The following is a 42,019-nucleotide window of genomic DNA, read 5'->3' on the forward strand; positions in this document are numbered from 1 at the left end:
GGCGTATTTGTGGTCCTGTAGATGGTGCTACTTGGGGCATGTGGCCAACCGGAGGTACTTGGTTAACTCAACATGCTTGGGAAAAATTTATGTTTAATGGCGATTTAGAATATTTAAAATCGGTTTATCCAGCCATGAAAGGCGCTTCACAATTTTGCTTAAGCGTATTAACACCAGAACCAACAAATGGTTGGTTAATTGTTACGCCTTCAATTTCGCCAGAACATGGTCCAAAAGGTAGAAGTAAAGGTGTTAATATTGAAGCCGGAACCACTATGGATAATCAATTGGTGTTCGATATGCTTACTAAAACCATTTTAGCAGCCCAATTATTAAATGTTGATGCCGGTTTAATAAAAGAAATGGAAGCAGCTTTAGCAAAATTACCACCCATGCAAGTTGGTAAATACAACCAATTGCAAGAGTGGTTAAAAGATTTAGACGATCCTGAAGATAAACACCGTCACGTTTCGCATTTGTATGGTTTGTATCCATCAAATCAAATTTCACCTTATAGAAATCCAGAATTGTTTAAAGCGGCCGAAAACACTTTAATTCAACGAGGCGATCCATCAACAGGATGGTCTATGAACTGGAAAATTAATCTTTGGGCACGTTTGTTAGATGGCAATCATGCGTATAAACTTATGGGCGATCAAATAAAATTAGTAGGCCGTCCAGGTTCTCCAAAAGGAGGTGGTACTTATGCTAATATGCTCGATGCGCATCCACCATTTCAAATTGATGGGAATTTTGGTTTTACTTCAGGTTTAACCGAAATGTTGGTGCAAAGTCATAATGGGGCAGTGCATTTAATTCCGGCCTTACCAGATGTTTGGAAAGATGGTAAAGTAACTGGTTTACGAGCTAGAGGTGGTTTTGAAGTTTCGGAATTAGTTTGGGAAAATGGAAAAGTTGTAAAAGCGGTAATCAAGTCTACATTGGGAGGGAAGTTGCGTATTCGTTCTTATAACGAATTACAACTTGAAAGAAGTAACCTATTAGTTGAGGCAACAGGTGTAAATACAAACTCATTTTATCAAGTTCCTAAAATTAAAAATCCGTTATTAACAAATGCTACTAATATTGAACAAATAGCGTTAAAGCCTTCTTATTTATATGACGTTGATACAAAGAAAGGAGAGGAAATAACTTTAATTCAGAAATAATAAAAGCTTTAAATTTCGATTATAAATAATTAAAAAGCGCATTAAAATTTATTTTAATGCGCTTTTTATATAACCTGATTTAAACTTATTTGTCTCTAACGTTTAATAAGTTTTTTAACAATACTTCTTTGATTATTGCTAAACTTCAAGAAGTGAATACCAGAACTCAAAGACTGTAATGAAATAATATTTTGACCAGCTGATACGTTAACAGTTTTTTCTAATACACCTTGAACATTATAAATTTCTAGAGTCGAGTTTTCTGCATTTTTAATGTTTAGTAAATTACTGGCCGGATTTGGATAAAGTTGTAAATCATTAAATGATGTTTTATTTACGCTAAGGGTACTACTGCCATATACCTCTACTTCGGCAAGTGAAATAGCTCTATTGGAGGTTTTAGATATTTTTACAATTTTACCAACTTTTGTTCCAACATCAATAGTTAATGGGCGGCTACTTGGGTAAGTGGCATAAAATTGAGAAAAAGTAACATCGCCGTTAGCTTTGATAATTTCTACAGTAAAATTATTTAAATCATCAATATAATTACTTCCTGTTCTGCCATATACTTTAATTTCATTAATGGTTTTATCTGATCCCAAATCTACTTGCCACCATTTAAGGACACCGTCGGCACCATGTTCTGTGTGAGTAACAGAGTTTCCGCCATAATTTCCATCGGTAATTCCATCGTTTGCTCTGCTTGCTTCACCTTCGTAAGCTGTACTCGATTGAGATGCAATACCACCATTTGAAGCCAATGCTAAATTAATTGACTCTTGGGTTTCTGCATGAAATTCAAACCAATCAATATTAAATTCGTTATTGCCAAAATAAATATAAACATCATGAATACCTGTTACTTCTTGGTTTAAAGGCACGGTTACTTCTTGCCAAACTTCCCAGCCACCAGTTTGTGGTACTGTAGCTGTGGCAATCATGGTGCCATCGTACGGGTGACTTAACATAACGTTTACGTAGCCTGTAGTGGTACTAAGTCCTGCAAGGTTTAATGTGATTTCTGCCGGACTTGTTGACGTAAAATCGACGTTGCTATAGCGAATCCAATCACCATCATGAATACCACCAAGATATTCGTCGTTTATTGGTATAACACCAAGCATACCGCAATAGCTTAATGCGTCTATTTGAGTATAAGCATCGTATGAAACACCAAAGCATTCATCATTTTGAAAGTAAAAATTATCGAACTTTAACCATGTTCCTGTACCTTCAGTAAATACAAAATAGATGTCGTGAATTCCTGTTAGTTCACTACTTGTATAGCTTTTAAATACATCGTATGTGTTCCAGTCGCCGGTGCTTTCTACAGATATTGTTGCAAGCAAAGTACCGTCTACAGCACCGCTTCTAACTTCTACTTTTCCATTTGAAGTTGCTGATGCCAAAATTTCTATAGCATTATAAACATCGTCATACCCAAAATCGACATTCGAGAATTTTATGTAATCGGTGTTTTCTATATCGCTAACTACATCGTTAAAAATAGAAAGGTTTTCAATTGTAACACCACTACCATCACAGTAATCTTCGGCGCTTAAACGGAAAAACGGATTATAACTTGTTGTACAAGGGTCTTCAACAAACTTAATGACATCAATATTAAAAAGCCATCCAGTATCTGAGGGCGAATTTGCAACAAAATATAAATCGGTTGTACCAGAAATAGTTTGGCTTAAATTAGCAGAATACTCTTGGTAAGTTAAATAATTACCAGTGCTTGAAATAGGAATTGTAGCCAAAAGCGTACCCGTTGCACTGCCTTGTCTAACCTGTAACGACACATTGTCTTTTGTTCCAGAAGCTTTAACTGTTACCGACGCCATGTTTGTTAAATCGATGGCGTTAAAACTTATCCAATCGCCTGAATTTATACCATATACTTCACGTTCGTTGGTGTCGCCTGCTATATCTTGAGTGCCAATACCTAGCATGTTGTCGTAACATTCGGCCTGCAAATTGTCTGCACGGTTATCGCAAGATCTAATATAATCACAGGTTGTTAAGGTTGTAATTGTGTTTCCAGAACCATTATCGGTAACAGGGCCACAAGAATAAATATCGCAATTTGTAGCAGCTTCTAAAATAACAGGATATTTTGTGTTATTAGTAAATGTAATATTTTCGGCACTTCGAGATGGTGGCGGTTCAACAGATCCTGTTAAAAATCTATTCGCATATCTATGACCTCCTAACACAATTTGGATATCCGGATTATAGTATGTTGTGCCATCGTGTATAGTAATATTGTGATTTGTTCCACCTGCAAAAAAGTAGGGAGTATTTCCAATTTTAGGTATGTAGTTGTCTAAAATAGTAACCTCGTAAGTGGCGTTCGAGCGATGAATGTCTTCCGATAAAATAGGTCCAACAGAGGCATCTGCAAAACAATTAATTACATCGCCGTCGTTACCAAGCCAGAAACCACCTTCGCAAGCTAGAGCGGTACAGTTTTCTATACGTTTATTATCGCCACCTTCTGCACCGGTATTAACACCAACACGCATTTTTACGATGGTACAATCTATAACCGTAGTATTTAAGGTTTGTCTTGCAGTTTCATCGGTTGGGTTTCCTTCACTATCGTAAACCACACCGTTTGAATATGCTCTAATTCCAGCTTCTTGTAAGCTAAAAGTATAATCGCTTGTATGATCTTTTAAATTGAAGCCCCAAACGGTTTCAAAATCAACATTATCGGCCGGCGAATCTGTGCCTATTTCTTGAAGCATTTCGCCTACGGTTCTTAATTCACCCTCAACATAACAGCCTTCAATAATAGCGTCGTGAGAGCCTTGAACAAAAATACCATGGCCATAAGCACGCATAATAACCGTACAGTTTTTTAAATGATTTCTATCGCCTCGAACTAAAATGCCGGCATGTTTGTTATGAGCAATTACAGAGCCACCGCCTTTACCAAAAGTATCTCCGTAGCCATAAGGAAAAGAACCTCTTGTGGTTGTTTTAAAGCCTTCAATTAAGTTGTCTGCTCCATCTAAGTGTACGGTTCCTGCGCCTTTTGTGGGAACAGTCATGCCAATATCTTCAAGGGTTAAGTTTTTGTATGTATTGTTGCTACCAACTGGCCAAAATTCTATAATATCTACATTGCCATATAAAGTGAAAATTTCGGTGTCAATTTCAAATTTAACGTCTGTAAAATCAAACGTTGAGTTATTTCCAGTAAATAATAACAATCTAGGATCATCAAAAAGTTTGCCCTCACCACAGTTACTGGTATTAAAATAATAGGTTCCTGGCGTCATAACAAAATTGCCATTATCGTCGTCTAGTCTGTCTTTTAATTCCGCTAGTGAAGTAATTGTAGTTTGAGCTCCAGATTTGGCTGCAATAAGCAGAATCAAACACAAAATTAATTGAGTAATGTTTTTCATAGTAACTAGTTTTATTTGGTCTTTTTTAGTTTTTATAAAAGAACAAATAAACCTTATGTATGTTTTTTATTTATTACTCAATGACTGTAAAATATAACCCATTTGGTAAACTTGAAATTGAAACTAGATTGAATTATGTAGGGTTTAACTGTATATAAAAACCAAAACCAACATATTTTATAGTTTATGAGTCATAGTTTAAAGTGGTAATAGATTTAAACAATTATTATTGTTTAAAAATATAGAGGCTGCAGGAATGTAGATAATTTTATTATACTTAAACCAAACTAAATATTATTTATGCCACATTTAAATAAAATATCCATTTTAAGTTTATTGTTAACAGTAGTTGTTTTAGCAAGTTGTCAATCAAAATTTAAGCATCAATATACAAAAACGGCTCATGGCGTAAGTATTGAAAAAGATAGTATAAAAATTGATGTAGAAATTATAAATGATGCTATAATTCATGTTAACAAAATGAAGTTGGGGAGCGAGCCAACGTCAATTCCCGATTATGTAACAGTTTTAAAACCGCAAAATGTGGAATGGAGCATTACTGAGTCTGCAGATGATTTAAGTATTGAAACTGAAGCATTAAAAGTAGAAATTAATACTGAGGGAGAAATAGTTTATAAAACTAAAAATAGCCAGAGTTTAGTTTCAGAAACAAACGAAAAAACGTTCATTAACTTAAATCCAGAAGTTTCTCATCCGGTTTCACAAGCATTTACAGCAGGCGATGAAGCCTTGTATGGTTTAGGGCAGTTTCAAAGTGGTATCATGAACTGGAAAAACGTGCCCATTCGTTTACAACAATACAATCAAGAAATTGCTATTCCGTTTTTGGTTTCAACAAAAGGTTACGGTATTTATTGGCATAATTATAGTTTAACAGATTTTAATATGCCGGAAAATGAAATTGAGTTCGCTTCCGCGGAAGTGTTGCCAGATGCTTCAAAAAATAAGGAAACAACAATAGAAGGCGAGAAGGAAGATGTAGCATCGCATATATCAAAACAAAATATATCTAAAAATATTCGTGAAACCACCTTTACACCAACGCAAACGGGTGAATATACCTTTTTAGCATTAAGTGATAATAGTGGCAGAATGCGAGGTGAAATAAAAGTTGCTATCGATGGCGACGACATCATCAACTACGAAACCATTTGGATGCCGCGTCGTTATTCTGGAAAAAAATATTTAGAAGCTGGTAAAACATATAACGTAGTTTTTCAAAATACTGGTGCTAAAATACCTGGTAAATTGTTTTATAACATGCCCGATTTTAACAAAACTGTATTTAGCAGCACGCAAGGTAACGCCATCGATTATTATTTAATTCAAGGAGACAACCCAGAAAAAGTAATTTCAGAATATCAAAACCTTACAGGAAAAGCACCATTATTTCCTAAAACAGCTTATGGTTTTTGGCAATGTCGAGAGCGCTATCATAACCAAGAAGAATTGTTAGAAAATGCAAACGAAATGCGCGAGCGCCAAATTCCATTCGATAATATTGTGCAAGATTGGTTTTATTGGCCAAAAGGAACTAAGGGACCGGAGTGGGATCCTTCTAAATATCCAAACCCAGATGCTATGGTCGATGAGTTAAAAAAATTAAACTTAAAATTAATGGTTTCGGTTTGGCCGGAAGTAAAAAATAAAGCACTAGAAGAAAAGTATAATCTTAAAAAAATAGAGAGTTCTAATTATGTAGATATTTATGATACAGGCGTAAGCGAGCGTTTTTATAAAATGATTAGCGACTCTATGTTTCAAAAAGGTGTAAGTTCTATTTGGTTAGACGGCACAGAGCCAGAAGGTGTTACCGATGCAACTAAAATGACTGCTGTTGGTCGCTTTAATGAGGTTCAAAATCCATATTCGTTAGAGGTAACTAGAGCAATGTACGAAGGTCGCAGAAACGAATTTCCTAACGAGCGTGTGTTTAACTTAACACGTTCGGCTTATGCAGGACAGCAACGCTATGGTGCTACATCTTGGTCGGGCGATGTTGAAGCTTCATGGGAACAATTGGTAGAACAAATTTCTGCAGGTCTTAATTTCACCATGGCAGGTATTCCATATTGGACGCACGATATTGGTGGCTTTTTTAGAGATTCAAAATCCATCAATCCACGTTTCGATAATCAATATACCAACCCAGAATTTATCGAGTTGTTAACCCGTTGGTTTCAATTTGGGGCCTTTAGTCCTATTTTTAGAATTCATGGTTATAAATCGGAAACTGAAATCTGGCGATACAATCAAGAGTTTGAAGACATGGCTCGAAAATTTATCGATATTCGTTACCAACTCATGCCATACATTTATTCTGAGGCTTGGAAAGCCACAACTACCGGAAAATTAATAATGGCACCATTGGCATATCAATATCCAAACGATAAAAATGTTTGGGGTTTAAAAGATCAGTTTTTATTTGGAGAATCTATTATGGTAGGCATTGTTACAGAATACAAACAACGTCAAAAAGCAATGTATTTGCCAGAAGGGAATTGGTACAACTTCTGGAACGATGAACAAGTTGAAGGAAACCAAAAAATAACGGTTAATGCCGAACTTGATGAAACACCAATTTTTGTAAAAGCTGGAAGTATTTTACCTATTGGGCCTAAAGTGCAAAATGTAACCGATAGTACTGAGAAACCAATTAATATAATGGTTTATCCTGGTGAAGATGCTAAATATACCCTGTATTTAGATGATGGCGAATCTTATAATTACGAGGATGGTACCTATTCTGAAATTGAATTTTCTTACTCAGAATCAACCAAAACCCTAACCGTAAAAAAAGGTAAAGGTGATTATCACGATTTTGAAAATACGCCAATAGAATTTACGTTTCAAATGATGGGAGAAAATAGTAGCGACCAAAAGAATTTTGTTGGAGAAGCACTTACAATTCAGTTTTAAAAATGAAAAAAATAATCTTAATTATTTGTTGGGTTTTTACATGTTTTGGGATAAACTTTAATATTGAAGCCCAAAAATCCAAACAACCCAATATTATTTTTTTAATGACCGACGACCAGCGTTGGGATAATATGGGGTGCTACGGAAGGCCTGAATTTTACACACCAAACCTCGATAGTTTGGCTGCAAAAAGTGTGGTTTTCGATAATGCTTATTACGCGGTAGCCATTTGTATGCCCAGTCGCGTTACCATCATGACTGGGCGATATAATTCCAATCATCGCGTAGGTTTTGTGGCACCAGACAATTACACTTTGTCTCAAACCGATTTAGCTAAAACTTATCCTGCCATGCTAAAAAATGCAGGTTATAGAACTGGTTTTGTTGGTAAAGTAGGTTTTACAGTTACCGAAAATGGACAACGACCTAGTATTCCGAAAGCACATTTTTACAAAGAAAATTTAGGGCAAACTTTCGATTTTTTTGCTGGTAGCGAAACACGACCGACTAAAGGTTTAGTGTTATGGCCAGAAAGCGATGAAGCGCTTAAAGAAATTTACAAACCAGGAAGAACAAATACAGGCAGAACCTTAAAAACTGGTGAAGCCATGTTAAGATTTTTAGATACGCAGCCAGAAGATCAGCCGTTTTGCTTATCGGTGAGTTTTTATGCGGTAAAGCATGACTCCGATAAACATATGTACATGCCACATTTCGAGCAATTTAAAAATGAAGAATTTTCGATTCCGGAAAACTACGTCGAAGGCGATAACGAAAAACTGCCACAAGTTGTAAAAGAAAATGCTCGTGGTGTTTACTTGCATCGAAACAGGTCTTCAAAACCCGAGCAATATCAACGATTAGTACGCCGATTTGCTACACAAGGTTACTCGGTAGACGACCAAGTGGGAAAACTAATTAAAAAACTAAAAGAGAAAAATTTACTCGATAACACTATAATAATTTATACCAGCGATAACGGGCGTTTTCAAGGTTCGCATGGGCTTTTCGATAAATGTTTGCTTTACGACGAGTCGGTTAAAGCACCACTTATTATTTACGATGGTCGTAAAACAGTTTCAGAGCAAAGTAGACGAGAAGATGCGTTGATTTCTTCAGTAGATATGGCGCCAACAATAGTTTCAATGGCTGGTTTAAAGCCAGCAAATACCATGCAAGGTCGAGACATTACAAAGGTTTTAAACCAAACTCAAGATTTGTCGCAATGGCGCGACGCTGTGTTTATGGAAGATTTGTTTTTAGTAGATATGTTTAAAGCCAAAAACAGTAATAATCCGGATGCGTTGAATCAGGAATTAATTAAAAATAATAAATCGTATCGAGCAAGAGGTGTGCGCACTAAAAAGTGGAAATATTTTGTGTATTACGAGCACGAACCTAAAATAGAAGAATTGTACGATATAGAAAACGATCCTTTAGAACAAAATAATTTAGCCAATAAATCTCGGTATACTTCTGTTCTAAAAAAGCTTAGAGAGAAAACTGAAACGTATTATACCGACATCAAAGAATTTTAACAATTTCAATTTGAAAAGCCGTAATTAACTTTTTATCAGCATTTATATAATCAACTTAAACTAGACATAACAAAATGATTAAACAAACTATTACTTTACTCTCACTCTTTTTAATATTTTTTTCATGTCGGGCGCAATTAGCAGACAAGTCATCAGCAATTATAGAAATTAGCTCGATAGCAGAATTCAAAAAATATATAAATCAGGACAATGTACATGTAAAACTTAAGCCAGGAAACTATCAAATCGATGCTGCTGAAAAAATCCGATTTATCGAAATCACAGGAAACAATTCTTATTTCGATTTAACAGGTGCCAGATTTATGGTAGATACGAAGTTGTTTAACCGCCCAGATTTAATAAAAAGTAACGATGGAAACAGCATGTATTGTGCCATCGAAATATCGGGTAATCACACCACGCTTGAAGGTTTGTATATTGAAACTTATGGCGATACTCCTGGAAGACAAAGCAAAAACAAAGTTTTTAATTTAGTTGGTGAGCATGTTATTTTAAAAAACGTTGAGGTGCGAACTGCTGGCTCTAGCCCGTGGGGATATGGTTATTTGTACGGATTAGGCGGTGGAGATGTTCGAAAAATGAACGGCATTCGTATAGGTTATCCTGCTAAAAACGTAAAGTTACTTGAATGCAAGGTGCATATGCGAGCCATGGGACACGCTATCTTTTTGCAAGGTGCAGAAAATACTTTAATTGAAGGTTGCGAGGTAGATGGATTACTGCGAACTACCGATGCGATGCTTGCTGAAACTTCAGGTTATGGTTTCGATAAGAATTTTTATGCGGCAAAAGGCAATTATATTGAAGGCACCATTGTGGCAGCAGACGGTAAAATACTACCAGGTGAAATTATTTCACTAAGCGAAGATGGTATTCGTATATATCCAGAATATAATGGCTTTAAAACTAAAAATACAACCGTTAAAAATTGTACAGTTACCCAAATGAGACGCGGTATTTGTACTGGGTTAGGTGCTGCAAGCGATACCGTAATAGATTGTATAGTACGTGATTGCGTAGCAACAGGATTTAACGTTGGGAATGGTGATACACTAATAAATTGTAGTGCCAACGCTAAATATGGTGAGGCGTTTTGCATTCCGTATACCAATGCTAAAAACGCTAAAGTAGATATAACAATTTTAGATAGTAGAAACGGATTAGCCAATAATCTGTTAGCGAAAATAAACGGAACGGGTCATTCTGTATTAATTAAAACAGATAATAATGAGTATATCCCAGAAACTATGGCAATAAAGTTATCGGTGTGGGAAGGTTATGGCAATTTTAACGAAAATGCAACCATGCATGCTACCGATATTACATTGGATAATCAAACCTCCACAGAAGTTATCAAGTTTAACGGCACAAAGCATTTAAAAGTGAAGAGTGTTGGGAAAGTTCGTGAAGCTACCAATTCGGAAAACTTTATAAATGAAGGTAATCGCACAAAGCGTTAAGAACCTACAAATAGCATAGTTATGAGAATGAAATTTAGTTTACTCTTAATTGCGTTAGTGTTGGTGTCATTTGTACAAGCACAAACAATAAACGACGCCAAAGTTAAAAGCGCTGCAAAACAAACAGAGCAGACTAAAAGTAATGATTGGCCTGTATTAACTACTTATAACCAAAGCCACATTGCTAAAATAGCCATGCCTATTGGTGGTATTGGTACGGGTACAGTTGCTCTTGGTGGTAGAGGAGATTTACGCGATTGGGAAATTATGAATACAGCTGCCAAAGGTTACATTCCCACAAGTGAAAAATTAAGATACATCGGACCATTTTTTGCGTTGTACACTAAAACTGCCGATGGTAAAAAAGATACAAGAGTGTTGGAAGGCCCTTTAGATTATTCATTGTACGAAGGTGCTTTTGGGAGTCCTAATGTAAATCATGGTTTTCCTCGGTTTGAATCTTGTACTTTTAAGGCTGCTTATCCTTTCGGGCAAGTATTACTTTCTGATAAAAAAGTGCCGCTTGATGTTCGTATCAAAGCATTCAACCCTTTAATACCCGGTGATGTCAACGCAAGTGGAATTCCTATTGCTGTTATTACTTATGAATTAACAAATACTACAGATAAAGCAGTGTTTGCCTCTGTCTGTGGTAATATGCCCAATTTTATAGGAGAAGATGGATCTGTAAGAGAACCTATAGGGAGAGGTAATGCTTTAATTCCTGTGGGAGCTAAAGAGAATAAAAATGTTTTTAGAAAAGATAAAAATGCGCAAGGTATTTATATGAGTTCTGAGGGTGTAGAAAAGGATTCTGAAGCTTGGGGAACCATGGCTTTATCAACTTCAAGTAACGAAAATGTTACCTGCCGTACGTCTTGGGGAAAAGAAGTTTGGGGAAATTCACGTTTAGATTTTTGGGACGATTATAGTGTTGATGGCCGTATAGATAATAGAGAACATAATGGAGAAGATAGACCTATGGCTTCTATTGCTGTAGAAGTATCGGTGCCAGCAAATTCAAGTCGTGAAGTCACTTTTTATCTCACTTGGCATTTTCCTAATAGAGAAACTTGGACTCCTGCCGATGATGGTTTGGATAACATGTTAACCAATTATTACACTACTCAATACCAAGATGCTTGGGAGGTGGTTGAAAAAACAATTCCACAACTACCAAACCTTGAAAGTAAAACAAAAGAATTTGTGAATGCTTTTGTAAATAGTGATTTGCCAAAGGTTGTAAAAGAAGCGGCTTTGTACAACACATCAACGTTACGTACCCAAACTTGTTTTAGAACTGCCGATGAACATTTTTACGGATGGGAAGGGACTAGCAATACCAAAGGAGTTTGCCATGGAAATTGTACACATGTGTGGAATTACGATCAGGCAACACCTTTTTTGTTTGGAGAATTAGCGCGTTCTATGCGTGAAATAGAATTTGCTCATGCTACAGATGATAAAGGCATGATGAGTTTTCGTGTGAATTTACCTCTAGAGCGTGCCAATGAATTTGGTAGACCTGCTGCTGATGGTCAGTTGGGAGCTATCATGAAAATATATAGAGATTGGCAGTTAAGTGGAGATGATGCGTTGCTTAAGAAGCTTTGGCCAAAAGTTAAACAAGCTATGGAGTTCTGTTGGATTGAAGGTGGTTGGGATGCAAATAAAGATGGTGTGATGGATGGTTGCCAGCACAACACCATGGACGTACAATACTTTGGCCCCAATCCTCAAATGGGATTTTGGTATTTAGGAGCTTTAAAAGCAGCCTCAAAAATGGCAGACTTTTCTGGTGATAAAAAATTTGCAAAAACGTGTAATACGCTTTTTATAAAAGGAAGCCAATGGATGGATGAAAATCTGTTTAATGGAGAATATTACGTGCATCATATAGAACCTCCAAAAAGCAGAGACGATATTGCATCTTCATTATTAAAAGGTTTGGAATCTAAAGATTTAGAAAATCCTGCTTATCAGTTAGGAAAAGGCTGTTTGGTAGATCAGTTGGTAGGTCAATTTATGGCTCATATTTGTGATTTGGGTTATTTAACCAATGAAGAAAACATAAAAACAACCTTAAATAGCATTATGAAATACAACTATAGAGACGATAGTAGTTCTGGGTTTAACAATATGCGGTCGTTTGTGTTGGGTGATGAAAAATCATTGGTGATGGCAAGCTATCCTGGAGAAAGACCTTTGTATCCGTTTCCTTATTTTACAGAAGCCATGACCGGCTTTGAATATACTGCAGCTATTGGTATGCTATACGAAGGGCAAACAGAAAATGGGTTAACAAATATCAAAAATATTAGAGACCGTTACGATGGGTTAAAACGTAATCCGTTTAACGAGGCCGAATGTGGAAACAATTATGCGAGAGCTATGGCAAGTTGGGGAGCAGTTATTGCGCTTTCAGGGTTTCATTATTCAGCTGTCGAAAAATCCATTCAGTTTACTTCAGAATCTGGGAACTATTTTTGGTCAAATGGAAATCAGTATGGAACTTTAGAAATAAAAAATAAAGGAAACGAAAAACTAGTGAAATTTAATGTGTTAAAAGGAGAAGTTTCTTTAAAATCAATAAAACTGAAAGGATTTGGAAGTACATCATTTAAACATGAAAAAGTGCTAAAAGAAGGAGCGTCACAGGAATTTATAATTCAATAAGTTCAAAAAAAATATAAAAAATGAAAATCATTTTAAAAGTTATGGTTTTAATCATGTTGTTTTTTAGCAATGTTATTAATGCTAAAGACATCAAAATAAATTCCCTAAAAGAGCTAGCCAAATATGCTGCTGAAAGTGGTAACACGATTACCATGAAACCAGGGGTTTATAAATTAACAGATTATTTAACTAAAGATATTACAAAAGCTCGTAGTATTCGTAAAGAATATCAGTACATCACTTTTAGTGGAAGTAACAATGTTTTTAACTTAGATGGCGTAGAAATAGAGTTAGATACAGAAATTAGAACTTGGTTAAAACCACCTATTCATTCTGATGAGGTTTTAGTTACAGGTTTGCATAACACTTTTATTGGGTTGACTATTAGATGTGTTGGAAATGGAACATCACCAGGAGGTACAGTGTTACAAGTAGCAGGGAAATCTAATGTTTTAAGAGATATTACTTTACACGTAGCGGGGTCTTATCCTTATGGATATGGAGATTTATTTGGAAAAGGAAAACAAAAAGAAACCACTGTAAAACATAGAAAACACAGCGGACTTTTAGTAACGGGAGACGAAACTAAATTGTATGGTTGTAAAGTGCTAAGCCGTTCTTTTGGACACTGTTTTTTCATTCAGCAACATCCTAAAAATGTATATTTTGAAAACTGTTATGCCGAAGGAGAAGTACGCTCAACGGATGAAGTTTTGGCAGAAACATCTGGACCTGCTTTTGATGTGAACTTTAAAACATGGACTCAAAATCGTGATGGCGAATATGTAGTAACTCCGGGTTATATGAAATCACTTTGCGAGGATGGATTTAGAACCTATGGAACATGTGAAAACATCACTTTTAAAAATTGTACGGCTAAAAATACACGTGGCGGATTTGAACTTCGTTTTAACAAAGCACATGTAGAAAATTGTACAACTATAGGAACGGAACGTGCTTATTGGATTGGAGATAACACCACAATGATCAACTGTAAAGGAGATGCTAATTACGGACCTTTATTATTTGTTGAGGGAAGCAATGTAAATGTTGAGTTGATGGTTGATTCAGCAGAATCTGATAGAAAAGTACATTCATTAATCACTGTTTTAGGAACTGATAATAAAGTAGTGTTAAAAGCTGCTGATGGAAAAAAGAGAACACAAGAATTGCCAATTTTGGTAGGGTATACACCTCCAATGCACGGTGAATCTATGTCACCATATAGTCAAGCAGAAGTAAATAAACTTCATTTAATAAACCAAACAGCAATGCCTGTGTCTATTGGAGAAATGGCATCAAATTGTACCATTGAAACCAATGGTAAGGTTATAGAAAACAAGGGTCAGAATAATCAAATACTAGAAAAATAATTTATGAAGAAGCGTCAAGCAGTTATCGTTTTTGGTTTTTTGTTGCTGTGTAATTTTATTCATGCTTCAGAAATTAAAATCAGCTCCCTAAAAGAATTAGCAACCTATGCTGCCAAAAGTGGTAATACCATTGTAATGGAACCTGGAGTTTATCAAATGGAAGATTATTTAACTTCAGAAGTTGTTAAAAACACCAAACCAGATAAAGTGGGGAGGTATGCCATGATAGAGTTTTCTGGAAGCAATAATGTTTTTGATTTTACAGGAGTAACCATTGAAGTTGATACAAAATTGTTAAGTGTTTTTAAAGCACGAGTAAGTGAGTTTTATGTAGAAGGAAGTCATGTACATATTAAAGGATTGACTGTTACTGATATCGGAAATCACCCTACGGCAAAAGGCGGACATTCGTTTACAGTGGCTGGAGATGATGCGGTGATAGAAAAAGTAACCTTAAATATGAGCGGATCTTTTCCTTATGGATATGGAGATTTATTAGGAAAAGGAAAAGGAGCTTTGGTGTCTTTAAAAAAGCACAGTGGTATGTGTATAGAAGGTTTAAATGATAAAATTATTGATTGTTCTATTTATTCTAAATCTTACGGACATTGCTTTTTTGTACAAGGCGGTAGAAATGTGCTTTTTGAAAATTGTTATGCAGAAGGTGTAACTCGAACCACAGACGATATGCTATCAGAAATTTCAGAGCCAGCATTCGATGTAAATTTTGAATCGGTTTATAAAAATTACGCAGGTGAAAATAAAATTACACCTGGGTACACAAAATCTTTAAATGAATGTGGTTTTCGTATGTACGGAAAAGGTAGTGTAAACGCTATTAAAACAGGTGCGGTAACTGCTATTAATTGTACTGCCAAAAATACACGTATTGGTTTTGCTTTTGCTAAAATTTCAGGAGATGTTTTGATTAAGAATAGTAAAGCTATAGGATGTGAATTAGGATATAATGTGGAAGGATTAACGGTTGAAAATGGTATAGGAGATGCAGCAAACGGACCATTATTATATGTAAATAAAGGAGAAAAGACAACAGTAGAATTGGCATTGTTGCCTACAACATCTAAAACTAAAGTGCACGTACTAGCAGCGATTGCAGGAGATAATCACAATATCACCTTAACTAATTGGAGAAATTTGAAAGGAGGACAACAGCTTCCTATAAAAATAGGGGTAACGCGTCCGCCAGCAAATAATGGTTTTTCTCCATTAGGAATTGCAAAAACGACTGCGGTGGTTTTAAAAAACACAACAGGAATGCCAGTAGAACTAAATTCGGAAACTAGTTTATGTGAAGTTTTTAGTAATGCTGCTGTTGAAGATAAAGGCACTAATAATTTGATAAATAAAAAATAAATTAAATCAGGAAAAATGATAAATAAGCTATTAACAATCAGTATTGTATTTTTAAGTATGTATTCATGTAAACACACTGAGGTGCGTACATTAAAACTAACAAAAGATTTAACAGTAAATGCCGAACTAATTTTAAGTGACGACTTTACAGAAGGTATAGATAACTGGAAGGTTGAGCAAATGCCAGGTGGAAGTTATTATCATAAAGATGGTAAATTAGAAATTAATGATGCTGCCGGATGTACCGCTTGGTATAAAGAAAAATTTGAAGGCCCGATTATGATCGAGTACGATGCTCATGTAATTAAAAAGGGCGGAGAATTTGATAGAGCTTCAGACTTAAATTGCTTCTGGATGGCAACCGATAGCGAAAATCCAGATAACCTATTTGCAAATTCTGAGGCAAGATCGGGACGTTTTCCAAATTATAATTCGCTGAGTTTGTATTATGTTGGTATGGGCGGACATTACAATACCAAAACACGTTTTAGACGCTATTCTGGTAACGGCGAAAAGCCACTTTTACCAGAACACGATTTAAGCGATTCTATTTATCTTATTAAACCAAATACTACGAAACAAATTCGCTTAATTGCTTATAACGATGTTATGCAATATTACCGAAACGATACTTTAATTTATGATTATAGAGATCCAAAACCTTACACAAGTGGTCATTTTGGTTTACGAACGGTACATAATCATATGACGTTAGATAATTTTAAAGTGTACCAATTATCGAAGGTAGAATAATGAAATTGTGATAAGATAGAAGTTATTAAAAAAATAAATAAACTTAGTTTGAATACCTTAATAAAAAAATGCCTATTTCTTTTTAGTATCGTCGTCTCCTTAATTTCGAGTGCTCAAAATCCGGTGTTCACGCATGTGTTTACAGCAGACCCATCACCACATGTTTGGCTAGATAATCCAGATAAATTATGGGTATATACCAGTCATGATGAGCCAGGATCTAACAACCATTATGGAATGACAGGATATCATGCATTTTCTACTACAGATCTGGTGAACTGGACAGATCATGGTCGTATTTTACATCTAGAAAATGTAGATTGGGCAGAAAGTCATGCCTGGGCGATGGATGCAGCTTATTACAGGGGGAAGTATTATTTAATTTACTGTATGAAAGAAACTGGAATTGGTTTATTTAGAACTGGAATTGCGCGTAGTGATAAACCAGGAGGACCTTTTACAGATTTAGGGTATGTAAAAGGAGTGGAGTTTGGTCAAGATCCAGCCTTGTTTATTGATGATGATGGAACGCCTTATTTATATTGGGGACATGATAGAAAATGTTTTGCAGCTGAGTTAAATAACGATTTAATGTCCATAAAACCAGAAACCTATGTGGATTTAACCAAGCAATTAACTCATGTGTTTGAAGGGCCTTGGGTACACAAACGTAGTGGGAAATATTATTTGACTTATCCTGGGTTAACACCAAGACGATGGCCTGAAAAAATGTTTTATGCGGTAGCAGATAAACCTTTAGGGCCTTTCGAGTTTAAAGGCGTTTTTATAGATGATTTTGATGGGCAAAGTGGAACCAATCATGGAGGAATTGTAAATTATAAAGGAAAAGATATTATGTTTTACCACAGTGCTTGGTTGTCTAGCGGTTTAAGTGAAACTCGTTCGGTAATGGCCGATTATATAAAATATGATAAAGAAGGAAATATTATTCCTATAATTCCATCAAAAAAAGGTTTAGGACTTGCAGAACGAACCAAAACTACTTTTTTAATTGAAGCTGAAAACGGTGATGCTTCAGGAGGAAAATTGTACAACGTATTTGTAGATACTTTTATAAAAGGGTATAGCGGAAAAGGATATGTGACTAATTTTGACAATCCATACGATCATGTGTCTATGTTGGCACAAGTAGCGAAACCATCAAAATTTAGGTTTAAAGTAGGGTACGCTTCTCCAGATGGAGAATCAAATCACAATATATTAATCAATAGTCATTTATATAGAGAATTTAAGTTTCCGCAATCCAAAGAATTTACAGAAATAGATTTTGGTATTGTGGAATTAAAGGAAGCCGATAATATCATCAGAATTTTTAAAAGGGATTGGAAGCCATCCAAAGGTCAATTGGCTGTAGATTATATAAAACTTGAACAGGTTTTTGAAGGTAAATAACCTCCTGTTTAATGAAATAATATAACTAAAAATAGATTTTATGATTGGTAAATTAAAAAGAATAATATTAGTTGGTTTTAGTGTATTACTGATGCCTATTTCATGTTCTCAAAAGAAAATTGAAGTAGTGAGAGTGTATCCAGCACCAAATAATATTGATCTCTCTGCCGTTTTTAAAGTCACCGTAGAAAATCAAAATGTGCCAGTTTATAACACTAGAATTCCACCTTCAAAACCTATTCCGCGCTTAAACCCGATTCGTGGTGAGTTTGGGTTAGCTTCAATTGCATCTTTCGATATGGATGAATCGGTTACTATTTCGGTTGAATCTCCAGAACAAGTGGAGTCGGTTAAAATTTTACCAACCTCGTATAATATAAAACCAACCATTTCGGGAAATAAAATCACTTTTCAGCTAGAGCATCCTGGACATGTTACGGTCGAAATTAATGGTGAATGGCACGAGTCGTTACATATTTTAGCAAATCTGTTTGAGGTAGACCGACCAGACCCAAAAAATCCAGATGTCATATATTTTGGACCTGGTATTCACGAGGTTTCTCAAATAACGGTAAAAGATAACCAAACGGTTTATTTGGCTGGCGGCGCTTATATTCGATGTGTTCTACCAGAGCAGGAAGAAGAAATAGAAGTGCGTGGGCATTTAAGAAAAAAACCAACTTTTATTTTAGATGGAACCAATGTGGCCATTAAAGGGCGTGGTATAATAGACCAAAGTGCCATACCTAAAAAGGAGAGACGTTATACTATTTTAGCGCATAAAGCTAAAAACGTAACCATTGAAGGTGTTACAATTTTCGATCCGAGCCATTGGACCATTCCTATTCAAAGTTCAGACAACGTGCATGTCGATAATATTAAAATTATTGGTTGGCGCGGAAATGCCGATGGTGTTGATATTACAAGTAGTCGCGATGTGCTAGTCGAGAATTGTTTTATGCGCACTTTTGATGATGCGGTGGTAATTAAATCTTTTGGTGGTTATGGCGAGGTAAACAATGTTCACACCAGAAAATGTGTGGTTTGGAACGAATTAGCGCACTCGTTAAGCATAGGTGCCGAAGTTCACGAAAATATTAGCAACGTTCTTTTTGAAGATTGCGATGTAATTCATGATGTTGGTAGAGAAACCGCATTAAGAGTATATCACTGCGACGATGCTGTTATAAGTAATGTAACTTTTGATAATATTAGAATTGAAGAAGCACGCCGTTTAATTTCCTGTTGGATTGGTAAAACCCGATGGACAGAAACCGAAGAACGTGGCCACATAAAAAATGTAATGTTTAAAAATATCACAGCTACTTCGGCGCCCATCGATACAACGCTTACTGGTTTTCAAGATGGAACCGATTGGAAACCATACATTATAAAAAATCACGCAAGTATTAATTTAATAGGCTTCGATGACGACCATTTGGTTGAAGATATTGTATTCGAAAATGTTGTTTTAGATGGAAAAGCAATTGATTCTACACAAATTACCTCAAATGCGTTTGTTAAAAATATAACGGTGAATAAATAATTAGACTAAACTAAATAAGATAAAATGAAAAAAATAGCGGTTACACTTGTAGCCATTTTAGCGGTATTGACTGTTAATGCACAAGACATTAAAATAGACGGAAAAAAAACAGGTGAAAAATTTGAACACTTTTGGAGTAAAAGTGTAGGTGCTGGTCGAGCCAACGAAGGTCTGCGAGCAGGTTGGCTAGAGCAATTGCAAAAAGTGCAAGAAAATTGTGGTTTCGAGTTTGTGCGTTTTCATGGTATTTTTCATGACGATATGTTTCCTGTTTTCGAAAAAGATGGGAAGTACACCTATAATTGGCAATACATTGACGATTTGTTCGATAGAATGCTCGATTTAAACGTGCGTCCGTTTGTTGAATTAGCGTTTTTTCCAACGCCGTTAGCAGCCAAAAATAGCAAGACTCAATTTTGGTGGAAAGCCAATATTACGCCCGACGAATCTAAATACAACGAGTGGCATAACTTAGTAAAAGCGTTTACGCAGCATTGTGTAGATCGTTATGGTATCGATGAGGTGCTAACCTGGTATTTCGAGGTTTGGAACGAGCCTAATTTACATTATGGTTTTTTCGATGGAACCAAATCGCAGTATTTCGAGCTGTATAAGCAATCGGTTTTAGCAGTACGTTCTGTAGACGACCGATTAAAAGTAGGCGGGCCATCAAGTAGTAATTTTGTAGCCGACGGGCGTTACAATGGTGAAGTTGAAAGTAGAGATGGAGACTTAATTACTTTTACTGCCGATAATATTAACGAATTAGAATGGAAGGGCTCTTGGATCGTAGATTTTTTAGAATACTGCGAAAAAGAGAAGCTTCCAGTAGATTTTGTGTCAACGCATCCATATCCAACCGATTATCCATTCAATCCAACTACAGGAAAAGGAAAAGATTTTTCTAGATATGTTAATTCAACAAAAGACGATATCGAATGGTTAAATAAAACCATAAAAAACAGTGCATTTCCAAATGCGGAAATTCATCTAACAGAATGGAATACAAGCCCAAATAGTAGAGATGCTATGCACGATTTTTTACCGCCAGCTGCTTATATTACTAAGGTGAATTTAGACTGTATAGGTTTAACCAACTCTTTGGCATTTTGGACCTTTACCGATATTTTTGAAGAAAAAGGCGGTGGAGAAAGTATTTTTCATGGTGGTTTTGGTATGATAAACTACCAAGGTTTAGTAAAGCCATCCTATCATGCCTACAGAATGTTACATCAATTAGGTGATGAAAAACTGTTTAAAAACGATTATTTGTTTGTGAGTAAAAAATCAGAAAACGGTAAAATTGTGGCTTTAGCTTATAACTATCCAGAAGATCATTATAATGCTGTGCCTTCCAGTATTAAAAAGATTGATAAATATGAAAACGGTAAAACAAGACCATTAAATTTTACAGTACATAATTTAAAACCAGGAGCCCAGTTTAAACTAGAAATTCTCGATAAAAACCACGGGAATATTTATAATTTCTGGGAGGAAATGGGAAAACCAGAACCACCAACACGAGAGCAAATAAAAGTGATGAAACAATACGCCGATAATTTAAAAACAGAGTTGGTTACAGCAGGAAAAAATGGCGCGTTAAAAATAAATAGAGAACTAGCGCCTTGGAGCTTGGTGTTAATTGAGCAAGTTAATTAACGATAACAATAATTTTCACGATAAAATGAATCTTAATAAAATTTACTATTAAGATTCATTTTTTTTGTGCTAAACATCAAATTTGAACTTTGTTTTACATGGCTTGCATCATAATTTATATAAAAAAAGCAGTAAGCTATTTAGTTTTACCTTAAACTATAACCAACTAAAACCAATGGCATTTCTTGCAATTCTAAATTTTATAATTTCTGCATTAAGCTCTTTAATTTCGGTAATAACAGGTGTGTTGCTTATTAGACATCGTCAAGTTATATTTTACTTTAAAAGTGCATTTTCATTTATTAAAGACGATTATGTGTCTGAAGAAGAAATAAACTACAATGGGTTTTTTAAGGAAGCTATTCAGGTGCTTAAATTTGGTGTTAAATCTTTAGGGAAAAGCAGTTCTAAAACCGTTTATGGCGACAATCAAATTTTTGAAATTTCAATACTCGTTGTGTTATTAGGGAAGGTTTTGGTGTTTATTGGGTTTGTAGGTATTGTATTAAAATTTATTGGTACTATTTGGATGCTTTCAACCTCACATATTAATATCGATATTTTTAATTAAAACACTTTAAAAAGTGATGACTAATTCAATAAAACAAACGCTCTATTAAAATACTTTATGACGACTTTCAAATCAACAAAAAATAAAATTAAAATTAGCATCGTTTTTTTAATGTTACCTGTTACAAGTTTTTATGCGCAAACCGAAGTAGGTTCATTAAAAGAATTATTGCCTTATTTAAGTGAAAACAATGTAAAGGTAAAACTTAAACCAGGTGCGTATGTTGTGTCTGCAAACGATATTAATAACGGCGATTTTACCACTGTCACTAAAGTGAAAAACCATGCCAATGTTTTATTCCTGTTTTCAGGAAATAACAGTGAATACGATTTTTCTGGGGTAACTATAAATGTAAAAACCGATGTTTTAACTGCATTTCCAAGTAAAAGTGAAGAGTTATATGAAATTCAAATTATTGGGAATAAAAATGTTTTAAAAAATTTAACCCTAGTTGATGATGGCTCGGTTTACGATGCGCCAACGCGACGTGCAACAAACATTGTTATGGATGGTGCTAGTAACAGAATTGAAGGTTTCCATATTACAACAAGAGGTGCTTATCCATATGGTTATGGCGAGGCCTTTGGTAAAGGCGGTAAAAGTGTAATAAACCACAGGAAGCATTCCTCGTTTTTAGTTCGTGGTTATAAAAATCATGCTAAAAATTGTACCATAATACACCGTTCTTACGGGCACGCCATGTTTATGCAAGCTGCCGATTGGCCTATTATTGAAGGTTGTTACGTTGAAGGTGCTATGCGTTCCACAGACGATATGTGGAAAGAAAAAGGCACAGGAACCGATGCCGATAAAGTGAATTTTAAAACCGTTTGGGGTTATAAATTACCAAAAGGGTATATGATGTGTTTGGGCGAAGAAGGTATTCGTGCCTACAATGGAGGCGAAACCATTATTGATGGAAAAGAGTATCGACGAGGAACATCTAACCCAACAATTATTAATTGCACGGTTAAAAATATGAGAGCCGGAGTAACCTTAACACATGCAACGGGTAAAAAATACGTAGAAGGTACAACGGTTATAGGTTGCGAAAGAGGGTTTTGTATTGGTTCGGGCGATATTGTAGATTGTTATGCCGATACACAACATGGTCCAGCCTTAGGTGTCGATTACGAAAGCGATCAAGGCACAAAAGCCGATATTACATTGTTGCCTTACGAAGGGAAATCTTATAACGGAAGCGGTCATGCAGCGATAATAATTGGGAGTAATCACAAAATTATTTTTAGAAGCGCTGTTGAAAAAGTCGATCAAAACTTAAAAATTAATATTGGTGGTGATAATAAAACCATTGGTTTGTTGTCTAAAGATGAGAACTACAGGGCATCAAATATTATTTTACACAATTTTACCAATTACCCGGTGGTTTTAGATGATAACGCAAAAAATAGCACAGGAGTTTCGTTTGGCGAGGTTATTGACCAAGGAAATAATAACCATATTTTTAAAATAAATCATTCTAAAAAATAAATCAATTCAAACTATATCAACTTTAAAGTTCTTAAATAAATCAACACATGACAATTAATTCTATCGCCTCTCATTTTAAATATTATTTTCTTTTTGTTGGTATTCTATTATCAGCAAATGTTAAGTCTCATGCACAAATTACAGTGAGCTCCTTAAGTGAGTTAATGCCTTATTTAGATGACGACAATGTAGAGGTAAAACTAAAACCCGGAACATATTCAATTACGGCCAACGATGTGGCTAATGGTTTGTATACTAGAGAGGTTAAAATGAAAAACACAAGTAAAATATTGTTGCTTTTTGAAGGTAATAATAGTACTTACGATTTTTCGGGTGTCACGTTAAATATCGACACAAAAGTGTTACAAGCTTTTGGAAAATATCAAATACATGAATTACGAATTATTGGGAACAATAACATTCTTAAAAATTTAACCATGGTCGATGTTGGTTCGGTACATGATGCGCCAACCAGACGAGCTGTTAATATTGTTATGGATGGAAAACATAATTTAGTTGAAGGCTTTAATGTTACTACAAAAGGTTCGTTTCCTTATGGTTATGGCGATGCATTTGGTAAAGGAGGGAAAGTGGTTATTCCACACAGAAAACACAGTGCATGTTTAATAAGAGGAGAATCTAATCACTTAAAAAACTCTAATTTTATTCATAAAAGTTACGGACATTGTATTTTTATGCAAGGCGCTAACAATCCTAAAATTGAAGGTTGTAATGTAGTTGGAGAAGTTCGTAAAACCGACGATATGTTAGCTGAAACTTCAGGGCCTGCTTTCGATGCCAATTTCATGACAGTTTGGGGGTATAAACTTCCAAAAGGCTATATGTTAAGTACTGGCGAAGCAGGAATTAGAGCATATAACGCTGGAGAAACAATTATTGATGGTAAAGAAATTAAAAGAGGAACATCCAACCCAACTATAATTAATAATACGATAAAATTCATGCGAACCGGTGTTACAATTGCACACGCTACTGGAAAAAAATATGTCGAGGGTTGTAAAGCTATTGCTTGCGAAAACGGATTTTCATTAGGTTCTGGAACAGCTATTAATTGTAGTGCAGACTGTGCATATGGTCCTGTATATTCAACCACCTACGAAAAGGATAAAAATTATAATGCTAACATAACTATTATTCCTCCTACCGTGCCGTATTGCAATGGTTCTGGTAGTGTCGCGTACATTGGAGGAAGCGAACATAATATTACGTTTACAGCTTCAAAGGAGGTTTTACACGAAGGATTAGCTATTAAAGTTGGTGGCGATAAAAATAATATCAGACTTAAAAATGGGAATTTCCCACATCAAAACGATTTTAAAGCGCATAATTTTGAGTTGAATAATCAAACTCCTTTTCCTGTGGTTTTATCTAATAAAAGTCAAGGTGTAAAAGTGAAATCTCTTGGACAGGTAACCGATTTGGGAACTGGAAATAAAATTGAAAAATTAACGAAATAATATGAGAATTATATCCTTAACGTTTTTGTCGGTTTTCTTATTGATTTGTAGTTGCAAATCGGCTCCGACTGAAGTACCACAAAAACAAACCAATGTCGTAATTATTTATACCGACGATTTGGGTTACGGCGATTTATCATGTTACGGCGCACAAGGATACAGCACACCAAATTTAGATAAAATGGCTAGCGAAGGTATGCGTTTTACAGATTTTTCGGTGTCTAGTTCAATTTGTTCACCATCGCGTGCTGGCCTGTTAACAGGGCGATATGCCGAACGCTGGGGGTATGAGAACGGTGTGTTTTGGCCATACAGTCAAGATGGTATGCCAGCTGCCGAAGTTACTATTGCCGATATGCTTAAAAAACAAGGATATACTACGGGAATGGTTGGTAAGTGGCATTTAGGTCATAAACCAAAATTTGCACCAACGGCACAAGGATTTAATATGTATTACGGCATTCCGTTTAGTAACGATATGTGGCAAGATCCAGAAATGCCTGTGGCAAGTCATGTAGTTTTTAACGAAGGTTATAATTTAGATGATTTTAAAACTAAAAATCCGAAGAAAAAATTCAGAAATAAAGTGCCTTTAGTAGAAGGTAATGAAGTGGTCGAGTGGCCAGTAGATCAAGTTTTATTAACTAAAAAATATACCAATAAGGCTAAGGAGTTTATTCAGGCTAATAAAAATGAACCATTCTTTCTTTACATGGCGCATAGCATGCCGCATATTCCGTTGTATGCATCACAAGATTTTAATGGAACAACAGAACGCGGATTGTTTGGTGATGTTATCTCGGAAATCGATTGGTCGGTTGGCGAAATTTTAAACACGTTAAAAGCGAATGGTTTAGCCGAAAATACCTTGGTGATTTTTGCTTCAGATAACGGGCCATGGATAAGTAAACAGCCAAATGCTGGAACTGCTGGCGGATTGCGTGATGGTAAATTTTCGCCTTACGAGGGTGGTAGTCGAGTGCCCTGTATAGTTTGGCAACCTGGTTTTGTGCCACAAGGTGTGATTTCTAATGTGCAGACATCAACTTTAGATATTTTTCCAACCATTGCTAATTTAGTCCAAGCGGAATTGCCAAATAATGTCAAAATAGATGGTTTAAATATCGCTTCGGTTATTTCGGGTGATAAAATCAATCAAAATCGAGATTACTTTTTATATCGTGGAAATGCCATAAGAGTTGGAAATTGGAAATACGTAAAAACTAAAAAAGAAGAACAACTTTTTAATCTTTTAACAGATAAAGAAGAAACTAAAAATGTAATTACAAATTATCCAGAGAAAGCAAACCTTTTAAAATCTAAACTAGATTCAATATCAGCATCATTAAAATAAAATATTTTATGGTGTATTATTTATAAAGAATGCATCATAATTTATAAAGTTTTTTTATATGGTAAATACATTTGTAAAACATCATTAAAAATTAAATTAGAATAATTCAATTTCATGAAGAATAGTATAAAAAAATATTTATTTCCTAGGTTAATTATAGTAGCGATTTTCCTTGTTGTAAGCTGCAAACCCAACAAAAAAGAATCAACCGAAATACTTAAAACAGATAAACCAAATGTTATTGTGCTTATGGTCGATGATGTTGGTTATGGCGATATTGCGGCTCAAGGAAACGAATGGATTAAAACACCTAATATCGATAAGTTACACGATCAAAGCACGCGGTTAACTAACTTTCATGTTAGCCCAACGTGTGCACCAACTCGTGCCGCATTTATGACAGGGCATCATAATTACAGAACAGGTGTATTTTTTACCATAAAAGGGCGTTCCCTTATTCTTGAAAAAGAAAAAACAATGGCTCAAGTGTTTAAAGATAATGGCTATAATACCGCTATGTTTGGTAAATGGCATTTGGGTGATAATTATCCGTTTCGTCCGCAAGACAAAGGTTTCGATGAGGTGTTAATGAATAACGGCGGGGGCGTAGGACAAACTATGGATTACTGGAATAACGATTATTTTGATGATACCTATGTGCATAACGGAAAGCTAGAAAAATTTGAAGGCTATTGTACCGATGTTTGGTTCGAAAATGCTAAGAAATATATTGGTGAACATAAGGACGAACCGTTTTTCTGCTATTTAGCAACAAATGCAGCGCATTCACCGTATTGGGTCGATAATAAATATTTAGATCCGTATAAGGATAACGAAAACATACCAAACGCTGCTTTTTATGGTATGATTGCGAATATCGATGAAAATCTTGGTAAGTTAGTCGATTATTTAAAGTCGATTGATTTAATGGATAATACCATTTTAGTTTTTACTTCAGATAATGGTTCTGCTGCCGGAAACAAAATGGGCGAAGGGCAAGATCGTTTAGATGGTTTTATTGCCAAAGGAAATAACGCCGGTATGCGAGGTGTAAAAGCAAGTATGTACGAAGGTGGTCACCGTGTGCCATTTTACATTCATTGGAAAAATGGTGGGATAAACGTAGGTAAAGATATTAACGATTTAACGGCGCATTACGACATATTTCCAACATTGGTAGAGCTTTGTGATTTAGAATTAAAAGAAGATTTAAAATTTGATGGTTCAAGTTTAGTGCCTTTAATGAATGGCGATAATTCTAATTTCGACGATCGTATAGTTTACGTAAACACACAATTTTCTACAGATCCTGTGCCTTGGAAACGAACCGCATTAATGCATAAAAATTGGAGGCTTGTTGAAGGAACAGAATTATACGATTTAAATACAGACCCAGAGCAGCGCACCAATTTAGCCGATAAATATCCTGAAAAAGTTGAATTATATAAAGCAGAATATGATAAATGGTGGGCAGAAATAGAACCCACTTTTGTAGAAAAACCATTTTTTATTGTAGGTAACGAAGCCGAAAACCCAACCACGTTGTTTTGTCACGATTGGCATAGCGAAACCTTTACACCTTGGAAACAAGACCACATTCGCACGGGGCAAATAAATAATGGTTTTTGGCGAGTAAAGGTTGAAGAAGCCGGAACTTACACTATAAAATTACGTCGTTGGCCAGAAGAAACACATTTGCCATTGGGCGCAAAAGCACCGCTTCGTCCAGCACTTGAAGGAACAAGTGTAACGGCCAGTAAAAAAAGCAAGGCTTTAAATATTGAAAATTCAAGAATCGAAATTCAAGATATAAAAATGTCTAAACCAGTAAATCTTGATGATGAATATGTTGAGTATAAAGTAGACTTAGAAAAAGGTGAAACACATTTATATACCTGGTTTACTTTAAACGATGGTGTAGAAATTGGAGCTTATTATGCCACTATTGAAAAACAACTTTAATTTAAAATTTGAATGAAAAATTATAACATTATACAATTAGTTTTCTTAGGAATACTTTTAAGTTTATTTAATTGTAAGGATAAATCGGAAGCAAATAATAAAATTACTAAGGAAAAGAAACGTCCTAATTTTTTGTTTGTTTTAGTTGATGATCAATCACCTTTCGATTTACAAACCTATAATCCATCGTCAATACTAGAAACCCCAACAATTAGTAAATTGGCCGAAGAAGGTATCGTGTTCGAAGAAGCTCGACATATGGGCTCAATGAATGGTGCTGTTTGTACACCGTCGCGCCATATGATTATGTCTGGGCGCACACTCTGGCATTTGCCACCAAGCGCAGAATTTCAAAAGCAAACCGATCCGCATGAAATCGATGAGCAAACCATTGGTGCCATTTTTAATCGTGCAGGTTACAAAACCATGCGTACTTGTAAAAAAGGTAACTCGTATCCAGGAGCAAACAAGCAATTTACTGTAGTTCACGATGCTACAAAACGCGGTGGAACCGACGAAACTGGAAGCCCTTGGCACGCCAAACAAGTATTAACTTACTTAAACGAAAGAGAACAAACCAAAGAAGACGATCCGTTTTTTATTTACTTTGGGTTTTCACATCCACACGATAGGAGAGATGGGACACCAGAATTACTAGAAAAATATGGTGCTGTAAATCATAGCGATAAAAATGTGTTACCAGCACTAAACGAAAAGCAACCACAATTACCAGAAAATTATTTAGAAAAACACCCGTTTCATCATGGGCATCCTAATTTACGAGACGAAACGCGTGTAAGTGGCGTTTGGGAAAACCGAGACGAAAATACCATTAGAAACGAATTGGGTAGAGAGTTTGCGTGTTCAGAAAATATAGATATTCAACTTAATAAAGTTTTAGCCAAATTAGAAGCCATGGGCGAGTTGGATAATACTTATATTATTTACACTGCCGATCATGGAATGGCTATTGGTCGTCACGGACTTCAAGGAAAACAAAACTTATACGAGCATACTTGGCGCGTACCGTTTATTGTAAAAGGACCTAATTTGCCTAAAGGAAAACGTGTAAAAGGAAGCGTTTATTTATTAGATGTGTTACCAACGTTATGCGATTTGGCAAATATTGAAATTCCAGAAACGGTTGAAGGTGAAAGTTTTACCTCAGTGTTAAATGGTGAAACAGAATCTATGCGCGAGGTTATGTACGGCGTATATTGTGGTGGTACCAAACCAGGTATGCGAACCGTTAAAAAAGGAGATTGGAAATTAATTAAATACGATGTGTTAGAAGGGCAAGTGAAAGAAACACAGTTATTTAATTTAGCTGAAAATCCGCTTGAATATTTACCTGAGCATGGTAAAGACGGTGAATTACTAACCAATTTAGCGAACAATCCTAAATATGCCGATAAGCTTGCAGAAATGGAAGCTTTGTTGCTAGAACAAATGGTACAGCATGACGACCCTTATCGCTTGTGGAATCAACCGTCAATAAATTAAACGATTTTTTTATTTTTTTGAATTTTAAAATGCCGTATCGCAAAAATTGTGAGCGGCATTTTTTTTTAAAACTAAAATTAGGCTAATAGAATCATAGTTTAAACAGAATGAGCTATGGTTTAAAGTCTATGGTTCTATTGTTTCATAATATTACATCACCAAACTAAACTAAATAATTTTTATGACAACTAATTTTACTAAGAAGCTTTTTAGCTTTCTCTTTTTGGCTTTGTGTATAACTAATTATGCAGAAGCTCAACTTGTTCATCCAGGAATTTCGCATAAATTATCAGACCTCGACCGTATGAAAGCCATGGTTGAAGCAGGTGTAGAACCTTGGGCAACTACCTATCAAAATTTAAGTAGTAATGCAAAAGCGCAATATACTTATGCTATAAATGTGGACCCTGCCATAACAACAGAATATAATAGTACCAGCGATGGGTGGTTTATTAACGATGGTACCGCGGCGTACTACAATGCTTTAATGTGGTATATAACTGGAGACTCTAGACATGCCGAAAAAGCCATAGAAATTTTTAACACCTGGAAAGGTATAAAAAGAAACACAATGACGGTGCCGCTAAGTTCAGGACGTATTTGGCGTATTATTGAGGCGGCCGAAATTATTCAACATACCTACAATGGTTGGGCAGAATCCGATATTCAAGAGTTTAAAGATATGTTGGTGTATCCTGGTTACTCAAATACTACGGTGCCTACGGCTGCCATAGCAAGTAACGATATTTCATTTTACTGGCGTGTTTATCAAGGTGATCCAGCAAGACACGGTAACCAAGGATTGTTTTGTATGAGAACCATGATGGCAATGGCTATATTTTTAGATAATGAAATAATGTACGATAGAGCTTTACGTTACCTGCAAGGCTACACACATAGGGTTGACGATGTAGCATATCCATCAGGACCGCCTATTAATAACAGCCCGAAAACATCATGTGAGTATTTCGATGAATTTACACAAAACGGATTTGAAAACACAATTGCAGATTATGGTTACAACGAAGTAATTAGTAATTATATTTATGAAAACGGCCAATGCCAAGAATCTTCAAGAGATCAAGCTCACGGGCTTGCAGGAGTTTCAACTATAGCAGTTATGGCAGAAATGGCTTGGAGTCAAGGCGATGATTTATATGGTCATTTAAACAATCGTCCGCTTCTAGGTTTAGAATTTTATTATCGATATAATTTAAGTTACGATAATTCATATCCAGATCAAACTACACCCTGGGAGCCAACAGTAGCTTCAGGAGAATATATTGAGAGAAGCGATCGTTCTGGTCGTTGGAAATCATTAAAAATAAACCCTTATTTAGTTTGTAGTATTGGCGAAGAATATAGGGAACGTGCAAAGCATAATCTTCAGCCTGTTTACGAAATGAATTTAGGACATTATCGTGATCGATTACAAACCTTACCAAGCGACGATTATAAATGGTTGCAACGAGGATTCGATTACTTAACGACTCAAATTGGTGTTGAAGGAGAAGGTACAGTTACAGATCATCCTGGATTTGGAGGTTTAAAATTTAGAAGAGTAAGTCCGGGAGATCCAATTAGTGGGTTTGATGGTAATGGCTTACCAGAATACAAAATACATGATTTGTCGGCGCTAATTGAAGCTGAAAATTTTGATTATTTTGTTTTAGATGGGCAAAATAGAACGTATAGTGATAATTCTTCAGCTAATGAAGGTGGCGAATACAGAACCGATGAAGGCGTTGATTTAAAAGTATGTAGCGAAGGTGGTTACAATATAACCAATATTGAAGATGGTGAGTGGTTAACATATACTATAAAAGTACCTGCCAACGGGACTTATAATATTGGAATTCGTTATGCATCAGCTAACGCAAATGGAAAGATAAAATTTAATTTAGATGGTGATGATATAACAGGGGAAGTGGCTGTGCCACATGGTGGTTCAAATTCAACTAGTTTAACTAATTGGAAAGATTTTGAAGTGGTTAACGAAGTCCATTTAACTAAAGGCGCCAAGGCTTTAAAAATTATGTTTAGTGGAGCTGATAACGCTTTCGAATTAAATAATATTAGTATTTCTTTAGTTGAACCAGATTCAGATCCAGTAAATTTAGCGGTGTTACATGGTGTAGCCTCTCAATCTATCGATTCCGATCCTTGTCCTTATGGCGGTTGTGCGGAAAATGCAATTGACGGCAATACAAACGGAAATTTTGGAGGTGGTTCGGTAACGCATTCGGCACATGGCACTAGTGGTTCGTTAAAGTGGTGGAAAGTAGACTTACAAAACAACTATAACATTGAAACTATAAATATTTATAACCGCACAGGTGGTTACCAAAGCCGATTATCAGATTTAACAGTAGAAATTAAAGACAGTAATGGCAATACGGTTTACAGCGAATTTTTTGCAGGATATCCAGACCCATCTTGGACTTTAGATATTGGAGGTATTGTTGGTCAGGAAGTAATCATATCGAAAACTACAGATACAGGTATAACATTAGCCGAAGTTGAGGTGTTTGGTGTAGATAATGCAGTAACATTATCTAATCAAGATTTTAAACTTCAAAATACGGTAAAATTATACCCAAACCCAGTTGGTAATTCAATTAACATTATAAATGCACAAGGGGCAAGCGTATCTATGTTTAATGTTTTAGGAAAACAAGTTCTTCAAAAAAATATACAATCGAACAGTGATTTAATTAATATGTCCGGTTTAAAAAGTGGGATATATTTTGCTAAAATTAGTGGAGGAAAAACAACTATTATAAAAAAGCTAGTAAAGCATTAATCTCTTGATTGGAGATAAGAAACAACTATAGGTTTAAAGGTAAATAGGGTTAAGTGTGTTTTATCTTACGTTTTCAGCTTTAATACTAGTGAGTCAAGTAAAAAAAACACCATAATTAATACAATTTGAATTTTAATTTATAACTGTGGGCTTCTTAATTAATGATATTTGAACAAATCTTGTTAATAGTTTGTTAAATATTGACAAGTGAAAATTCTCAAACAAAATTTATCTCATTAAAAAATTAAACTTATGTAAATAGAAAAAACGAAAAAACTGAAAAATTTAACAAAGACCAATTAAACTAATTTATTAAACTAAAAAGTATGAATAAAATTTATTCTTTAAATTATTCTATGTGTATAAATTATAAATTATACACTAAAATAATTAAGTCTGTTATTGTATGCTCGTTTATTATTTGTAGCGCATATGCAAATGCAGAAACATCACTCGACGTTTCTGTAAACTTAATGACAGAGGAAGGCGAAAAAAGTAAGTCTGAAAAATCTCAATCTCAAGTAACAGGAACAGTACTCGACGAAAATGGTATTCCGCTTCCAGGAGTAAACATTTTGGTGCAAGGAACAAATAGAGGTGTTCAAACCGATTTTGATGGTAACTTTACCTTGCAAGCTGCAAAAGGTGATGTTTTAGTGTTTTCCTATATCGGATATAAATCACAGGAGGTTAAGATAGGAAACTTCTTAACTATTAATGTTACCATGATTGAAGATTTAACAGGGTTAGACGAAGTTGTTGTAGTGGGATTCTCTACTCAAACTAAAGAAGCTGTTGTAGGAGCCATTACTCAAGTAAAACCTGAAGATTTAAAAATTCCTTCAAGTAACTTAACTACCTCTTTTGCCGGTCGTGTTCCTGGTGTAATTGCGTTTCAAAGCTCTGGTGAACCTGGTCAAGGATCGGATAACGCCCAGTTCTTTATTCGTGGTGCAACTACCTTTGGAAATTATTCTTCGCCGTTAATTTTAGTAGATAATATTGAATTAACTGCCGATGATTTAGCAAGAATTTCTCCAGATGATATCGAAAGCTTTTCGGTGTTTAAAGATGCAACGGCTACTGCAATTTATGGTGCAAGAGGTGCCAACGGTGTAATTGCTGTAAAAACTAAGTCGGGAGAGCTAGGTAAACCTAGAGTGTCAATAAGATACGAAACTACTTATTCTCAAGCAACGCAAGATTTGGAGTTTGCAGATCCGTTAACGTATATGCGTCTGCATATGCAAGCGGTTAATACACGTAATGCATCACCAAACATAAATATTCCCTTACCGTATTTACAAAATAAAATAGATAACACTATTGCAGGAACAAATCCTTATGTGTATCCTGTTACAAACTGGCAAGACGAGTTGTTGCAAGACTTTACTAAAAACCAACGATTAAATTTTAGTGTTTCTGGTGGAGGTAAAATAGCAAGATATTATGTTTCTGGTTCTATTGCTCAAGATAACGGTATTTTAAAAGTAGATAATCAAGCAAACTTTAATAATAACATAGACAATAAGGTATATAACTTAAGATCGAATGTAAATATCGATTTAACTCCAAGTACAGAACTTATTGTACAATTAAATCAAACGGTTGATGATTACCGTGGGCCAGTGCCTACAGGAAACCAGGTTTACAACATGATTACAAGAACCAACCCGGTTCGCTTTCCGGCCTATTACGCGCCAGATGAAGCTCACGCAACTAGAGAGCATTTATTATTTGGTAATGTAGATACTGGTGAAGGTACCTTAGCCTCTTACTTAAACCCATATGCAGAATTAGTGCGTGGTTACAGAGACTATAGTAGAAATGTAAGTTTATTAAGTTTACAAATAAAACAAGATTTATCTGGTATTACAGAAGGTTTACGTTGGAGAGCATTAGGTAACATGACAAGTACTTCTTCTTATAATATTAGAAGACAATACAACCCGTATTACTATGCTATTTCAGATAATAATTATGATAGAGCTACAGATACTTATCAATTAACACCATTAAATCCAGATAGTGGTACAGAATATTTAGATTTTGTGCAGTTTCCAAACGATAGAGTGGTAGGAAGAAATATTTATTTTGAAACAGCATTAAATTACGACCGAACATTTAAAGATAAACACACTGTTAGTGGTTTATTAGTTGGTATTGCACGAGAATCGGTTGATGGTAATGCAGATAATTTACAAGAATCATTACCAAGTAGAAACATTGGAGTTTCTGGTAGATTTACTTACGATTATGATCGTCGTTATTTTATTGAAGGTAACTTTGGCTATAACGGGTCAGAACGTTTTGCCGAGAAAAACAGATTTGGTTTTTTCCCTTCAGTAGGTGGAGCGTGGGTGGTTTCAAACGAAAATTTTTGGAATATAGATTTAATAAGCCGATTAAAATTTAGAGGATCGTATGGTGTTGTAGGTAATGCTCAAATTGGTGATAGAAACGATCGTTTCTTCTACTTATCCGAAATCAATTTTAACGGTACAGGAGCTACTTTTGGAACTTTTGGTGGCGATTCTGAAACAGGAGTTTCAATTAACAGATACGAAAACCCATATATTTCTTGGGAACGAGCTTATAAACAAAATTATGGTGTCGAAATTTATTTACTTAAAGACGCCATTCAATTACAAGCCGAGTATTTTAAACAAAAAACAACGGATATCTTACAAACACGTGCCGATATTCCAACATTCTTAGGATTACAATCTACACCTGTTGCAAATTTAGGTGAAGGTCAATCTGGAGGATTCGAATTAACATTACTTGTAAATCATAATTTTAATAAAGATTGGTGGTTACAAGCAACAGCAAATTTTGTGAAAACGCATAGTGAATTTACCGTTTACGAAGAACCAGATTTATCGGCAACGCCTTGGTTGTCTAAATTAGGTAACCCGTTTAATCAAACTTACGGTTTGGTAGCGGAGCGATTATTTATTGATGAGGCCGATGTAGCAAACTCTCCAGAACAACAATTTGGTGAGGTTATGCCAGGTGATATTAAATATACCGATATTAATGGTGATGGAATCGTTTCAACATTAGATGTTGTGCCAATTGGAGAGCCAACTCAAGCTGAAATAAGTTATGGTTTTGGTTTTTCTTTAGGGTATAAAAACTTTGATATTTCTGCATTTTTTGCAGGTTTAGATAATGTTTCATTTTTCATAGACTCTGAGGGTATAACGCCATTTGCAGATACAGATGGTACGGGCGATTATTTGTCTGGCTCAATTGCCGAAAACCAAATATTACAAGCGTTTGCAGATAGTCATTGGTCTGAAGAAAATCAAGATATCTATGCATTATGGCCACGACTTTCTAGTTATGCGGTGCAAAACAATAACCAAACAAGTACTTGGTGGATGCGTGACGGTGCTTTTATGAGACTTAAATCGGTTGAAATTGGATATAACTTCACACCAGATCAAGGTAATATTTTTGGTCAAGCTAATGTACGTTTATACCTAAGTGGAACAAACTTAGTGCATTGGAGTAAATTTAAACTATGGGATCCAGAGTTAAGAGGTAATGGTTTAAACTATCCGTTACAAAGAACTTTGAACATAGGAGCTAGAGTTAACCTATAAAAAAAGAATTATGAAAAAAATACATAAATTAATATTTTCTATAGTGTTTTTGTTTGTGTTTTCATGCGAAGACTATATAGATATTGTGCCAGATAACGTGGCAACTTTCGATTTGGTTTTTAATAATCGTACCAATGCTAAAAAGTTCTTTTTTACATTGTATGGTTATTTACCAGGTTTTTCAGATTATAATGATAATGTAGCTTTAGTTGGTGGAGACGAAATTTGGACACACCAAACCTGGACTGCAATGACCTTTTCTCAAGGAGAGCAATCTAAGGCGTCGCCTTTATTCGATCATTGGGGCGATGGTAATCGTATTACACCACATATTGCTTTAAGAGATTGTAACATTTTCTTAAACAGGATAAACGATGTGCCAGACATGACACAGGAAGAAAAGGACCGATGGACTGCAGAAGCAAAGTTTTTAAAAGCTTATTTCCATTTTCACCTATTAAGAATGTATGGACCTATACCTATTATTGATGAAAACATCGAAGTAAGCGAAGATATTATTTCGGTTCGTATTGGCAGAGACCCTGTTGATGAAGTCGTAGATTATGTAGTAACATTATTAGACGAAGCCATTGCAGGATTGCCTTCACAAATATTTTTAGAAGGTGACGAATTAGGTAGAGCAACTCAACCTATTGCAGCTATGTTAAAGGCAAAAGTTTTAGCTTTAAGCGCAAGTCCTCAGTTTAATGGGAATTCAGTTTATGCTTCATGGACAGATGATGAAGGAACACCGTACATTAACCAAACCTATGATGAAAATAAATGGCAATTAGCTGCCGATGCTTGTAAAGAAGCTATCGATTATGCTCATGCTGGTGGCCATAGTTTATTCACATTTAATTCATCTTACGCTTTATCTGATGAAACCCTGTATAAAATGAATCTTAGAGGAGCTATTACAGATAGATGGAATGACGAAATTATTTGGGGGCAAGCTTATAACCCAACAACCAGTAATATTCAAAATGTATCGTTTCCAAGAATTGATCCTGCTTGGGTTGGGCAAACCGCTGGTCAAGTAAACTCATATTATTCTGCACCCTTGCATATCGCCGAACAGTTTTATTCAATAAATGGTGTGCCTATTGAAGAAGATACCACTTATGATTATGCAGGTCGATATAATTTAACAACAGGAGATGAAGCCAATCAATTTTATGTAAAACAAGGTTATGAAACTATAGGTTTACATTTAAATAGAGAACCAAGGTTTTATGCGTCCTTAGCGGCTGATGGTGTTTTGTCGTACGATGTTAATAATGAGGCCGATGATACAAATTTGTTTCACGTAGATGCTAAAAATGGAGGAGTTTCAGGGTATATTAACGAAAGACAATATAACCAAACGGGTTACTGGCCAAAAAAGTTAGTACATTACAAGTCATTTATTGCAAACGATAGTTATACAGCTGAGAATTATTCATGGCCAGTATACCGTTTAGCAGATTTATATTTATTATATGCAGAGTGTTTAAATGAAGCACAAGGCCCTTCAACAGAAGTATATCAATATATTGACGAAGTTAGAGAGCGCTCTGGCTTAGAAGGTGTAGTAAATGCATGGGCGTCATATTCATCAAACCCATCGAAACCAACAACTAAAGAAGGGTTAAGAGATATTATTCATGATGAGCGCTTAATAGAACTTGCTTTCGAAGGACATCGCTTTTGGGATTTAAGAAGGTGGTACAAAGCACATGTTGTATTAAACAGTACACCAATGGAGGGTTGGAGTTTTTCTAGAGCCACTCCAGAGACATATTATACCATCGATAATTATGGTTTTACCGAGTTCTCAATACGAGATTATTTCTGGCCAATTTCAGAAGCAGATATTTTAGCAAACCCTAATTTAGATCAGGCGTTTGGTTGGTAATATTAACTAATAAGAATACTAAATTAATTAAGATGAAAAATTTAAAAACATTTATCGTAATTGCTTGTCTTGCAGTTTTATTTGGCTGTGAGGAAGATACGGTTACCTCTTTGGTAGCTGATGATGGAGTAGCTCCAGGACCTGTTTCTGTGGCGGCTAATGCTGTCGAGAATTTTTCAGGGGGTTCAAAAATTACGTATAACCTACCTGATGATGATGATTTACTTTATGTAGTAGCCGAATATCAAAGAACAGATGGTTCGGAGCTAGTGAGTGTAAAATCTTCAGTATTTAATAACACCTTAACCGTAGAGGGGTTTGCAAACGCGCAAGAGTATACCGTGAATTTATATGCTGTAGATCAGTCTGAAAATCGCTCAGAGCCTACAATAGTTACAATTAGTCCAGAAGAACCACCATATACTTATGTTTGTGAAACGGTTCAAGCCGAAGCTACTTATGGAGGTATTCAATTGTATTGGGAAAATCCGAAAACGGGTCTTGTAACTATTGAAGTTTATATAGAAGAAGAAGGTGGGAATTTAATTTTCAAGGATGCTATTTATACCGAAGGACCAACCGGTGAACGTCTTGTTTTAGGTCTTGATGCTGTTGAAACAAAGTTTGTGTTTATAGTTAGAGATAGATATAATAACAGATGTGGATATATTAGAGAAACATTAACACCCCTTTATATCCAGTTGTTCGATAGAGCTAATTATCAAGCTGTTTATCAAAAGCACGACACACCTGATGCCTATGGTTGGATTTTACCAAACACATTCGATGGAGTTATTAGTGGAAATAACGGGTTTCACTCACCACCAGGATGGGTTGATCCAGATGGAGAATTACCAGAATATGCAGATTGGTCGTACGATGGAATAGATCTCTACCCAGCTATTGTTACTTGGGATATTGGAGAGTTAGTGCAGTTGTACCGTTTTAAATATTGGCCAAGACTTGGTAATTACATGTGGCGTCACGGTAACCCTCATTTATTCGATTTATGGGGTACAGATAAATTGAATGCTGATGGTACGTTTGATGGATGGACACTTCTATTAGAAAACGTTGGGCCAGTAAAGCCTTCTGGTCAACCAGATAATGATAATACAACGGAAGACGAAGAAGCTGCGACTGCTGGGTTTAATTTCGAAATCTCACCAGATATGCCAAAAGTAAGATACATAAGATTTGTTCAAAAATTAGCTCAAAATAGAACAAATACACTATTTCATATTAGTGAAGTGGAATTTTATGGAGATAATAGATAAAATTTAAAAATTAAAATTTATGATAAATAATATAAAGAATAAACTTATAAATCCATTTACGTTTGGTGTGGTTTGTGTTTTGCTTGCGTTTTCATGCGATACCGAATTAACTGAAACATTTGATGAGTTTATCCCAGAAAATGTAGTAAGTTTGGGTAAGCCGGATTCGGTTGCCGTGGTTCCAACTGGAGTTAACAAGGTTGTTTTTGAGGTATTTGTAAATTCTGACCCAAAAATTAAGAAAGCAGTTATAGCTCTTTTTGATGATGATGTTACCGATGACGATGATAAAATAGTTGCAACAATTGACATTGATAGAACTGTATTTGCACCAGAAACTTATATGGTAGAAACACAACTTCCAGAAGGTGGTTCAGAATATTTTATACATATGGAAGATGAATACGGTAATAAATCTATTAAATATGACGTATTTGGGACAGTATTAGGAGACTCATATGTTGAAACATTAGAAGCAAGATCATATGTAGATGTAAGATTGTATTCTGAAACCGAAGCTATAATTACATGGGATTCTAATAGAACCACTAATGACGATGATGAAGAAATTGTTGTAAACCCTTTACTAGTTAAAAGTGTTATAACCTATACAAGCAGTGTAGACGGATCGGGGTTAACTGTGGAAGTCGACGAATCTGAAGATTTAACTATTATTCCAGATTTTATATCTGAAGGTACTTTTACTTATACCACATTTTATAAGGTGTCTGAGGATTCTGAATATACTTTTGAAAGTAATCCAACCGAAGGTACTTTTCCAGCCAAAATTTAAGTTTTATAAAAACTTAAATAATTTAAATCTCTCAAAAAATGTTTTTTTTGGGAGATTTTTTTATTTCATTGATTTTTATTGTTTTATGTATTTAAATGGGTGTTGCTTCATAGGTTTTGGATAATAATTTATACTCAAAACAAACATTCTACACCATATTTATACTAACTAAACCATTTAAACTATTTAAAATGAAAAAAACATTACAATTTATTTTTGCCTTAATGGTCACCACTACATTATGCGCTCAATCGGTAGGAGATACTTTTGCAAGTGGCGATTTAAACTATGAAGTAACTAATTTAACACCTTACGAAGTTAAATTAACTGGTACTTCTGGAACTGAAGCTATGATAACTGTTCCGGCATCTGTAACAAATGGGGCAGATTCTTACAGCGTAGTTACAGTAAACAATGCAGCTTTTATAGATAATGCGAACCTTACTCATATTACATTGCCTAGTACGGTAAAGACATTAAAAAATGGAGCATTTAGAAATTGTGATAATTTGGTAACAACAGATTACTCTAGTGTTTTATTAACAGAGTCAAATTCGTTAAGTAGAAATGCAAGTTTTACTGGTTTGTCAATAGATTTATCATCTGCAACAGAAATACAAGGGTATACCTTTTGGGAAAGCTATATTGCCGAAGTCGATATTTCATCTGCTGTAATTATACACGATAATGCTTTTAGAAGAACGTCGCTTACGTATATAAAAATACCAGAAACGGTAACCAGCATTGGTACTGTAGCTTTTAGTGATACAAATATTGCTGCTGTTGAAGTTTACTGGATCGATTCTGGAAGTTTACCAACTGTAGCTGCCGATGCTTTTTCTGGTTTGTCAGTAACGTTATATGTGCCAACAGGTACAGCAAGTATTTATGAAAATGCAGATGTATGGCAAGACTTTACAATTGTAGAAGGAGAGATTCCAGTAAATTTAGGCGTTACATTTACAGATGGTGATTATAATTATGTTATAACAGGAACAGATACGGCAACGTTAACAGGAATTAATAATCCTACGGAAACATTACATCTTATACCAGGTAGTGCCACGTATTCTGGCGACCCATATACTGTAACCGCTATTGCCGATAAAGCATTTTATAAAAACGAAAGTGTAACCGCGGTATCATTACCTCCTTCAATTAAAACTATCGGGAACGAGGTGTTTTTTCAATGTTATAATTTAGCAACTATTAATACAGAAAATATCGAATTTATTGGGTCTAATGCTTTTAGAGAAAGTGTTATTATAACTTTAGATTTAAGTGAAGTTAAAAATATTGCTTCAAACGGGCTTGGTAGAATGGCTAAACTAACAGGGATTTTAGATTTACCTAAAATTGAAACCTTAGGACCTTACGCCTTTGTTGGACCAGATGCAGCCGATGGAACACATATTACAGGTTTGAATTTAGGAGGATCGCTTACAGAAGTAGATACTAATACCTTTTATAGATTAAGAGATTTGTCTTTACTAACTGTTGGTACAGATGCACCTCCTACATTAGCGGCGGGAGCAACTGTTTTCGATTTAAATACTACACCAAGTAGTGGTTTGGTTGGAGATATTTCTTTTGAAGTGCCAACACCTACAGGAGTTTCAAATTTTAGTATGGTAGATGGATGGTCTCAGTTTACTAATATTTCGGATAATGCTTCTTTAAGCAGCGAAACTATTGATGCAAAAAGCTTAGGTTTTGCTATATACCCAAATCCTGCAACAGAATCTATTTCAATTAAAAACGCACAATCTTTAAATGCAAAAATTGAGGTTAGTGACTTAAACGGAAGAATTTTAATAAATAAAAACATCAATAATAATTTATCTACAATAAATATTTCAAGCTTAAATGCTGGATTGTATTTATTCAAAATTACAACTCAAGATAGTGAGTTTGTTAAGCGAGTAGTAAAACAAT

Annotated in this window: 24 protein-coding genes (1 of these 24 running past the window's edge); 23 read left to right on the forward strand and 1 reads right to left on the reverse strand. The window is 35.2% G+C overall.

Going from position 1 to position 42,019, the window contains the following annotated elements:
• Window positions 1-1,169, forward strand: the final stretch of a protein-coding gene (locus tag PW52_RS02245) for a glycoside hydrolase family 95 protein (protein WP_044631252.1). 1,333 nt of this gene lie to the left of the window's left edge; 1,169 of the gene's 2,502 nt are visible here — the last part of the coding sequence; its start codon lies beyond the left edge, outside the window; its stop codon occupies window positions 1,167-1,169.
• A gap of 95 nt (window positions 1,170-1,264) precedes the next feature.
• Here PW52_RS02245 and PW52_RS02250 read toward each other — a convergent pair whose 3' ends face one another.
• Window positions 1,265-4,591: a carbohydrate-binding protein gene (locus PW52_RS02250; protein WP_044631253.1), complete on the reverse strand. Its 3,327-nt coding sequence runs from the start codon at window positions 4,589-4,591 to the stop codon at window positions 1,265-1,267.
• A 300-nt stretch (window positions 4,592-4,891) separates the two neighbouring features.
• Between PW52_RS02250 and PW52_RS02255 the strand changes: the two genes are divergently transcribed.
• The 22 genes from PW52_RS02255 to PW52_RS02360 form a co-directional block, all read left to right on the forward strand.
• Complete coding sequence (locus tag PW52_RS02255) at window positions 4,892-7,531, forward strand: glycoside hydrolase family 31 protein (protein ID WP_044631254.1); 2,640 nt, start codon at window positions 4,892-4,894, stop codon at window positions 7,529-7,531.
• Between the two features lie 2 nt (window positions 7,532-7,533).
• Window positions 7,534-9,069 carry a sulfatase-like hydrolase/transferase gene (locus PW52_RS02260; RefSeq protein ID WP_082050811.1) on the forward strand — a complete coding sequence of 512 codons (1,536 nt, stop codon included), beginning with the start codon at window positions 7,534-7,536 and terminating at the stop codon, window positions 9,067-9,069.
• 74 nt (window positions 9,070-9,143) lie between these two features.
• Window positions 9,144-10,550 carry a right-handed parallel beta-helix repeat-containing protein gene (locus PW52_RS02265; RefSeq protein ID WP_044631255.1) on the forward strand — a complete coding sequence of 469 codons (1,407 nt, stop codon included), beginning with the start codon at window positions 9,144-9,146 and terminating at the stop codon, window positions 10,548-10,550.
• A 21-nt stretch (window positions 10,551-10,571) separates the two neighbouring features.
• Complete coding sequence (locus PW52_RS02270; protein ID WP_205618114.1) at window positions 10,572-13,226, forward strand: GH116 family glycosyl-hydrolase; 2,655 nt, start codon at window positions 10,572-10,574, stop codon at window positions 13,224-13,226.
• A gap of 20 nt (window positions 13,227-13,246) precedes the next feature.
• Window positions 13,247-14,599, forward strand: a complete 1,353-nt coding sequence (locus tag PW52_RS02275) for a hypothetical protein (RefSeq protein ID WP_044631256.1) — start codon at window positions 13,247-13,249, stop codon at window positions 14,597-14,599.
• A gap of 3 nt (window positions 14,600-14,602) precedes the next feature.
• Window positions 14,603-15,973: a hypothetical protein gene (locus tag PW52_RS02280; protein ID WP_044631257.1), complete on the forward strand. Its 1,371-nt coding sequence runs from the start codon at window positions 14,603-14,605 to the stop codon at window positions 15,971-15,973.
• Window positions 15,974-15,988: 15 nt separating this feature from the next.
• On the forward strand, window positions 15,989-16,726 hold the full coding sequence (locus PW52_RS02285; protein WP_052823340.1) for a DUF6250 domain-containing protein: 738 nt from the start codon (window positions 15,989-15,991) through the stop codon (window positions 16,724-16,726).
• A 48-nt stretch (window positions 16,727-16,774) separates the two neighbouring features.
• A complete protein-coding gene (locus PW52_RS17005) occupies window positions 16,775-18,139 on the forward strand; it encodes a family 43 glycosylhydrolase (RefSeq protein ID WP_082050813.1) in 1,365 nt (454 codons plus the stop codon).
• Between the two features lie 40 nt (window positions 18,140-18,179).
• Window positions 18,180-19,685: a glycosyl hydrolase family 28 protein gene (locus tag PW52_RS02295; protein ID WP_044631258.1), complete on the forward strand. Its 1,506-nt coding sequence runs from the start codon at window positions 18,180-18,182 to the stop codon at window positions 19,683-19,685.
• Window positions 19,686-19,709: 24 nt separating this feature from the next.
• Complete coding sequence (locus PW52_RS02300; RefSeq protein ID WP_052823342.1) at window positions 19,710-21,344, forward strand: GH39 family glycosyl hydrolase; 1,635 nt, start codon at window positions 19,710-19,712, stop codon at window positions 21,342-21,344.
• A gap of 175 nt (window positions 21,345-21,519) precedes the next feature.
• Window positions 21,520-21,915, forward strand: coding sequence for a hypothetical protein (locus PW52_RS02305; protein WP_131453964.1), 396 nt, complete (start codon window positions 21,520-21,522; stop codon window positions 21,913-21,915).
• A 57-nt stretch (window positions 21,916-21,972) separates the two neighbouring features.
• On the forward strand, window positions 21,973-23,406 hold the full coding sequence (locus tag PW52_RS02310; protein ID WP_131453965.1) for a hypothetical protein: 1,434 nt from the start codon (window positions 21,973-21,975) through the stop codon (window positions 23,404-23,406).
• Window positions 23,407-23,453: 47 nt separating this feature from the next.
• Complete coding sequence (locus tag PW52_RS02315) at window positions 23,454-24,884, forward strand: hypothetical protein (RefSeq protein ID WP_044631261.1); 1,431 nt, start codon at window positions 23,454-23,456, stop codon at window positions 24,882-24,884.
• Between the two features lies 1 nt (window position 24,885).
• Window positions 24,886-26,238 (forward strand): sulfatase family protein, encoded by a 1,353-nt coding sequence (locus PW52_RS02320; RefSeq protein WP_082050814.1) that lies wholly within the window; start codon window positions 24,886-24,888, stop codon window positions 26,236-26,238.
• Between the two features lie 114 nt (window positions 26,239-26,352).
• Window positions 26,353-28,200, forward strand: coding sequence for an arylsulfatase (locus PW52_RS02325; RefSeq protein WP_044631262.1), 1,848 nt, complete (start codon window positions 26,353-26,355; stop codon window positions 28,198-28,200).
• A 12-nt stretch (window positions 28,201-28,212) separates the two neighbouring features.
• Window positions 28,213-29,703, forward strand: coding sequence for a sulfatase-like hydrolase/transferase (locus PW52_RS02330; RefSeq protein ID WP_044631263.1), 1,491 nt, complete (start codon window positions 28,213-28,215; stop codon window positions 29,701-29,703).
• Window positions 29,704-29,884: 181 nt separating this feature from the next.
• Window positions 29,885-32,506, forward strand: a complete 2,622-nt coding sequence (locus PW52_RS02335) for a carbohydrate-binding protein (protein ID WP_082050815.1) — start codon at window positions 29,885-29,887, stop codon at window positions 32,504-32,506.
• A 326-nt stretch (window positions 32,507-32,832) separates the two neighbouring features.
• Complete coding sequence (locus tag PW52_RS02340; protein WP_052823344.1) at window positions 32,833-36,117, forward strand: SusC/RagA family TonB-linked outer membrane protein; 3,285 nt, start codon at window positions 32,833-32,835, stop codon at window positions 36,115-36,117.
• Between the two features lie 10 nt (window positions 36,118-36,127).
• A complete protein-coding gene (locus PW52_RS02345) occupies window positions 36,128-38,014 on the forward strand; it encodes a RagB/SusD family nutrient uptake outer membrane protein (protein WP_044631264.1) in 1,887 nt (628 codons plus the stop codon).
• Window positions 38,015-38,046: 32 nt separating this feature from the next.
• Window positions 38,047-39,291: a DUF4959 domain-containing protein gene (locus tag PW52_RS02350; RefSeq protein WP_044631265.1), complete on the forward strand. Its 1,245-nt coding sequence runs from the start codon at window positions 38,047-38,049 to the stop codon at window positions 39,289-39,291.
• Between the two features lie 19 nt (window positions 39,292-39,310).
• Window positions 39,311-40,084, forward strand: a complete 774-nt coding sequence (locus PW52_RS02355; RefSeq protein ID WP_044631266.1) for a DUF4998 domain-containing protein — start codon at window positions 39,311-39,313, stop codon at window positions 40,082-40,084.
• Window positions 40,085-40,275: 191 nt separating this feature from the next.
• On the forward strand, window positions 40,276-42,019 hold a 1,744-nt coding region (locus PW52_RS02360; RefSeq protein ID WP_044631267.1), incomplete at its 3' end, for a leucine-rich repeat protein.

It is taken from the genome of Neotamlana sedimentorum, from assembly GCF_000943565.1.
In the GTDB taxonomy this organism is placed as follows: domain Bacteria; phylum Bacteroidota; class Bacteroidia; order Flavobacteriales; family Flavobacteriaceae; genus Neotamlana; species Neotamlana sedimentorum.

What these genes read in the sequence shown, in the direction of transcription:
- PW52_RS02340 (WP_052823344.1), top strand. Translation starts at nt 32,833, where the DNA reads ATGAATAAAATTTATTCTTTAAATTATTCTATGTGTATAAATTATAAA.
- PW52_RS02295 (WP_044631258.1), top strand. Translation starts at nt 18,180, where the DNA reads ATGATTGGTAAATTAAAAAGAATAATATTAGTTGGTTTTAGTGTATTA.
- PW52_RS02355 (WP_044631266.1), top strand. Translation starts at nt 39,311, where the DNA reads ATGATAAATAATATAAAGAATAAACTTATAAATCCATTTACGTTTGGT.
- PW52_RS02330 (WP_044631263.1), top strand. Translation starts at nt 28,213, where the DNA reads ATGAAAAATTATAACATTATACAATTAGTTTTCTTAGGAATACTTTTA.
- PW52_RS02280 (WP_044631257.1), top strand. Translation starts at nt 14,603, where the DNA reads ATGAAGAAGCGTCAAGCAGTTATCGTTTTTGGTTTTTTGTTGCTGTGT.
- PW52_RS02260 (WP_082050811.1), top strand. Translation starts at nt 7,534, where the DNA reads ATGAAAAAAATAATCTTAATTATTTGTTGGGTTTTTACATGTTTTGGG.
- PW52_RS02320 (WP_082050814.1), top strand. Translation starts at nt 24,886, where the DNA reads ATGAGAATTATATCCTTAACGTTTTTGTCGGTTTTCTTATTGATTTGT.
- PW52_RS02325 (WP_044631262.1), top strand. Translation starts at nt 26,353, where the DNA reads ATGAAGAATAGTATAAAAAAATATTTATTTCCTAGGTTAATTATAGTA.
- PW52_RS02315 (WP_044631261.1), top strand. Translation starts at nt 23,454, where the DNA reads ATGACAATTAATTCTATCGCCTCTCATTTTAAATATTATTTTCTTTTT.
- PW52_RS02275 (WP_044631256.1), top strand. Translation starts at nt 13,247, where the DNA reads ATGAAAATCATTTTAAAAGTTATGGTTTTAATCATGTTGTTTTTTAGC.
- PW52_RS02265 (WP_044631255.1), top strand. Translation starts at nt 9,144, where the DNA reads ATGATTAAACAAACTATTACTTTACTCTCACTCTTTTTAATATTTTTT.
- PW52_RS02255 (WP_044631254.1), top strand. Translation starts at nt 4,892, where the DNA reads ATGCCACATTTAAATAAAATATCCATTTTAAGTTTATTGTTAACAGTA.
- PW52_RS02250 (WP_044631253.1), bottom strand. Translation starts at nt 4,591, where the DNA reads ATGAAAAACATTACTCAATTAATTTTGTGTTTGATTCTGCTTATTGCA.
- PW52_RS02285 (WP_052823340.1), top strand. Translation starts at nt 15,989, where the DNA reads ATGATAAATAAGCTATTAACAATCAGTATTGTATTTTTAAGTATGTAT.
- PW52_RS02345 (WP_044631264.1), top strand. Translation starts at nt 36,128, where the DNA reads ATGAAAAAAATACATAAATTAATATTTTCTATAGTGTTTTTGTTTGTG.
- PW52_RS02335 (WP_082050815.1), top strand. Translation starts at nt 29,885, where the DNA reads ATGACAACTAATTTTACTAAGAAGCTTTTTAGCTTTCTCTTTTTGGCT.
- PW52_RS02300 (WP_052823342.1), top strand. Translation starts at nt 19,710, where the DNA reads ATGAAAAAAATAGCGGTTACACTTGTAGCCATTTTAGCGGTATTGACT.
- PW52_RS02305 (WP_131453964.1), top strand. Translation starts at nt 21,520, where the DNA reads ATGGCATTTCTTGCAATTCTAAATTTTATAATTTCTGCATTAAGCTCT.
- PW52_RS02270 (WP_205618114.1), top strand. Translation starts at nt 10,572, where the DNA reads ATGAGAATGAAATTTAGTTTACTCTTAATTGCGTTAGTGTTGGTGTCA.
- PW52_RS02310 (WP_131453965.1), top strand. Translation starts at nt 21,973, where the DNA reads ATGACGACTTTCAAATCAACAAAAAATAAAATTAAAATTAGCATCGTT.
- PW52_RS02350 (WP_044631265.1), top strand. Translation starts at nt 38,047, where the DNA reads ATGAAAAATTTAAAAACATTTATCGTAATTGCTTGTCTTGCAGTTTTA.